The following is a 56139-nucleotide window of genomic DNA, read 5'->3' on the forward strand; positions in this document are numbered from 1 at the left end:
TCGGCGACCTCGAGGTGCTGCGCGGCATCGACCTCACGATCGCGCCCGGCGAGGTGACCGCGATCCTGGGCCCCTCGGGCTCCGGCAAGTCCACCCTGCTGCGCTCGATCAATCACCTCGAGCCCGTCACGAGCGGCCTGATCAGCGTGGACGGCGAGGTGATCGGCTACCGCCGCGACGGCGACCTGCTGCACGAGCTGCGCGAGCCCGAGGTGCTGCGCCAGCGCACCGCGATCGGGATGGTGTTCCAGTCCTTCAACCTCTTCGCCCACATGACGGCGCTGGAGAACATCACGGAGGCGCCCCGTCGGGCGCTCGACGTGAAGCGCGCCGAGGCGGAGGCGCATGCCCGGGAGCTGCTCGCGCTGGTGGGCCTGTCCGAGAAGGCGGGCGCCTATCCGCGCCAGCTCTCCGGCGGCCAGCAGCAGCGCGTCGCGATCGCCCGCGCGCTCGCCCTGCGCCCGAAGGTGCTGCTGTTCGACGAGCCGACCAGCGCACTGGACCCCGAGCTGGTCGACGAGGTGCTCGCGGTGATCCGTTCCCTCGCCAGCGCCGGGACCACGCTCGTGATCGTCACGCACGAGATCTCCTTCGCCCGCGACGTCGCCGACACCGTCGTGTTCATGGACCAGGGCCGGATCGTCGAGCAGGGCCCGCCCGCCCAGGTCATCGACTCCCCCACCCATCAGCGCACCCGCTCCTTCCTGCAGCGGGTCCGCACCGACTCCCCCACCGCCACCACCCCCGAGGACCTCTCATGACCCTTCCCCGCCCCGCGCACCCCACCCGACGCACCGTCGCCGCAGGCGGCCTGCTGCTGCCGCTCGGCCTGCTCGCCGCCTGCTCCGACCCGGCCCCCGCCGCGACCGGCGCGGCCGAGGGCTCCGGCTCCGACGCCTCCGACGGCGGCGGCTCCGGCCCCGCCATCGACACCTCCGGCACGCAGGAGCTGATCCGCGCCGAGGCCGACGAGCAGGTCGCCGCGCTGCTGCCGACGGAGATCGCCGAGTCCGGCGTGCTGCGCGTGGGTATCAACGGCACCTCCTCCGCGCCGCTGAGCTTCCTGGCCGACGACAACCAGACCTACATCGGCTCCGAGATCGACGTGGCCCGGATCGTCGCCGACAAGCTGGGCCTGGATTTCGAGCTGAAGCTCACCACCTGGGAGAACTGGCCGCTGAAGCTCGAGGCCGGGGAGTTCGACGCGGTCCACGCCAACATCGGCATCAACGCCGAGCGCCTGCAGAAGTTCGACTTCGCCTCCTACCGCGCCGCGTACATGTCCTTCCTGGTCAAGAAGGGAGCCGAAGGCTGGCTCGAGGACGCCGACTCGCTGTCCGGGAAGATCATCGCCGTCGGCGCCGCGACCAACCAGGAGCGGATCCTCACCGACTGGAACGCCGAGCTCGAGAAGGCCGGGAAGGCCCCGGCGGAGCTGAAGAACTACTCCACCGAGGCCGACACCCTGCTCGCCCTCGGCTCCGGCCGCGTGGACGGCTACATCGCCCCCTTCGCCTCGCTGAGCTTCATCGCCTCCCGCCGCGACGACGTCGAGCTGCAGGGCCGGGTCAACGCCGGCTGGCCCGACGAGACCCTCGTCGCGGGCACCTTCCCGGCCGGCAGCGGCCTCGCCGAGCCCTATGCCGCCGCGCTCAACGCGCTGATCGCCGACGGCACCTACGCGCAGGTGCTCGAGCGGTGGCAGCTGACCGAGGAAGCCCTCACCGAATCGCGCGTCCACACCAAGGAGAATCCGTGAGCACCACCGTCACGCCCGACGAGACCACCTCGTCGAGCACCTCGCCCGCCGCAGGTCCGGTCGACGGGGCAGGCGCGCTGCCCGTCCTCGCCGTCGACCTCGTCACCGCCCCGTCCCTGCTGGAGGGCCTCGCCCCGCTCACCCGCGGCCTCGAGGAGGCCGGGATCGGCGCGCTGACCCTCAGCGACGGTGGCCTGCACCCGATCCACGTCGCCGCGCATCTCGCACCGCTGACCCGCGGGATCGGCCTGCTGCCCCGCACCGACGCGATCTACGTCGAGCCGTTCCACCTGGCCACACAGCTGATGAGCCTGGACCACATCAGCCACGGCCGGGCCGGCTGGCTGCTGCAGGCCGAGACCGACCCGTCGGCCGCCGAGGCGGTGGGCCGCGAGGTGCTGGGCCTGGAGGCGACCGCCCGCGAGGCCGCCGACGTGCTCGAGGCCGCCCGCACGATCTGGGGCACCTGGGCGCCGGGCGCCGTCGTGCGCGACACCGAGCGCGGCGTGTACGTCGACGCCTCGCGCCTGCAGTACGCGGACGTCGAGGCGGAGACCTTCTCCGTGCGCGGCCCCGCGATCACGCCCCGCTCCCCGCAGGGCCTGCTGCCGGTGTTCGTCGCCGACACCGACCGCGCGGACGCCGGCGAGCGCGTCAGCGGTGAGCTGGCCGACGGACGGGTGCTGGACCTCGACGTCTCCGGCGGCGCCCGCGCCGAGGAGCTCGCCGCCCAGATCGCCTCGGCCCTCGAGCAGGCCGGCGCCGGTCCGTCGGCCGTTGCCCAGCAGGTGCGGCTCGTGCGCCTGGTGGGTCTGGACCTCGAGGCCGACCCGCTGGGCACCGTGCGTCAGCTGGCGGACGAGCTCCGCTCCCGCGGCCTGATCGCCCCCGCCCCGGCCGGTGCCCCGGCCGCGTCGGACGCATCGGGCGCGGCCCCGGCCTCGGTGCCGGCGTCGGGCCGCACTCTCCGCGACCTGCTCGGCCTGCCCGAGACCCCCTTCCGCCTCGATCCTGCCCGGCGCGCCGACCGCGCCCGCCTCACCTCCGAGGAGAACGCATGAGCACCGCCACCACCCCGCTGGCCGACGCGCCGCTGTCCGAGGAGGCCGCCGCGCTCGCGACCGGCCCCGCCGAGCACCCGCTCCACCCCGCGCACACCCCCACGGGGCAGCTCTCCTTCGGCGCCTTCTTCCAGGGCGTGAACTCCTCGACGATCTGGCGCCTGCCCGAGAGCGGCGACCAGGTCGCGTGGGAGTCCTTCGAGTCGCTGGTCCGCACCGCCGAGCGCGGCAGGTTCGCGGCGTTCTTCCTCGGCGAGGGCCTGCGGCTGCGCGAGCACCGCGGCGTGCCCTTCGAGCTCGACGTCGCCGGCCGTCCCGACGCCCAGACGCTGCTCGCGGCGCTGGCCGGCGTGACCGAGAAGATCGGCCTGGTCGCCACGCAGAACACCACCTACAACGACCCGGTCGACCTCGCCCGGCGCCTGCAGACCCTCGACCTGCTCTCCGGCGGCCGCGCCGGCTGGAACATCGTCACCACCGACAACGCCTGGACCGGAGAAAACTTCCGCCGCGGCGGCTACCTCGACCACGCCGACCGCTACACCCACGCCGAGGCGTTCCTGCAGGTCGCCGAGCAGTACTGGGCCGGCCAGAAGATCTCGCACGACGGCGCCCACTACACGGTGCGCGCCCAGGGCGACCTGCCCCGCTCCGCGCAGGGCCGGCCCGTCCTCTTCCAGGCCGGCGCCTCCCCCGCCGGTCAGGACTTCGCCGCCCGCACAGCCGACGTCATCTTCTCCCCGCACGGCTCCCTCGCCGCGGCTGTGGATTTCCGCCGCAGCATCGTCGAGCGCACCGTCGCCGCGGGCCGCGACGCGAGCGCCGTGAAGATCCTGCCGGGCGCCGAGATCATCCTCGCCCCCACCGAGGCGGAGGCCGACGAGAAGGTGCGCTGGGTGCGCGACCACCAGATCGGCCCCGAGCAGGCCATCGCCCTGCTCGAGCAGTACTGGGGCCGCGACCTCTCCGAGTTCGACCCCGAGGGGCCGCTGCCGGACGTGCCGCCGGAGGTCGTCGAGTCCGGCGTGACCCGCGGCGCCGGCTTCCAGTTCGAGAAGGCCGAGCAGCTCACCCGCCAGTGGCGCGAGGAGGCGGCGGAGAAGGGCCAGAGCATCCTCGAGTTCGCGCGGGCGAAGTCCGGGGCGCGCCGCGGCGAGTTCACCGGCAGCTACGACGCCGTCGCGGACAGGCTCGTGGAGTTCGCGCGGCTCGGGGCGATCGACGGCCTGAACATCACGCCATGGCTGATCCCCTCCGGGCTCGACGACATCGTCGACCACCTCATCCCGCGCCTTCAGGAGCGCGGCGTCTACCCGGCCGAGTACGCCGGCACCACGCTGCGCGAGAACCTGGGCCTCCCGCCGCTGTGACCCGGTGAACGGGGCGGGGCGGGGCAGCCGATCACGGCCCCTCCCCCGCCCCTTCGCCTTCCCCACCCTGGTCCCTTCCCTGCCCTGGCCCCTTCCCCGCCGCGTCGCCGCTTGCGCTCACCGTTTGCTGGTGCCACGACTCTTCCGGCCCACCACACGAGTCCTCGCGGCAGCAAAACCTGCCGCGCGTCGGCTCATCCGGGCCCAGCACGGCACTGGGTTCGCCCTCTCACCGTCGCCGAGACGTGGCTTCCTGCCGGAATGACCCCTCATACCGACACAAAGCCACGTCTCGCCGCGCTGCCAGACGTCCGGGACTGCCCCGGGACGGTCCTGGGTCGGTCGAGATGTCCCTCAGCAGCGGTGGGGTTATCAGGACTCGATACGCCCGCCTTTGCTGAGGGATGTCCGACAGCGTCGAGCGGGACCCTGTGCCCTCTCCCTCCGAACCGCCCAGAACGCCGTCGGCGAAGTCATAAGCCAGGCTTGCCACTGCCGGATACCATGACTGTCATGGACCCCCGCAGGCTTCTCATCTTCCGGACCGTCGTGCGCAACGGCTCGATCGGCGCGGGCGCGCGCGAGCTGGGCTGGACCCAGCCGGCCGTCTCCCAGCACCTGGCCGCGCTCGAGAAGGAGGTGGGCACGCAGCTGCTGCTGCGCTCCTCCTCCGGCGTCACGCCCACGGAGGCGGGCTCGCGCCTGGCCCTGCACGCCGAGGCGATCGCCGCACAGCTGCACGCCGCGGAGGAGGAGCTCGCCGACATCACCGCCCTGCGTCGCGGGACCGTCAAGTTCGGCACCTTCCCGTCGGCCGCGGCGGTGCTGCTCCCGCCCGTGCTCGCGCGCCTGAGCGAGAGCGCCCCGGACCTCGACGTCACCTTCGACGAGCTCGAGCCGCCGGACGCGGTGCCGGCCGTGCGCGAGGGCGATCTCGATCTCGCGCTCGTGTTCCGCTATCCCTGCAGCGACATCGGCGACGAGGGGGCCCTGGAGTGGACCCCGCTGATGGAGGACCGCGTGATGGCGGTGCTGCCGGCGGCCCATCCCCGCGCCCAGGACCCCGAGCTCACCCTCGCCGACCTCGCCGAGGAGCCGTGGATCGCGGGCTGCGAGCGCTGCCGCGCGAACCTGCTCTCGAGCGCACGCCGCGCGGGGTTCACGCCGCAGGTGCGCCACTCGACCGACGACTCGATCGTGGTGCAGCGCCTGATCACGCACGGCGGCGGGGTCGCGCTGATGCCCGAGACCACCCTCGAGGCCGCCCCGCCCACCGACGACCTCGTGGTGCGCCACCTGCCCGATCTCGACGACCGCATGATCGGCCTGATCAATCGTCGCGGCGCACTGTCGATCCCGGCCGTCGCCGCGCTGAAGGACGCCCTGGTCGCCGAGACCACCGGGCGCCTCGCCACCGCCGCCTTGATCTGACGCCGCGGCTCGGCCTCGCCTGCACAACGGGGACTCCAGCAGCACGCCGCGGAGCTGAGCTCCAGCGCGTGCCGCTGGAGTCCCCTTCCTGCAGATCGCTCTCGACGCGGGTCCAGGCGTCGTCCGTACTCTGGTCAGATGCCCGGTCCTGATCCCGCCCCCGCCACCTCCACGACCCACGCCCCTGCCCGGGCGTGGCTGCGGCCTGCACTGCTGCTCGTCGGCGGTGCTCTGCTCACGCTGCTGATGGTGCTGGCCGATCAGCTCATCGCCGCGACCGCGGTGGGCGCGTTCTCCCTGTTCATGGCGTACTGGACGAGCCCGCTGCGCTCCGGCCCGCACACCCCGCTCGCCTCTGCGCAGGCACGGGCGCGGGAGGCCGACGGCACGGCGCCGACGATCGTGCTCTGGGCGCCCGGGAATCCGGCCTCGGCGCGTCTGCAGGCCGCGATCCGTGCCCCGCGCGAGGACCTGATCTGGGTGAACGTGTTCAAGGACCCGGCGGCGCAGCAGCTGCTGGGCCGGTACGGCGGGGAGCGGATGCTGCCGCTCGCGCTGCAGGGCGAGGACGCCGCGCGCATCGACAACGTCTCCGAGCTCTTCGCCTTCCAGGACCGGACCCGGCAGGGCGGTGCGCCCGGCGGCGCCGCGGGGGCGGGGCCGACGACGCCTGACCCCGGCGCCGACCCGTCGGCGCACACCGAGGAGCCGGGCGAGGACGAGTCCGACCCGCCGCGCGCCTGAGAGGGCGCGGCCGTCCCCGGCTCAGGCGCCGGGCAGCTCCCCGATCACGACCTTCCACTCGCGCGCGACGCGGTCCACGATCGCACGCTCGCGCTTGAAGGGGTCGCCGTCGAGCTTGGCGAGCGCGTCCTCGGCGGAGTCCGCGACCACGATCAGCAGCGCCTCCGAGCCGTCGTCCAGCGGGCCCGACAGCAGCAGCGTGCCCTCGCGGAGCAGCTCGGCGAGGTGCTCGCGGTGCTCGGGCCGGAACGTCGCCAGGCGCTGGGCGTCGTCGATGTAGGTGTACTGGACGGCGAAGACGGCCATGGGATCCCCTCGGTGCGCGGCGGCCGACGGCGATGCCGGCCGATGATCTCCCGCCCATCCTGCCGCACCGCGCGCCGCGGCCGACGGGACGTCCGGGGCCCGGGTGCGTTGCCGGCTCGAGCCGTCGGCGTCCGCTCCACCCCGGCAGGCATGACTCGTCGTCTCACTGCGATGGTCGACTGCCCCGCCCGCAGCACCCCGCCTCAGCCCTGGACGGGCAGCCAGTCCAGCACGTCCTGGATGCCCTCGTCCCAGAACTCCCAGGTGTGGGCTCCGGGGCGCAGGCGCGAGGCGACCTCGACCCCGGCGTCCTCCGCCGCGGCGAGGAAGCGCCGGTTCTGGTCGATGAGCTGGTCCTCGGTGCCGCAGTCGAGGAACAGGGCGGGCAGCTCGGCGGGGTCGCGCCGGCCGACCAGTCCGAGCAGGTCGTCGGCGGTGCCGGCGATCTCGCGCCCGCCCCAGACCCGCTCGGCGAGATGCCCGGTGCTCAGCTCGAGCGACAGGCTCGCAGGGTCCAGCGCCCCGGACAGGCTCGCCACGGCCGCGAAGCGGTCCGGATGGTTCAGCGCCAACTTGAACGCGCCGAAGCCACCCATCGACAGGCCCGCGACGAAAGTGTCCTCCCGCGCGGTCGAGACGCGGAAGGTGCGCGCCACGATCCGCGGCAGCTCTTCGGCCACGAAGGTCCAGTACGCCTCCCCCACCGCCTCGTCGGTGTAGAAGGAGCGGCGCACCTCGGGCATCACCACGGCGATCCCCTTCTCCGTCGCGTAGCGCTCGATCGAGGTGCGGCGCTCCCAGATGGTGCAGTCGTCGCTGAGGCCGTGCAGGAGGTAGAGCACCGGCACGCCGGACTCGTCGGCCGCGGACCCGCTGGTCGCGTCGGCCCCTTCCATCCCGATCCCGGAGGCGGCCTGCGGCATCAGCACCACCATCGAGGTGCCCATGCCGAGGGACTCGGCGAAGAAGTCGGTGCGCAGGCGGATCATGTCTCTCCTCGATGAGCGGGCGGGCGTCGGCCCCAGCATCCCACCCCGCCCCTCACCTTGTGCTGCCGTGACGACTCATGTCCGTCGGCACATGAGTCGTGGCGGTGGCAGAACCTCGCGGCGCCGGAGGCGCCGCGGCTCGCGCACCGCCCTCCTCCGGGTGCCCCGGCGCCCCTCGATGCCTACGATGGCGGCATGACCGAGACCGCTCCCGCCGCCCCCGCACCGCACGCCGCCCCTGCCTGGGTCCGCGATGCGATCTGCTGGCAGGTGTACCCGCTGGGCTTCTGCGGCGCGCCCCGCCACCGCGAGGACCTCACCGGCGAGACCTACGGCGGGGCCGACGGGGAGAACGTCGTGCACCGCCTGCGCCGGCTGACCGGCTGGCTCGACCACCTCGTGGCCCTCGGCGCGAACGTGCTGCTGCTGAACCCGATCTTCGACTCGGTCTCCCACGGCTACGACACCCTCGAGCACCGCCGGATCGACCCGCGCCTCGGCGACGAGGAGGACTTCGACGCGCTGGTCGCGGGTTGTCGCGAGCGCGGGATCCGCCTCGTGCTCGACGGGGTCTTCAACCACATCTCCCACCTCCACCCCACCGCGCGCCGCGCGATCGCCGCCGGCCCCGGCACCGAGGAGGGCGACCGGATCCGCTGGGCGGGCACGAGCCCCTACGGCTTCGAAGGCAACGACGACCTGGTCGAGGTGGACCTCTCCGATCCCGTCATCCAGGACCGGATCGTGGAGATCATGAGCCGCTGGCTCGAGCGCGGGGCCGACGGCTGGCGGCTGGACGCGATGTACGCCGCGGGCGCCGAGGCGTGGGCGCCGATCCTCGAACGGGTCCGAGCCGCGCATCCCGAGGCGTGGATCCTCGGCGAGGTGATCCACGGCGAGTACCCGGCCTTCGCCGCCGCCTCCGGCGCGGACTCGATCACCCAGTACGAGCTGTGGAAGGCGATCTGGTCCTCGCTGCGCGACGGGAACCTCTTCGAGCTCGCGCACGCGCTCGGCCGTCACCAGGGCTTCCTCGACCAGTTCCGGGAGGCCGGCTCGGGCGCTCTGCCGCTGACCTTCGTGGGCAACCACGACACCACCCGCATCGCCTCCCAGCTGGAGGACGGCCGCGACCTCGCCGCCGCGACCGCGCTGCTCGCCCTGCTGCCCGGCATCCCGGCCGTCTACGCCGGGGACGAGTTCGGCGCCGCCGCCGTGAAGGAGGAGCGCGAGGGCGGGGACGACGCGATCCGACCCTGGTTCCCCGGCTCGCCCGACGAGGTGGTCGCCGCGCACGAGGCCGCCGACGCGGGCGACGAGTCGCCCCGCTCCCTGCAGCTGCTCGCCCCCGAGGCGGCGGGGCGGATCCTCGAGGCCCACCAGCGCCTGCTCTCCCTGCGCCGACGCGAACGGTGGCTCGTCACCGCCTCGGTCGCCGTGGACGAGGCGACGCTGACGAACACCTGGGCCCAGATCGTGCTGACCCCGACGGCCGGCGGGCACGACGCGGGGGCGAATGAGCTCGACACGACGGCCGACGGGGAGCCCGCGGCGGCCGACCGCGCGGCCGACGCGACGGACCCCTCCGGCGAGCGCCCCGCCCCTCTCACGCTGGTGCTGAACCTCGGCGACGAGGCCCTGCCCGCCCCTGGCGCGGTGCTCGAGGCGGTCAGCGGCGCGGACATGCTCGACGCCGTCGGCCCCGCCGCCGAGGGGACGGTCCCCGCCCACGGCATCGCGGTGGTGCGCTGAGCGGGCGTCGCGCTGCCCTCCAGCCCCTGCCAGCCCGGTGCCGTGCAAGTCCTAGAGAGGGTGCACGCAAGTGTTCGCCTGCCTCAGGACAGCCTGATGCCCTCATGACCTGGCACGACGGATCCGCCCACGCAAGTAGTGCTGCGGCGTCCGGCAAATGCCGGGTGCTCACCACACAGGTCGCTCGTCGTAGGCTCGAGGCATGAGCACCGCGATCAAGCCCGCCGAGTCCGTGAACACCGCCCCCGTCGTCGCCGCCGGGCTGATCGGCGGCTGGCTGACCGCGAGGGAGACCGGCATCCGCCCGCTCGGCGGCGTGGTCCTCGCCGCGGCCGGGATCTACGCGGGCCGCACCTGGCTCGCCCGTCGCGGCCCCGCGACCACCGCCGTGCTCGGCGCGACCTACGTGCTCGGCTTCGGCCTCTCCCACCCGCTGGCGAAGAAGATCGGGGCCTGGCCCGCGGTCCTCACGGTGACCGCCGCCTCGGCCGGCGCCGCGGCGCTGCTGTCCGACGCCGCCTACGGCGAGTGGCTGCCCGCCGACGCCGACGCCTGACCAGGGCGGGCGCTCCACGGCACGTCGTGGCGATATCGCCACATCGCGTCACTACGCGCCCATCGGCGACACCGCAGGGAGCAGCCCGCCACCCCGCGCACCCTGAGCCCATCCCGTCCGAGCTGTCGGCATCCGGCCCCACACCGACAGCTCAGAGGGGATGGAGCGCGTCCAGGGCAGACGAGACGAGAGACCTGTCGGAGCGGCCGCCCCCCGGAATGCGCTGTCACCCGTCGGGATCGTTGACTAGGCTAAGTCCTCGTCCCCGACCGCCGGGGCGCACTCCCCTCTGAGGAACTCTCTCCCCATGCTCGGCACCATGCGCCGCCTCTGGCAGACGGTCCGCCCCATCAGAATCCGCCTCTTCCTCGGCCTGCTCAGCGCCATGACGGCCTCGCTCGTGGCGCTGATGATCCCGCAGGTCCTCGAGGTCATCGTCAACCGGCTCGGCAGCGACGCCACCGCCATCACCATCTGGACCGGCGGCGCGATCGTGCTGGGCCTCGGCATCGTCGAGGCCACCCTGATCTGGCTGCGCCGCACCTTCGCCGTCGCCCCCTCGACCACCGTCGAGAAGCAGATCCGCGTGGGCTTCTACCAGAAGGTCCAGCACCTGCCCGTCACCTTCCACGACGGCTGGGGCTCGGGCCAGCTGCTCTCGCGCATGATGAGCGACATCAACCAGATCCGCCGCTGGATCGCCTTCGGCATGATCATGGCCGTCACCAACGCGGTGACGATCGCGGTGGGCATGATGCTGCTGATCCGCTCCAGCGCGCTGCTGGCGCTGATCTTCTTCATCGCCGCGGTGCCCGTCTCGATCATCGCCTACCGCTTCAACCGCACCTTCTCGGTCCTCTCCCGCCGCTCGCAGGACCAGAACGGCGACCTCGCCACCACCATCGAGCAATCGGTGCAGGGCATCCGCGTGCTGAAGGCCTTCGGACGCGGGCCGACGGCGCTCGCGGGCTTCACCGAGCAGGCTGAGGAGCTGCGCCGCACCGAGGTGAAGAAGGCGACCGCCATCGCCCGCTTCGACATGTTCATGTTCATGCTCCCCGAGCTCGCGCTCGGCGTCGCGCTGCTGGTGGGACTGCACCTGACCGCCGACGGGTCCATCACCACCGGCCAGCTCGCCTCCTACTTCGCGACCGCCACGCTGGTGGTCGGCCCGGTGCGAATGCTCGGCATGCTGCTGGGCCAGGCCGTGAACGCGAGCACCGCGCTGGACCGCCACTACGAGGTGATGGACACCGAGAACACGATCGTCTCGCCCAAGCGCCCGGTGCCGGTGAACCCGGCCGCGGCGATCGGGGCGGTGCGCCTGGACCGCGTGCACTTCCGCTACGCCGACGCCCCCGAGCACGTCGACGACGTGCTGGACGGGGTGGACCTCGAGGTCCGCCCCGGGGAGACGATGGCGCTGGTCGGCGTCACCGGCAGCGGCAAGTCGACGCTGCTGCAGCTGGTGCCGCGGCTGTACGACACGACCGCCGGCGCGATCACGATCGACGGCGTGGACATCCGCGACATGGACCTCACCACGCTGCGCACCCTCACCGCCGTCGCCTTCGAGGACGCGACCCTGTTCTCCGACTCGGTGCGGGACAACGTGCTGCTCGGCGCGGACCCGGCCCTGTCCGCGCAGGAGGCGGAGGATCTGCTGCACCTCGCGCTGCGCACGGCGGATGCGACCTATGCCTACGAGCTGCCGGACGGGGTCGACACCCGCATCGGCGAGGAGGGCATGAGCCTGTCGGGCGGGCAGCGCCAGCGCCTGGCCCTGGCCCGCGCGATCGCGGCGAAGCCCGCCGTGCTGCTGCTCGACGACCCGCTCTCCGCTCTCGACACCAAGACCGAGGAGACCGTCACCGCGCGCCTGCGGGAGGTGCTCGCCGGGACCACCACCCTGATCGTCGCCCACCGCACCTCGACCGTGGCGCTGGCCGACCGGGTCGCGCTGCTGGACGACGGGCGAGTGGTCGCCGTCGGCACCCACACCGAGCTGATGGCGAGCTCGGCCCGCTACCGCTGGGTGATCGCGAACCAGGAGGAGGAGCGGCGCCGCGACCAGGACATCGAGACGCTCACCGGCGAGCTCGAGCTCCGCGCCATCCAGGAGGAGGGACGATGACCGCCGCCGCACCCACGGACCGCGACGACGCCGACAGCGGCGCGCTCACCGCCGAGGAGGCCCGCACCTCCCGCATGCGCTCCTTCGCCCTGCTCGGCGAGCTGATCTCCCCGGTCAAGGGACAGTTCGCGATCATGGCCGTGATGGTCGTGATCGCGCAGCTCGCCGTCGTGGCGGGCCCCGCGATCATCGCCTGGGGCATCGACCACGGCCTGCCCGCGCTGCTGGACGGCGACCCGTGGCCGGCCTTCCAGGCGGCGGCCCTCGCCGTCGCCGCCGCGATCGTCGGGGGCGTGCTGACCTTCGGGTACGTGCGCCAGTCCGTCGTCGTCGGCCAGCGGATGCTGCTCTCCCTGCGGCGGAAGGTCTTCCGCTTCACCCAGAAGCAGGACCTCGAGTTCCACGAGTCCTACACCTCCGGCCGGATCGTCTCGCGGCAGACCTCCGACATGGAGGCGCTGCGGGAGCTGCTGGACTCGGGCGTGAACGTCATGGTCGGCGCGTCGCTGTCGATGGTGTTCACGATCGTGCTGATCGTGACCATGGATCCGGTGACGGGCCTGGTCATGCTGCTGATGCTGATCCCCTGCGTGGCGCTGACGGTGTGGTTCCAGAAGCGCTCGAGCGTCGAGTACCGCGCGATCCGCACCCACTCGGCACGGCTGATCGTCCACTTCGTCGAGGCGATGGCCGGGATCCGCGCCGTGAAGGCGTTCCGCAAGGAGGACCGCAACCACGCCGAGTTCGACCGCCTCGCCCAGGACTACCGCGACGCGTCGATGCGCTCGATCAACGTCTTCGGCATCTACCAGCCGGCGCTGCGCGTGCTCGCGAACATCACCATCGCCGCGGTGCTGGTCGTCGGCGGATTCCGGGTGCTCAGCGGCGACCTGCAGGTCGGCGTGCTGGTCGCGCTCGTGCTCTACTCGCGACGCTTCTTCCAGCCGATCGACGAGATCGCGAACTTCTACAACGCCTTCCAGTCCGCCGTCGCGGCGCTCGAGAAGATCGCGAACCTGCTGGCCGTGCAGCCCCACGTGAAGGAGGCGCAGACCCCGACGCCGCTGCCCAGCTCGGACGGGCAGATCGACTTCGAGGACGTCTCCTTCCGCTACTCGGACGACGGGCCGCTCGTGCTGCAGCCGATGGACCTGCACATCCCCGCCGGTCAGACGGTGGCGCTGGTGGGCCAGACCGGCGCCGGGAAGTCCACGGTCGCGAAGCTCATCGCCCGCTTCTACGACGCGACCGAGGGGGCGGTGAGGCTCGACGGCGTGGACCTGCGCGAGGTGTCCATGGAGGACCTCACCCGCAACATCGTCATGGTCACGCAGGAGGCGTACCTGTTCTCCGGCACCGTCGCGGACAACATCGCGCTCGGCCGGCCCGGCGCGCCCCGCGAGGAGATCGAGGCGGCGGCCCGCGCGATCGGGGCCGACGAGTTCATCGAGAAGCTCCCCTACGGCTACGACACCGACGTGAACAAGCGCGGCGGCCGGGTCTCGGCCGGTCAGCGGCAGCTGATCTCCTTCGCGCGCGCCTTCCTCGCCGACCCGCGGGTGCTGATCCTCGACGAGGCGACCAGCTCGCTGGACATCCCCTCCGAGCGGATGGTGCAGGAGGGGCTGACGAAGCTGCTCGGCAGGCGCACCTCGCTGATCATCGCCCATCGCCTGACCACCGTGATGATCGCGGACCGGGTGCTGGTGGTGCACGACGGGCAGGTCGTCGAGGACGGCTCCCCCGCCGAGCTCGTCGCCGCCGGCGGCCGCTTCGCGGCGCTGTACCAGGCGTGGCAGGAGTCGATGTAGCGCGCCGGGATCGTCCCCTCGCACCGGGAGCGCGCGGCACGGGCCCCGCCCCCGGCAGCCGATGTGGCGCAGTTCCCACGACAGTTGTGCGGGAACGCTGGTGCAGGAGGTCGGCGCCGGTTATCTTCCTGCTGTCATACCGATCCCGATCCTGAGGAGAGCCGACGAGAGTCGGCCGTCACCCGCGGATCCCCTGCTCCTCAGAGGTCATCCCATGCACCTGCCCCTGCTCTCGCGCGCCCGATTCCTGGCGCTGCTGCTCGCCGCGCTCGTGGTCGCGGTGCCGCTCGCGATCGTCCCGCCCGCCGATGCCGCGGTGAAGAAGCCGCTGGACATCGTGAAGGTCTACTACGACCCGCCCGGCCGGGACTACTCGAAGAACTCCGAGTACGTGAAGGAGTACATCCAGGTCAAGAACACCGGGAAGACCACGCTGACCCTCACCGGCTACGTGATCCGCGACAACGGCCCCCAGAAGTACACCTTCCCCAAGGGCTTCAAGATCGCCCCCGGCAAGACCGTCACGATCCGCTCCGGCACCGGGAAGAACACCTCCACCACCCTGTACTGGGGCAAGGCGAGCTACATCTGGAACAACACCGGCGACACCGCGCGCCTGTACAGCTCCAAGGGCACGCTGCTCGAGTCCTGCCGGTACAAGGGCGGCGCGTACAAGGGCTCGTCGACCTACGCCCGCAGCGACAAGACGACCGCCTACTGCTGAGCCGGCGCGGGGCCGACGGCGTCCCGTCGGCCCCGCAGGCGTTCCCGCGGGAACGTCGTCGGCGCCCGATCTGTCAGATCCCGCGTTGGATCCCCGTCGGACGCCCGACGGAGCGTTCCCGCGGGAACGTCATCACCCTCCAACCCGTCAGAATCCTGTGGCTGAGCCGCCCGACGCGTTCCCGCGGGAACGTCACATCGGGCGGTTCTGTCATCTCCCGCCGCCCGGTCAGGCGCCGAGCATCTCCCGCAGCGCGGGGGTGACCCCCTCGACCTCCACCGGCACGTCGGGCCGACGCAGCAGCTCGGGCGTGACGAGGAAGCGCTGCTGCTCCTCGCTGGAGCCGGGGATCGTGGAGATCTCGGTGCCGTTGTCGATGTAGCCGCAGGCGCGGGAGACCCCGTAGGAGGGGGCGTTGCCGACCACGGCGGCGGACTCGGCCCGCAATGCGCCGAGGTGGTCGAAGGCGAGCACGAGCATCGCCTGGCGCATGAGCCTGCCGTACCCGTTCCCGTGGGCGTCGAGGGTCAGCCAGGAGCCGGAGGTGACGGTGCGCCGCTCGGCGAAGCGCTGGGCGGAGACGTCCTGCGCACCGATCAGCCGGCCTCCCGCCCACACGCCGAAGGCGAGTGTCCAGCGCTCGGGAGAGATCTCGCTGCGCAGCGTCCACTGGAAGCGCAGCGCTTCGCGCACGCGCGTCTCCGGCTCGGCGCGGTACCAGGGGAACACCTGCGGGGAGGTCGGGTCCTCGAAGATCGGCCGACGGATCAGCGCGGCGTACTCGGGCAGGTCCTCATCGGCCAGCGGCCGCAGGGTCAGGTCCCCGGCGCGGACGACGAGCCCGAGGGAGGGGTAGAGCGCGGACAGCGCGGGGAACGGCTCAGCACGGGTCTGCTCGGACATCGCCCCAGATTAGTCGCGGGCGACGGGGGCGATGTCGCGACGGACGCAGCGCTGGTCGACGCCGGCGAGAGCATCGTCGTGGCGCGCAGCCCGTCGGCGGGCGGCCCGCCGTACCCTGTACCGATGGCCATCGACGTTCTGCTCTCCGGTTTCGCGCCCTTCGACGGGGCGGCGACGAACGAGTCCTGGGAGGCCGTCCGGGAGGCGGTCCCGGCCCTCGTCGCGCGCGGCGTGGACGCGGAGGCGGTCGAGCTGCCGGTCGAGTTCGGCACCGCCTCGGAGCGTCTGGAGGAGGCGGTGCGGGGACTGCGTCCGCGGCTCGTGGTCGCCGTCGGCCTCGCCGCCGGACGCACCGCGATCACCCCGGAGCGGGTCGCGATCAACATCCGCGACGCCCGGATCCCCGACAACGCGGGCGCGAGCCCGGTGGACGAGCCGGTGGTGCCGGGCGCGCCCGTCGGCCGCTTCTCGACCCTGCCGGTCAAGGCGATGGTCGCCTCGCTCGCGGCCGACGGAGTGCCTGCGGCGGTGTCGCAGACCGCCGGGACCTATGTGTGCAATGACGTCTTCTACGCGCTGCAGCACCTGCTGGCGACCGACCCTGCGCTCGAGGGGATCCGGGGCGGGTTCGTCCACGTCCCCTCGGCCGACGTCGTCGACTCCCCCGCCACCGCACGGGCGCTGGTGCGGATGGTCGAGGTGGTGCTCTCCACGGAGACCGACGCCCGGCTCGCCGGCGGCGCCGAGCACTGAGCGGCGGGCGCTGAAAGGCGGGGGCTGAGCGGGAGGCTCCTTGCTGCCGGCGCCCCCCCTGACCCCGCCACCGCCGTGCCGCGATCCCGCGAACGGGGGCGCACAGCGTCGAGGTGGTCCACCGACGGGGCCGGTGACTCGGTGGAAACGAGGCTCCGCACGGGTGTGCACATCCCCACTGTCCACCCCCACAGGAAGTTATCCACAGCGCTCTCCACAGAGGTGGAGAAATGACATCCCTGTAGTTCCGCACGTACGAGCGTCGTCCCGGGCGTGTCGCGGCATTGCGCCGGCGCGACGACCAATCCTCGCGGCACCGCTCCGCAGCCCACCGGCGACCTTCGCACTCCATGGAATCACTGCAGGTCATGAGGCTTCCGTCGGGCGCTCGAATCGGACTTTGCGCGCGCTCCTCGGCACTGGATCATCTCCGCCCAGTGGTCGAGAACGTCTGCGCACCCCGCATCCACGGTGTATGGACCTGCGCTGTCCCCACTGTCCGTCCACAGCACATCGGCAGTTGTCCACAGCCAGAACGCGTCATCCCCAATGCAGGAGCGAGTTATCCACAGCGCGATCCACAGCTGGGGAAAACCACACCGGTGTAGTTCCGTCCGTGTCGTGACAGGGCTCTCGCGCACGGCCCGGGCGACCTGCCGGGGTCGCCCCGGAGAGCGCCCCGAAGCACGGCGCGGAGGAACGCCCGGGAGCGAGGGCCCGTAGGGGGCTCGGAGAGCCCCCTGGGGGGGGAACCGGCCGGCGAACGGCCCGAGGACGAACGACGGGGCGGCCCGGAGGGGCCGCCCCGTCGTGCGGGAGGAGTGGGCCGACAGGCGGGAGGGGCGCCCCCGCGCTCGAGCCGCGCGCCGTCGGCCCCGGAGGAGCCGCGCGCGGTCAACCACGGACAGGCCGCGCGCAGTACCGGTCAGAGGCCGGGGAGGAGCACCGTCTTGACCGCCACGAGCACCGCGCACAGCACCACGGCGGCGACCACCAGCGCGCCGTGCGTGATGGCGGAGCGGCGGGCGAGGGCCTGCCGGTCCTGACCCGCCACCGCCTTGGGGCGCAGCGCGTACATCCCCGCGGTGAGCGCCGCGCCGAGCAGGAGTCCGCCGAGGTGGCCCTGCCAGGAGATGTTGGGGACGGTGAAGGTGATCACCAGGTTCAGGGCGATCAGCACCCCGATCTGCGCGACCTGCCCGCCCATGCGCCGGTTGACGATGAACGCCGCGGCGAACAGGCCGAACACGCCGCCGCTCGCGCCGACGGTGCCGGTCAGCCAGGAGTACCCCATCGGATCGGCCAGGACGTACACCGCCGTGTGCCCGCCGAGCATCGAGACGAAGTAGATGGCGGCGAAGCGCGCGGGGCCGAGAGACCGCTCGAGGAACTGTCCCATCGCCCACAGCGCGTACATGTTCAGCGCCAGGTGCATGATCCCGCCGTGCAGGAAGCCCGCGGTGAGGAAGGTCCACGGCATCGCGAGCGCCCGGAAGGGGGCGAAGATGCCCAGCTGCTCGACGATCTGCGGAGCGACCATCTGTCCGAGATACGCGAGCACGCACAGCGCGATCAGCGTGTACGTGACGACCGGGGCGCCGGTGCGCATGCGCCCGCCCATCGCGGTGCGGGGCCGGGTCGAGGCCTGCGCCCTTGCCAGCTCCCGCTCGCAGTCCACGCACAGCACGCCCACGTCGGTGGGTCGCTGGCAGTCGGGGCAGGCCGGACGGTCGCAGCGCTTGCAGCGCACGTAGCTGACGCGATCCGGGTGGCGCGGGCACACCGGCTGCTCCTGCGGCCCGCCGCCCACGGGGCCCTGCGGCGGTGGGGCGTCGGCGGCGCTGTAGCCGTAGCTGGGTCTGTCCATGGGTCTCATTCCACCACGGGCGGCTGGAGGGAGCCGGGGCACTCCGGCGGGGCGCAGCGCCCTTCCGGGGAGCGGTGTCGAGGGCGGGGTGCTCCGGCCGGGGGCGGCGGGCAGGCGCTCAGCCGACGGCGGGGAACGCGGCGAACAGGCGCTCGAACCTCTTCCGCTGCGCCTCGCTCACGGGGCGCAGCGCGGTCAGGTCGAGGCGGCGCCGGGCGCCGGAGCCCTTGCGCGCCCAGGTGCCGACGACCTCGCCGCGGCGCAGCGCGGTGCGGCGGAAGACGCCGTTGTTGCCGGGGGTGATCGCGTCGTGACGCGCCTCGTCCATGAGGTAGAGCCGGTCGCGGGAGCCGAGCACGAGCTCGTCGAAGCCGGGCAGCAGAAGCTCCTTCATAGCCTCCTTCTCGAGCGCCTGGTACTCCTCGCGCAGGCCGGGCCGCCAGAACAGCCGCTCCCCGTCCCCGCCGCGAGCGGCCTCGGCGGTGGTGTGGAGGCGGCCGTCAGCGTCGGCGAAGCCGCTCTCGAGCTCGGCCTCGACCTGCGGCAGCGCCTCGCGCAGCAGGCCGAGGGGGAGCTTGGAGAACCAGGCGAGGTCCCGCTCCCCCGCCGGGCCGCGGCTGGTGAAGTAGCGCCGGGCGAGCTCGGCCGCGGCGGCGGTGCGGTCGCCATTGAAGGCACCCTCGAGGTCGGTGCCGGCGGGGAGCCAGGTCGGGGCGTGCACCACGGCGGTCTCGCCCTCGCGCCAGGGCCCATAGCAGGCATCGCCCATCGAGATCAGCTCGGCCAGCAGGTGGTAGCCGCGGCCGCCCTCCCAGGCGAGGCCCGCCTCCTCCCACGCCCGGCGCAGCTCGGCGCGCAGGGTCCCCCGGCCGCCGGGGCCCGAGTGCGGGGCGGCGACCCGCTCGAGCACCTCGCGGCCCCGGTCCACCTGCGCCTCGTCGAGTCCGAGCTGGCCGCGGCGCGCGATCGCGGCGCGCAGGGGGCCGGCGACGCAGAGCTCGGTGAGCCAGGCGAGGGTGTCGGCGGCGACGGCGAAGACGGTGCCGCGCATCGGGTAGCCGCGCACGATCCTCCCCTCGTCGAAGGCGGCGAGCACGGGGTCGATGCTGCCGCCGCTGCGCAGGACGAGGGAGGAGAGGACGCCGGGAAGGTCCTGGCCCTGGCTCGCGGCGAAGGCGCGCGCGATCTCGGCGGGGTCCTCGCTGCGGGGCGGACCGACGAGGCCCTGGGCGACGAGGCGATGGCCGGCGAGGTGGCGCGGGGTCATGGCTCGAGGGTAGGGCGGGGACGCCGCGAGGAGGAGGGGCAAGGCGGGAGACCTTGTCGGAGGAGCCGACGGGAACCGGTGCGGAGGAGCCGGCGGGAACAGGCTCGGAGGACCCGACAGGGACCGGTTCGGAGAGGCTACCCTCACCACGTTCCTGGAGGTCAGGCTAGCCTCCCCTAGCTTGATTGGATTTAGTCCAAAGAGTAGGTTCGGGGCATGAGCCTCCTCGACATGCCCCCTCGCCGCCCGCCCGCTCTCGACTCCCCCGACACCCCCGCCCCCGCCGCGTCGTCCGCCGGGCCCGCCGATGCGCATGCCCCGTCGGCCGACCGGGACCCGCGCACCTCCGTCTCGCGTGACCACTCCGAGGACCGCACCACGCGCTCGGACCGCATCAACCAGCTGCGCGCCGGGGTGCTCGGAGCGAACGACGGCATCGTCTCGGTCGCGGGCCTCGCCGTCGGCGTCGCCGGCGCCACCACCGACATCCGCTGGCTGCTGATCGCGGGACTCGCCTCGCTGGTCGCAGGCGCGCTGTCCATGGCGATGGGCGAGTACGTCTCCGTCTCCACCCAGCGCGACACCGACCGCGCCCTCATCGCGCGCACCCGCGCCGACCTCGCCGCCGACCCTGCCGGCGAGCACCGGCACCTGCTCGCGGCGCTCACCGAGTCAGGGATCCCGGGCGACGTGGTGGGTGAGGTCGCCGACTCGATGGAGCGCCACGACGCGCTCACCGCCCACACCCGCTTCCGCCACGGCGTGGAGCAGGGCACCGTCGTCTCGCCGCTGTCGGCGGCGCTCGCCTCGCTGCTCTCCTTCACCCTCGGGGGGATCATCCCGCTGCTCGCGATCCTCGCCAGCCCGCCCGTGCTGCGCCTGCCCGCGACGCTCGTCGCCGTCGTGGTCGCGCTCGCGCTGCTGGGCGTGGTCAGCGCCCGCCTCGGCCAGGCCGACGCCCGCACCGCCACCGTGCGCACGATCATCGGCGGGGTGCTCGCGCTCCTGGTCACCTACGGGATCGGCGCGGCGCTCGGGGTCGCGATCGGCTGACCGCGCGGAGCGCCCCACGGCTCACGCCCCGGCCCGGCACCTCCCGCGGTGCCGGGCCGTCGTGCCCCTGGTCACCTCGCGGAGCACGGCCCCTCCGGACAGGTGTCCGATGAGTAGCCTCGACGGGCATCCCTTTTCCACACCCTGACGAGAGTGCGCCATGACGACCCGACGCCCTTCCCGCCGCCCCGCCACGCCCTTCGCCCGCCGCGGCGTGCTGCTCGCGGCACCGACCCTCCTCCTCGCCGGCTGCGGCCTCCTCCCCGGCGGCACGGACGACGAGAAGGGCGGCGATGCCGCCGCGGGGCAGGCGGACGAGGGCGCGGCCGACGGCGCCGCGCAAGCCGCGAACCCGGCGACCAGCGCGGTCGTCGACCTGCAGCCCACCGACGTCACCGACGAGGCGGTCGCAGGCCGACTCATGTCCCGCCTCGAGGCATCCCAGACCCTGCTCGCCCCCAGAGTGAAGGCGACGGTCACCGCGAGCGGACTCGTGGACAGCCTCACCGCCGCCGACTACACCGCCCTCACCGGCGAGGAGCCCCCTGCGGCCGACGACGCCGAGGAGGGCACCGCGGTGGAGACGATCCTCCCCGGCGAGCGCAAGCAGTTCCTCCTCGCCGCCTGGGAGTCCACCGACTCCGAGTGGCAGCCCGCGGTCTTCACGCACAACTCCACGACGCTGAACATCACGCACGGAGGGAACACGACGAACATCCACGTGCCGCAGGTCGCGGAGGGAGATGCCGAGCGCAGCGGGATCGTGCTCGCGATCGTGGACCGCAACCCCGCGCCCGAGGCGATGGGGCTGCGCGCCGAGATCCGCGACGGGGTCTCGGAGATCTCCCTCGTGGACGGCTCGATCCTCGTCACCCCTTCCCCGTCGCTCTATGAACGGGAGCTCGGCGTCGAGGTCACGGATGCGGGCATCGTCGAGACGGAGGTCGACGAAGGCTGGGTCTCCGGGGTCATGTCCGTGCGCGGCACGGTGAAGAGCGCGTTCCTCACCCCATACATCGACACCGTCGACTACGGCGGCAACCTGTTCTGGGCAGCGGCGGACGAGCTCCATCTCGTGGTGGACCTGGACTGGCAGATGGACTTCTCCTCGAACGTCGTCGACCGGACCGAGGCCAAGCTGACCCTCGAGGACGGCACCGAGCTGCGTCCCGCGCAGGACACGGACCAGATCTTCTACGACAGCCACGGCACCCACATCGCGACCTTCACGATCCCCGCGGACGAGCGCTCCGCCACGCTCACCCTCTCGCCCCGCTTCACCCAGGTGATCGACAAGGACTTCGAGCAGGTCGAGGACCCGATCACTGCGACGCTCACCTTCTCCTGAGACGCACGACGCCGCCGGGTCGCCGCACATGCGGCGACGCCGGCGGCGTCGTTCCGGGGGCGCTCAGCACGCCCGTCCGGTCACTTCTCGAGCGAGACCTTCTCGATGACGACGTCCTCGAGGGGACGGTCGCGCATGTCGGTCTTGACCGCGGCGATCTCGTCGACGACCTTCTTGGAGTCCTCGTCCGCGACCTCGCCGAACACGGTGTGCTTGCCCTGCAGGTGCGGGGTGGGGCCGACGGTGATGAAGAACTGCGAGCCGTTGGTGCCGGAGGGGCGACCGGTCAGCGCGTTGCGGCGAGTGCCGGCGTTGGCCATGGCGAGGACGTAGGGCTCGTTGAAGTTCTTCTCGGAGATCTCGTCGTCGAAGGTGTAGCCGGGGCCGCCGGTGCCGGTGCCCAGCGGGTCACCGCCCTGGATCATGAAGCCGGAGATGATGCGGTGGAAGACGACGCCGTCGTAGAACGGACGGGTGACCTTCTCGCCGGTCTCCGGATCGGAGAACTCCTTGGAGCCCTCGGCGAGGCCCACGAAGTTCTCGACCGTCTTGGGGGCGTGGTGCGGGAACAGCTCGATGCGGATGTCCCCGTGGTTGGTGTGCAGAGTTGCGAACATGGCGCAATCCTCCCACAGACCGTGCGCGCAGGCCGTGCGCACGGACGCTGCGCGGACCGGACCGATCCTCCACATCGCCGCGGCCTGGCACATCCTCCGCGACTCCGCATCCGCTGTGAACGCCGCGGGGTGGTCGCGTTAAGGTTGTGCCACACGGGTCGTGGCAGTCGTCGGCTGCCCCGGCCCAGGGACCACCGTCGGCCCGACCCGACGGATTCGACCGAAAGGGGAACCCCATGGCGCTTGGAACCAAGGCCGAGGCGAAGAAGGCCAAGAAGAAGGCCTCGAAGGCCGTCGAGGCCGCTGGCGCGTCCAGCCAGAACGCCCAGAAGGCCGTCGAGGAGCTGCAGAAGCTCGCAGCCCAGGTGGGTCCGGTGGTGTCCGAGGGCGCCCGCGAGGCCCGCTCGAAGGCGACCGACCTGTACGGCCAGTACGTCCCCGAGGCGCAGCAGAAGCTGCGCGAGCAGGGCGACAAGCTCTCGCAGAACCTCGGTCCGCGCGCGGACAAGCTCCGCCACGACCTCGAGGACGACTACCTCCCCCGCGCCCGCAAGACCGCCGAGACCACCGGCACCGTGCTCAAGGCCGCCGTCGACGCGGCGCGCAAGGAGCTCGACAAGGGCCAGGGCGACATCCGCTCCGCGATCGTGGAGCCCACCCCGCAGAAGAAGAAGGGCCGCGCCGGCAAGGTGCTGCTCATCCTGGGCCTGGCCGCCGCCGGTGCCGCCGCGGGCTACATCGCCTGGCAGAAGACCCGTCCGGTCGAGGACCCGTGGGCGCCGCCCGCGGACTTCGCCCGCGCGCACTACCCCGCCTCGGCGGGCACCGAGTCCGACTCCTCGACCGTCTCCGACACCGTCGGCTCGGCCGACGCCGGCGACGTCGCCTCCGCCCTGAAGGGCGACTCCCACGGCGGGGACACCACCCCCAAGGAGGTCAAGGTGGACTCGGATCCCGAAGCCGCCACGGCCGACGAGGAGAAGCGCGGCAACCACCGCGGCGACGCCTGATCCCAGGCCCCAGCCAGCGCGAACGACTCGCGTGACGCACGTGCCCGACGGCGCGGCGGTCCCGTCCCCGGACGAGGAGCGCCGCGCCGTCGGCGCGTCCGGGGACGCCGGCGAGCACAGTGGTGCGTGCGGAGTCGGCGGACCGAGCGGTCGCGAGGTCGGCAGGATCCGGACGGAGCGTCTGCGGCTCGCGCCGGTCACGGAGGCCGACGAAGCGGAGCTGTTCGCTCTCCATGCGGATCCGCGCGCCTTCGTCGAGGACTCGACGGAGCCGCTGACCGACCCGGCGCAGATGCGCTGGGTGCTCGCGCAGTGGCGCGAGAGCTGGGAGCGCCACGGGGCGGGCCACCTGACCGTACGGGCACGGGAGGGCGCCGACCTTCCGGTCGGCCTGCTGGGCGTGGTGGGTCTTGTCCCGCTCGCGCGCGACGTGGACCGGGCGACGGACGCACGCCGGACCCACGGCCCCGCTCCTGGCGCCGCCGACGGCTCCGGCGCCACGACCGCCGCCCCTGCCAGGACCATGCTGAGCGCGTACTGGCGGCTCTCGCCCGAGGTGACCGGTCGCGGCGTCGCGACCGAGGCGATGCGCGCGGTGCTCGAGGCGCTGCCCGCAGGGGCACGGCGCGGCCCCCACGCGGCAGGCAGCGACACGGGCACGCACGACGGCAGAGCCCTGGACGACGCCACAGCCCTGGACGACAGCACAGCCCAGGATGACCGCACGGTCCCGTTCGAGATCGTCGCGATCACGGACCGCGGGAACACGGCCTCGCTCGCCCTCGCCGCGCGCCTCGGCTTCCGCCCAGCTCCGCCGGACCGCCCTGTGCCCGGCGGGCGCGCCGACGACGCGCTCCTGCTGCTGGACCCGTCGGCGACCATCTGATCACGCCGGCGCCCGCACCCCCGCCGGCCCGACCCCACCCCTCGCACCACGCCGGCCCTGCCCACAGGTCACGTCGGCCAGGAGGCCCTGGTCGGGTACTGGCGTGTGGCGTGCCGGTACGGATATATGGGCCTACCCGCACGCCACGCGCCATGACTCGTCGGCCCTCCTCCCTAGACTGACGCGCATGCCTGCTGCCACGCCCGGCCCCGGGGCGGGCCGCTACGCCCCCTCCCCCAGCGGCGACCTGCACCTGGGGAACCTTCGCACCGCGATCCTGGCCTGGGTGCTCGCGCGCCGCACCGGCCGCGCCTTCCACCTGCGGGTCGAGGACCTCGATCGAGTGCAGGAGGGCGCCGCGCAGCGCCAGCTGGAGGACCTTGCGGCGCTGGGCCTGGACTGGGACGGCGAGGTCGTCCGCCAGTCGGAGCGCGGCGCGGACCACGAGGCCGCGATCGGCTCCCTGACGGCGCAGGGCCTCGTCTACGAGTGCTACTGCACCCGGCGAGAGATCCTCGAGGCGCCGAGCGCCCCGCACGCCCCGCCCGGCGCCTATCCCGGCACCTGCCGCGACCTCTCCTCCCCCGAGCGCGAGGCCGGTCGCGAGCGGATGCGGGAGCTACGACGCGAACCCGCGCTGCGGCTGCGCGCCGAGGTGACGGAGTGGAGCGTGCAGGACCTCTGGGAGGGCGAGGTCCGCGGCGCGGTCGACGACCTCGTGCTGCGCCGAGGCGACGGCGTGGTCGCCTACAACCTCGCCGTCGTGGTCGACGACGCCGCGGCCGGGGTCGACCAGGTGGTCCGCGGCGACGACCTGCTCAGCTCCGCCCCGCGCCAGGCCCATCTCGCGCACCTGCTGGGCCTGCCCGAGCCGACCTACGCGCACGTCCCGCTCGCCCTGAACACCGCGGGCGCGCGCCTGGCCAAGCGCGACGGCGCGGTGACGCTGCGGGACCGGCTCGCCGCCGGGGAGAGCGCGGCCGACGTCGTCGAGCGGATCGGGGACTCGCTGGGAGTGCCGGACTGCCGCTCCGCGGCCGATCTGCTGGAGGCCTGGGACCCGGCAGGGATGTCCCGTCGGCCGTGGGTGGTGGATCTGCCGGCCTGAGCCGCCCGGGCCGGGCCCCGTCGGCCGATCGGAGCCGGGGGGAGCGGCCGGGTTCCTCCCGCCACACTTCATCACAGAGGGGGTAACAAAACTCGATACACGGATGTATCGTCGCCGTGTGATGCGATACCTCCGTGCTCTCCTCACCGCGCTCTCCTCCGCGCTGCACGCCGTCCTGTCCGCTCTCGGCACCGCCGGTGCCGCCCTCGGGCGGGGCGCGTCCGCCGCGGGGCGGGGCGCGGTCGCCCTGCTGCCCCGGGAGTGGAAGAAGCCGATCGCGGCGCTGTTCGTGACCGGACTGGCCCTCGTGCCGCTGGTCTACTCCGGCAACATGACCTGGTCGTTCATCGACCCGAGCAACAACCTGAACCACATCACCGCAGCCGTGGTGAACGAGGACACCGGCGCGGACGCGGAGAGTCCGGACGGGGAGGTCTCCCACATCGACGTGGGCGAGGAGTTCACGGAAACCCTGCTGGAGAAGGACCAGGAGAACCTCTACCACTTCGTGGAGGCCTCCCCCGCCGAGGCGCAGCGCGGCCTGGCCGACGGCACCTTCGGCGCCACCATCACGATCCCCTCCGACTTCTCCGAGAACATCGCCTCGCTCGGCGGCGACGCGATGGAAGCGGCCCCCGCGATGATCACCGTGAGCACGAACGACTCGGTGAACTACGTCGGCGGCAACTTCTCCAAGTCCGTCGGCACCGCGCTGACCGACGCGCTGCGCGCCTCGGTGCTCGAGGAGTACCTCGACAAGATCTACGTCGGCTTCACGACGATCCATGACGGGATCGTCGACGCGGCCGACGGCGCCGCCGAGCTCTCGGACGGAGCGAGCGATCTCCACGACGGCACCGGCGACCTGGTCGACGGCACGGCTGAGCTCACCGACGGCACCGGCCAGCTCGCGGACGGGTCCGCCGAGCTCGCCGCGGGCGCGGTCGACCTGCACTCCGGCAGCCTCGACCTCGTGGTCGGGCTGGATCAGCTCACCTCCGGCGCGGTCACGCTGCGCAACGGCGTCGCGACCCTGGACGCCGGTGCGCAGCAGCTCTCCGGCGGGCTGGCGACCCTCGACGAGAAGGGGCGGCCGCTGCGCAGCGGCGCGGACGAGCTCGCCGGCGGCGCCGAACAGCTCGCGACCGGGGCGAGCGATCTCGCCGGCGGGGCGGGACAGGTCGCCGACGGCACCCAGCAGCTGGACGAGACCGTCACCGACGCCGCCGAGCGCGCCCGCGAGCTGGGCGTGACCGAAGAGAGCGTCCAGGCCACGAGCGAGGACCTGGTCACCGCGATCGACGACCTCGAGCGCGCGATCGACGGGATGCCGGAGCTGCTGGACGCCCCGGGCGAGGCCGCCGCCACCATCGCAGCCACCACCGAGAGCCTCGACGAGAAGGCCGGCGAGCTCGCCGAGACCGCCCGGAACCTCGACGAGTCCACGGGCGATCGCGCCCAGGACGCCCGCACCCTGCGCGAGGGCGCCGAGTCGATCGCCGGTGACGTCGAGACCCTCGACCAGGCCGTACAGGACGCGGCCGAGGCCACCTCCACCTCGGCGCAGTCCGCCGAGACCTCCGAGGGCTCCGCCGGGGAGCTCGCCGACGGCGTCGACGAGCTCGCAGGACTCTGCGCCGAGGCCGGCGGAGGCCCCGGCGAGGCGTCCGACGGGGGCGGCGAGGGGGCCGAGCAGCCTTCCGCGGCCGAGTCAGCCGTCTGCCAGAAGGCGGAGGAGCTCGCCGGCACCACGCAGAAGGTCCGCGAGGACGCCGAGACCGCCACCGCCGACGCGGCCGAGGCCGACCGCCTGGCCCGGACCGCCGCGGAGACCTCCACCGACGTCGCCGACACCGCCGAGGGCATGAGCGACGCCGCCTCCGATATCGAGGAGTACATCGAGACCCTCTCCACCACCACCTCTGCACTCGCCGAGGGCGCCGCTGCTCTCGAGGGCACCACCTCGACCATCGCCGAGGACACCTCGACCCTCAGCAGCGACCTCGGCACGGCGCGGGACGACCTCGCCTCCGCCGTCCCGTCGGCCGAGCCCGGCCAGAGCGCCTCCGACCTCGCCGGCGAGCTCGCCGACCAGGCCCGCACCGCCGCCCTCGCGCTGCCCGAGGCGTACCGCACCCTGGACCAGGGCGTGCAGGACATCCACCGTCTGAACTCCGGCGCCCGCGAGGTCGCCTCCGGCGCGGACCAGCTCGCCGCCGCGACGGGCACCGCCCGCGACGGCGCCCAGGACCTCGCCTCCGGCGTCACCCAGTACACCGACGGCGTCGGCTCGGCCCGCGACGGCGCGGATCAGCTCGCCGACGGCACCGGCACCCTCAGGGACGGCGCCGGCACGCTCGCCGACAAGACGGGCGAGGCCCGCGACGGGGCGCAGCAGCTCGCCGACGGCACCGGCACCCTCGCGGACGGCTCGGCCGAGCTCGCCGACGGCGCCCGCCAGGTGGACGACGGCGCGACGCAGCTCGCCGACGGCGCGACCGACCTCGACGACGGCGCCGAGAAGCTCGACGACGGCTCGACCGAGCTCGCCGACGGCCTGGCCGACTCGAAGGACGACGTCCCCTCGTACACCGACGAGGAGAGCAGCGAGCTCGCTGGGACCGCCTCGGACCCGGTGCAGATGAGCTTCGAGCGCCAGAACGATCTGGGCCGCTTCGGCGAGGGCCTCGCTCCGCTGTTCCTCGCGATCAGCCTGTGGGTCGGCGGCATGGCGATCTTCCTGATGATGCCGCCGTTCTCCTCCGAAGCGATGGCGCGCGGGACGGGGCCGGTGCGACTGCTGGCAGGCGGGCTCATCCCCGCCTTCCTGCTGGGTCTCGTCCAGACGCTGATCGCCGTCGGAGCTCTGCACTGGCTGATCGGCCTCACCATCGACGACCTGCCGCTGATGTTCGGGCTCGCGGGGCTGACCTCGCTGGTGTTCGTCGCGCTGAACCACGGCTTCGGCGCCCTGTTCGGGCCGGTCGGGAAGTTCGTCGCCCTGGTGCTGATCGCGCTGCAGATCTCCGGGGCGGGCGGCACCTACCCGGTCCCGACCCTGCCGGGCTTCTTCCAGATGCTCCACCCGTACCTGCCGATGACCCATGCGGTCGACGCCTTCCGCGGAGCGATCGGCGGGGGCTGGATCGACCCGGCCGGGGACCTCGCCTGGCTGTCGGGCTGGCTGGTGGTCGGCGTCGTCCTGGGGTTGCTCGGCGCGGTCGTCCAGCGGCGCCGCACGCTGCGCACGCTCGGCACGGACGAGGGCGGACCGGACGGCGTGGACGAGGAGAAGCCCGAGACCTCCACGGGCTCCGCCGCCCGCGCCTGAGGCGCCGGCGCTTCGCCTTGACAGCCGCGCCGGGTCGGTCCCGACAGGCCAGGCACTGCACCCAAGCGCCCGGCGGCCCGGTGCCCCGTGCCCGGTGCCCCCCCCCGTGCCCCGTGCCCGGTGCCCCGGCGGGAGCGTGGTCAGGTCATGGCGCAGGGCGTACCACTATGCCTATATAGGCGTAGTGGTACGCCCTGCGCCAATACCCGTCACCTCAGCACCTGCCCTCACTGGTCCTCTTGCCCCCGGTCGCCCCCTTCCGCCCGGTCACCCACGGCGCCGCATTATCGGTCGGCAACCTCCGTCGAGGCTCGGCGACGTCGGTCCGAGCCCTGAGTCCCCATCGGCCCGGCCGCCCCTGCCGGTTCCCTGCTCCTCGGCCTGTTCGGCTCCGCCCCTGCCGGTTCACCGCACCTCCCCTCCACAGCCCTCCCTCGTCCACATCGCCGCCCCCGCTCCGCAACAGCGGTCATGTCGTGGCTGTACTGAGGCGATGCAGATTCCAGGGATCATCCATCGCTCAGACCTGCGCACTGTCGGCATCGACGAGGCGGCGCGCCGACGATTCCTCCGGCGCGGTCTCATGCAGAGGGTGGACTGCTGGTACGTCCGGAGCACGGCGCCGGCGAATCTTGTCGCACTTCTGGAGCAGGGAGTGCGGCCGACCTGCGTCAGCGCTGCGCGGCACCACGGCCTGTGGATCCCTCTCCACGCCGGCGAGCACGTCTACCGTCCTCGCGCCCCAACGGGTTCTGGTCGGTCGACATCGCTCATCCTGCACGGCAGTGAGATGCGGAGCTGGCCGGATCGCGATCCGGTCGCCGAGCTCGAGCTGGCGCTCGAGCACGCCGGCAGGTGCCTCCCCGTTCGGGACGCGGCGATCCTGTTCGAATCGGCGCTGAACAAGGGGCTGCTGACCTGGCATGTGGCGCAGCGGATCGTCTCCGGTCTCCCCTCCTCCCGACGGAGGCAGCTCGCCCGTGTCTCCCCGCTCGCCGAGTCCGGTACCGAGACGGCCGTGCGCTGGTGGCTCGAGTCGCTGCACGTGCCGGTCACGCCTCAGGTCGTCGTCCCGGGCGTGGGACGAGTGGACCTGAAGCTCGGCCAGAACTGGATCATCGAGTGCGACAGCGTCCAGTTCCACGACAACCCCCGCCAGTACCACCTGGACCGGGCACGGGATCTGCAGCTGCAGGCCCGCCGCTACACCGTGACGAGGCTGACCTGGGAACAGGTCTTCCTCGAATGGGAGCGGACCTCCGAGCTGCTGCTCACGATCCTCCGCCGACGGGAGCACCGCCGCCCCCTCGCCTCCTGAACGTGCCGTCTCATGGGGTGTGGCGGCGGGCGTGGTCGGGTCATGGCGCAGCGCGGACCTCTATGCCTATATAGGCGTACCGGCACGCTGCACGCCAATACCCGTCCATCCTCCTCAGGTCAGACGAACCGGACGCGACGGATCAGACGGGGATCGGCAGGCCAGACCGGACGCGACGGGTCAGACGGGGATCGGCAGGCCAGACCGGACGCGACGGGTCAGACGGGGATCGGCAGGCCAGACCGGACGCGGCGGGTCAGGCGGGGATCGGCAGGCCAGGCCGGGCCCGGCCGGTCAGGCGGGGATCGGCAGGTCCGGACGGACGGCGGGGCCGCCGACGGCGGAGGTCCCGGTCGCGGGTCCCGTCCCGCGGCCCAGCGAGCGGATATCCCAGCCCGCGTCCTGCCACGCCCGCGGGTCCAGAACGTTGCGGCCGTCGATCATGCGCTGCGCGGCGACCTGGTTCCGCACGCGCACCGGGTCCAGGCCCTTGTACTCGCGCCACTCGGTCAGCAGCAGCACCAGCTCGGCGCCGGCGAGCGCCTGCTCGGTGTCGGCCTCGCCGACCAGGCCGGGGACGCGCTTCGCGGCGTTGTCCAGGGCCTCGGGGTCGGTGACCGTGACATGGGCGCCCGCGGACATCAGGCGGGAGACGACCTCGAGGGCCGGGGAGTCGCGCACGTCGTCGCTGTCGGGCTTGAACGCGGCGCCGAGCACGGTGATGCGTCGGCCGGCGAGGTCGCCGAGCAGCTCGCGGGCGAGCTCGACCACGCGCACCCGTCGGCGCTGGTTGACGGCGTCGACCTCGCGGAGGAAGCCGAGCGCCTCGCCCACGCCGAGGTCCTCGGCGGAGGCGATGAAGGCGCGGATGTCCTTGGGCAGGCAGCCGCCGCCGAAGCCGATCCCCGCGCGCAGGAACTTCCCGCCGATGCGGTCGTCCATGCCGATCGCGCGGGCGACGTCGGTGACGTCGCCGCCGGTGGCCTCGCACAGCTCCGCGATCGCGTTGATGAAGGAGATCTTCGTGGCGAGGAAGGCGTTGGCGGAGACCTTCACCAGCTCCGCGGTCTCGAAGCCCATCACCAGGCGCGGCACCTCGGCGGCGATCAGCCGCGCGTAGACCGCATCCAGCAGCGCGATCTGCGCGTCGGCCGCGGGGGTGCCGGGCGCGGCGACGCCGTAGACGAGACGGTCGGGGGCGAGGGTGTCCTGGACGGCGAAGCCCTCGCGCAGGAACTCGGGGTTCCACATCAGGTCCGCGCCGGGCACCGCGGTGAGCTGGACGCGCAGGCGGCGGGCGGTGCCGGCGGGGACGGTGGACTTGCCGACGACCAGGGTCGGCGCGCCGCCGCGGGCGGGCAGCACTGCGGCGAGGGAGGCGACGGCGGCCTCGAGGGAGCGCAGGTCGGCGCCGAAGCCGTCGGCCCGCTGCGGGGTGCCGAGGCCCAGGAAGTGCACGTCGGCGTGGGCGATCTCGGCGTAGTCGGTGGTGAAGCGGAGACGTCCGGCGGCCAGGCCGCGGCGGAGGATCTCCTCGAAGCCGGGCTCGTGGAAGGGGGCCCGGCCCGCCTGCATGGCCGCGACGCGGCCCGAGTCCACGTCCAGGCCGATCACGTCGTGGCCGAGCTCGGCCATCGCGGCGGCGTGCACCGCTCCCAGATATCCCACACCGATGACGGAGACGATCATTGCGCTTCCCTCCCACTGGCGGCCGCGGCCGGTCCCGGACGAGTCCCTGTCACCGTGACAGGCGCAGGTGTCATCGAGGTGTCGCGGGCATGGAGGGCAGGAGAGGAGCAGGTGCCCGGCGGGGCGCGGGTCAGGCCTCGGGGTCGTCGGCCTCCAGCAGCCAGGTCGCCAGGCGGCTGTCGGGGTCGTCGGCGAGGCGGTCGGGGTGGCCGTCCTCGACCAGGCGGCCGTCCTCGAACCACAGCACCCGGTCGGCGCCGCGCACGGTCTCGGGGTCGCGGCTGTGGATCAGCACGGTGCGGCCCTCCCCCAGCGCATCGAGCGCGGCGAGCACCTCGGCGCGCTCGCGCGGGGCGAGCTCGGCGTCGGCGCGGTCCAGCAGCACCACGGGCGCATCGCGCAGCAGGGCGCGGGCGATGGCGATGCGTCGTCGGCGCCCGTCGGTGAGCGCGGCGCCGCGGCGCACCAGCAGGGTCTCGTAGCCGTTCGGCAGCTCGGAGTGGAGGACGTCGGCGCCGCTGCGGCGTGCGGCCTCGGCGACCTCCAGGTCGTCCGCCTCGGGCCGGCCGGCGCGGATGTTCTCGCGCACGGTCTCGGAGAACAGCGCCGGCTCGCGCTGGACGACGGCGAGGGCGCCGCGCAGGTCGGCCAGCGACAGGGAGCGGGTGTCGTAGCGGTCCAGCAGCACCCGCCCGGTCTCGGGCTGGTCGAAGCGCAGCAGGTAGGACAGCAGGGCGGAGGCCTCGGCGCCGCTGCGGTCCATGAGCGCGACGCGCTGACCGGCGGGGATGACGACGGAGATGCCGTCGAAGCGGGGGCCGCGCTCGGAGTGCGCGGTGATCGCGGAGAACACGACCTCGCCGCGCAGGCGGCCGACGCCGAGGGTGCGGGGCGGCTCGCCGATCGCGGCGGTGCGGGAGAGGAGGTCGGAGAGCCCGGACGCGGCGGCGACGGCGGCGGCGATCTCGGCGCGGGAGCGGACGATCGCGCCGGCCAGCGGGACCGCGGCGAGGGTCGCGGCGAGCACGACGACGAGGTCGCCGGCGCTCGGTCCCCCGGGCTGCGCCCCGGCGAGCAGGAGCACGGCGACCGCACCGGCCGCGCCGACGAGGGAGTGCGCGGCCAGGCCCAGCACCCGGCCGCGGCGGGCGGCGGAGCGGGAGCGGGCGGCACGGGCCCCGACCTCGGCGAGGGTGCCGGCGGCGCGGTCCTCGAGGCCGTAGGACTGCACGGTGCGGGTCGCGGCGAGGAGCTCCTGGGCGGTGTCCGCGAGGGCGGCGGCGTCCGTCCTGGCGGCGGTCTCGCGGCGTGTCCCGCTGCGCCCGGCGAGGATGCTGACCACGGCGGCGAGGACCGCGGCCAGGATCGGCACGGGAGCCAGGGCCGGGGCGATCACGAGCACCGTGATCAGCAGCGTGACCAGTGCGATCACGGCGCCGAGGAGGCGCGGTCCGGCACGGCCGACGAGCTCGCGCAGGCTCGCCACGTCCTCGAGCAGCGGGGTGGCGGCGCCCTCGAGGTCCTCGATGTCCCGACCGGGGCTGAGGCGGTGGAGGTGGTGCAGCAGGCGGGAGCGCAGCCCGGTCGCGGAGCGGGAGCCGGCGCCGTCCAGGGACGTGGCCGCGATCGCGCGCAGCCCCACCCCGATCAGTGCGGCCGCGGCGAGGCCGATCGCGGCGGGGAGGGCGGCCGACGGGCCGGCGCCGGCGCTGCTGGCCGCATCGAGGCCGCCGCGCAGGGTGAGGGGTGCCAGGGCCAGCGCGATCGTGCCGAGGACCAGGGTGATCCCGCCCGTGGCCAGCGCGGGTCGCTGGGGGCGCAGGTGCGGGGCGAGCAGCTCGAGGGTGGCGGAGAGGGTGCCGCCGGGGCGGGCGGGCGGCGCGGGGGCGAGGTCGGCCGGGCGGGAAGGGGCGGCGGGGGCCTCGTCGTGGTGGGCTGCGGTCGCCCCGGGCTGCGAGGGGCGGTGCGGGGGACGATGCGGCATCCGCTGCGCGGCGGCGCCGCCGTCCTCCGAGGTCCTGCCGTCCCGCGGGTCCGCTCCTGCGGTGTCGCGGCGGGCGTCGGCGGGCAGCGCGTGGTCCTCGGCGGGCCGCGTCGACGGGGCGCCGGCGACGGGCGGCATGCCGGACGGGACGGTGCCGGCCTGCGCGGCACCGGGCTGCGGTGCTGCGACCTGCGGGTCTGCGTTCTGCGTGTCGGCGCTCTGCGGGTCGGCGCCGAGCGGCTGGTCGACCACGTGCCAGTGCTCGCCGGACTCGGGGTCGCGGTCGGGCTCCACGTCGGGGGCGGTCGGGGCGTCGATCTGGTCCGTCGCCGCGTCGGGCGCCGCCGCGAGGGGTGCGGCCGGGGCGGAGCTCTCCGGGGCGGGCTCGGCGACGGGCAGCTCGTCGGTGGGCGGTTCGGGGCGCGGCTCCACGGGACCCTGCAGCCAGTCCTGCGCGCCCGCGCCGCCGTCGGCGCCCTGCTCGGACCAGACGTCGTGCGCCTCGGCCGCGGACCACACGGGCGGCGAGGGCCTCTCCGAGACCGTCCCGGCCGCGGGGTCGTGCGGATCCGGCGCGTCGGCCGGCTCGGGGCCCGGCTGCTCGGGGGTGGCGTGCGCGGTCATCGGCTCGTCTCCTGCTCGTCTCCGTCGCTCCGCGCGGCGGCGGAGCGTCCTCCAGTGTGGCATCACGGCATCGCGACGCCGACGGTCGGCCCCTGGCTCGCTCCCGCGCAGGCGCCTCCGCCCGCCTCTGCTCCGCGCACGCACCTCCCCGTGCTCCCGCACCTGCGCCTGCGCCTGCGCCTGCGCCGCGAGCGAAACTCGTCGCGCTCCCCTGGCCGCACCCGGAGCCCATCAGTACAGTTTTCAAGGAACCATCTTCACCACCCCGTCGGCCTGCGCTCCTCGCGCCCCGGCCGCACCCGCCCCACCCGGAGGATCCGATGAGCACGTCCCAGGACGCCCCGACCGACGCCGCCCCGCTGATCACGGTCGACGTGTGGACCGACGTGGTCTGCCCGTGGTGCTACATCGGCGAGTCCCGCCTCCAGGACGCGATCGAGGCCGAGGGCCTGACCGGGCAGGTGCACGTGCGCGCCCACTCCTTCGAGCTCGACCCCACCTCTCCCGTCGGCGGCTCGCAGGACAACATCGAGCACCTGGTGCGCGCCAAGGGCATGCCGGCCGAGCAGGTGCGCGAGATGGAGGCGCAGATCAAGACCATGGCCGAGGAGATCGGTCGCGAGTACTCCACCGAACGGCCGATGGCGAACACCCGCGGCGTGCACCGCGTGATGCAGGCGATCGGCGCGACGCACGGGGCCGACGCCGCGACCACGTTCTTCCTCGAGCTGCAGCGCGGCTACTTCACCGGCGCGCTGAACCCCTTCGAGGCCGACGTGGTCCTCTCCCGCGCAGTCGCCGCCGGTCTCGAGGAACAGGTCGCGCGCGAGGCGCTCGAGGGCGGCGCCCACGACGAGGCGGTCGAGGCGGAGGTGCGAGAGGCAGCCTCGATGGGCGCCCGCGGCGTGCCGTTCTTCCTGTTCAACGACAAGTACACGGCGCCCGGGGCGCTGCCGACGGACGCCTTCCGTCAGGCGCTGCGACAGATCGCCGAGGAAGCGCGGGCCGAGCGCGGCGAGGCGGAGCAGGCATGAGCGACACCGACCGCACGCACGACGACGCCGCCGCCGAGGCAGCCCTCCGCCCCGCGAGCAGCGCCCACCCCGCACAGCCCGACGCCGCACAGGCCGGCACCGTCCGATCCGAGGCGACCGAGCCCGAGGCCGCGCCGCAGCCTCTGACCTCCCTCTCCTCGCTGCTGGGCGGATCCTACGCGGGTGGGCAGGTCTGCGACGCCGACGGCAGCTGCGACTGACGCGACTCCCGAACGACCTCCACACAGAACGGGACCGACCTCCGGAGGGGTCGGTCCCGTTCTGTGTGCGGCGGCTCCGCGTCCGCGGGTGCTCAGCGGGCGAGCAGCTCCTCGGTGTCGGTGCCGGGCAGGCTCAGGGTGACGGGGGTGCCCCACGGGTCCTCGACCCGGACCGAGCGGCCGGTGTCGGCGAAGGAGAGGCCCGCGCGGCTGAGGCGGGCGGCCAGCGCATCGAGATCCTCGCGGTCGGGGAGGGTGATCGCCACGTCGGCGAGACCCAGGGCGGTCGCACGCGGGCCGGCGCCGCGGCTGTTCCAGGTGTTCATCGCGACGTGGTGGTGATAGCCGCCTGCGGCGGCGAAGAGCGCGCCCGGGTGGGACCCGGCCGTGGTCTCGAAGCCGAGCGTGTCGACGTAGAAGCGGCGGGCGGTGTCCACGTCGCCGACCTGCAGGTGGACGTGGCCGACGATGCCGGGGCGCATGCCCGGGGTGGCGCCGACCTCGTCGGTCAGGTGCTCGGCGAGGTACTTGTTCGGGTCGATGAACAGGGTGTCCATCGCGACCTGGCCGTTCGTCCACTGCCACTGGTCGCGGGGGCGATCCCAGTACAGCTCGATGCCGTTGCCCTCGGGGTCGGTGAAGTAGAAGGCCTCGGAGACGAGGTGGTCGCCGGTGCCGGCGAAGCGGGAGCGGGGGTCCTGCGCGGCGCGCAGCACGGTGCCGGCGAGGGACGCCTGGTCCTCGAAGAGGATCGCGGTGTGGAACAGGCCCGCCTGGCTCGGGTCGACGCCGGGCAGCCCCGGGGTCGCGACGAGGCGGAAGAAGGGGACGTCACCGCGGCCGAGCACGCGGTGGACCTCGCCGCCCACGCGGGCGCGCTCCTCGATCGGCTGCAGTGCGAGGGCGTTCTCGTAGTAGGAGCTCATCAGCTCGAGGTCGCCGACGCGCAGGGTCACGGCGTCCATGGCGAGGTCGGCGGAGAGGTGCTGCTCGCCGACGGTCCGGGCGGAGGTGGAGGAGGTCAGGGGCGAGGCGGTCATGGCGAGCCTTTCGTGCGGCGGGGGCGTCGGGACCAGCATGCGTCGGCCTGATAGAAACTTCAACCATTAACTGTTCGCGCGTGCTCCACGCCATAGCGTCGGATGCGACGGGGAGGGCACTGCACACCTGATCCCGGGCAGGACCGAGGGCGGTGAGCACTGCTCACCGCCCTCGTGCCGAGTCCGCTCTCCCCTGCCGACCCGGGGTCCTCCCGCCTCGACCCCCGTTGCCGGAGGGAGGCGATGAATAGACAGTAGGCCCGTCGAGGGCTCGTCCCGAGGGACTCAGGTCCCGTCGACCGGACGCCGCTCTGCCGGCGGTGCCGCGCACGGGCCGATGGTGAGGCGAGGTGCATACATGGCCGGCTCGCACCGCCTTCGGCCCGTCGACGACACGGGAGGCTGCTGGTCGCAGCGCCGGCCCGGGTCAGTCCCCGGCGCGCAGCAGCGGGGGGACGAGCGAGGTGCCGGAGCCCGCGCGGTACAGCCGGGCCGGGCGTCCGCCCGTCGGCGCCGCGTGGCGGTCCAGCTCCACCAGGAAGCCCTCGGAGCGGGTGGCCTTGCGGTGGAAGTTCCCGGCGTCCAGCGAACGGCCCCAGACGCTCTCGTACACCCCGCGCAGCTGCGAGATCGTGAACTCCTCGGGCAGGAAGGTCACCGCCAGGGTCGTGTACTCGAGCTTGCTGCGCGCCCGCTCGACCGAGGCCTCGAGCACGGTGGCGTGGTCGAAGGCGAGGGAGATTCCGTCGAGGTCGGCGATCGACCACCAGCGCGCGTCGGCCACATCCTCGCCGCGCAGGGGGTCGGGCAGGTCCGCGCCGAGGGCCATGAACGCGACGGAGACGACGTGCCCGCGCGGGTCACGGCCGGGGGCGCCGAAGGTGCGCACCTGCTCGAGGTGCACGGCGCCGCTGCCCAGGGACGCCTCGTCGGAGAGCACCCGGTAGGCGGCGCCGTCGAGGTCCTCGCCGTATTCGATGAAGCCGCCCGGGAGCGCCCATGACCCCTTGTGCGGCTCGTCGTCGCGCTGGATCAGCAGCACGCTCAGCTCACCGCCGCGGAGCGTCAGGACGATCAGGTCGACCGCGACGTGGATCTCGGGGACGCTGCTCTGGGGCGAGGAGGACATGCGTCCACGATAGGCGGGGTTCTGGTCACTGTGACACCAGTTGGTCGGGCGACTCACAGGTAATCTCCGCGCAGGCGCGTGACCTGCACGGACAGGTGCCGACGGGTCGCGCGCCCCGGCGCGTCGCCCGTCGGCCCGTCCGGCTCACTCGGAGAGCCAGCGGCCCCACTTGTCGGCGCGGTGCTCGGCCTCGACCAGGCGGACCGTCCCGGAGGTGGAGCGCATGACGATCGACTCGGTGACGATGCGGTCGTGGCGGTAGCGCACGCCGCGCAGCAGGTCGCCGTCGGTGATGCCGGTCGCCGCGAAGTAGCAGTTGTCGGAGGTGACCAGGTCGTCCGTGGTCAGCACGCGGTCCAGGTCGTGGCCGGCGTCGATCGCCCTCTGCCGCTCCTCGTCGTCGGTCGGGGCGAGGCGGCCCTGGATCATGCCGCCGGTGGCCTTCACCGCGCAGGCCGCGATGATGCCCTCGGGGGTGCCGCCGGTGCCCAGCAGCATGTCCACCCCGGCGCCGCGGGCGGCGGCGATGGCTCCGGCCACGTCGCCGTCCATGATGAACTTGACGCGCGCGCCGGCCTCTCGGATCTCGCGCACCAGCGCCTCGTGGCGCGGACGCTCGAGCACGCACACGGTGACCTGGTTGACGGGCTTGTCCAGCGCCTTCGCGACGAGCTTGATGTTCTGCTCGATCGGCAGGCGGAGGTCCACGTACTCCGCCGCCTCGGGCCCCACCACCATCTTCTCCATGTAGAACACGGCCGAGGGGTCGTACATGCTGCCCTTCTCGGCGACCGCGAAGACGGCGAGGGCGTTGTTGTAGCCGAGCGCGGTGAGGCGGGTGCCGTCGATCGGGTCGACCGCGACGTCGACGTCGGGGCCCGTGCCGTCGCCGACCTGCTCCCCGTTGAACAGCATCGGGGCCTCGTCCTTCTCGCCCTCGCCGATCACGACCGTGCCGTTCATCCGGACGGTGTCCATGAAGGAGCGCATGGCGTCGACGGCGGCGCCGTCGGCCCGGTTCTTGTCGCCCGCGCCCACCCAGCGGCCGCCGGCGATGGCGGCGGCCTCGGTGACGCGCACGAGCTCGAGGGCGAGGTTGCGATCGGGGGCGGTGGGTGTGGAGGCAGGCGTGGTCATCGGGGGTCTCCCTCGTCGTCGAGTGCGGGTCGTCGCATGCGTGCGCCGGGCGTCCTGACCTGCCGGGGCGACAGGCCGATCGGTGCCTGACGTGCGAGTCCGACTGTAACCGACGGGCGCGGCGTCGGGCCGGGACGGACGGCCGCCCGTCACCGGCCGCTCACCGGGAGGTCGCGCGATGCTCACCGGGCACGCGCCCGCCGAGCACCGGGCGCAGACTGCCGCGCCCTCCCCGTGACCTCGGCACCCTATGGCGGGCGAGGTCACGGAGAGGACGCGGAATCATGCGCAGCCGCAGCGGCTCAGACGGAGAGCACGTCCGCGGCGGCCCCGGTGCGGGAGCTCTCGTAGGCGGCGAGGATGATGCCGAGCACGGCGATGCCCTCGTCCTCGGTGTTCAGCGGGCGGCGGCCCGTCTCGAGGCAGGTGACGAAGTCCGCGATCTCGGCGGCGAAGGTGTCCACGCTCTCGTGCTCGAAGACCTGCTCCTCCCCGCCGCGCAGCTTCACGCGCAGGGTGGTGCCGTCGGAGGAGAGCGAGCCCTTCTCCCCCACCACCGAAAAGCGGTCGGTGCCGGGAGCCGCCTCGTACGCCCACGAGGTCACCAGCTGCCCCACCGAGCCGTTGTCGAAGCGGACCAGCACCTGCGCCGAGTCCTCGCCCTCCATGAACTTCAGGCGGTGGGTGGACATCATCGCGAAGGCGGAGACCGGCTTGCCGCCGGAGAGATGCATGAGCAGGTAGGTGGGGTGGTAGCCGGTGTCGATGTACTCGCCGCCGCCGCTGGTCGCGGCGTGGGCGCGCCAGCCCATGTTCGCGGGGTCGAAGTCGTTGTAGAACGAGTCGGTGGTGCGCACCTCGTAGACGTCGCCCAGCTGCCCGGAGTCGATGATCTCCTTCGCCTTGGCGACGGCGGGGAGGAACAGCTGGTTGTGGGCGCACATGAGGGTGACGCCGGCCCTCTCGACGGCGGCGCGCACCTCGGCGGCCTCCTCGGCGGTCAGGCACAGCGGCTTCTCGCACAGGATGTGCTTGCCGGCCTCGGCCGCGGCGACGATCGCCGCCTTGTGCAGGTGGTGGGGCAGGCAGATGTCGACGGCGTCGACCTCGGGATCCTTCACGAGCTCGTGGAAGTCGGCGTAGCCGGTCGCTCCGGTCTCCTCGGTGCGGGCGGCGAGGGCCTCGGGGTTCACGTCGGCGATCGCGGTGATGCGGGCGCGGTCGGGGATGGCGGCGTAGCCCGTGAGGTGGGCGTTGGCGATGCCGCCGCCGCCGATGATGCCGATGCGGACGGGGAGGGTGACGGTCATGGGTGCTCCTTGGAGGTCTGTGGTGCGGTCGTGCAGACCGGGCCCGTGGGCCGGGCAGGTCATGGGGCGGCCGACGGCCCGGACCGTCGGCCGCCGGGGTCAGGCGTTCGCGGCGCTGTTGGCGGCGATGGTCAGGGCGGTCAGCGCGCGGGCGCGGGCGAGGTTCTCGCTCGTCGGCACGCCGGTGCGGATCGCCTCGACCCACTGGTCGAAGGGCGCGGGGCCGTCGGCCGGGAGCGGGAGGTCCTCCCACCCGTCGGCCGTGCCGAGCCGCATCCGCTTCTCGGCGTCGTCGTACTGCACGGTCCCGGCGGTGCCCTGCACCTCGATCGAGAAGGGGCTGGCGGGGGTGACGAAGCCGGTCTCGATCACGCCGATCGCGCCGTCCGGGGTGGTGATCGTGACGACCGCGTTGTCCTCGACGCCGCGGCCGGTCATGTCGGTGTAGCTCGCGGTGACGGTCGCGGCCTCCTCCCCCAGGATCAGCTGGGTGAGGTAGACGGGATGGGCGGCGAGGTCGGAGAACGCGCCACCGATCGCCTCGGCCGGGTCGTAGAAGCGCTCGGGCAGCCAGTCGGCGGTCGAGCCGTTGTGGGCCAGGCGCACGCGGGAGTAGGTGAGGCGGCCGAGCCGGCCCGCCTCGAGCACCTCGCGCAGGGCGAGGGCGTAGCCGTGGGCGAGGCGCGGCAGGGAGACGGTGATCTGCACGCCCGCGGCCTCCGCGGCGCTGGTCAGGTCATCGCAGCCCTCGAGCGTGGGCGAGAGCAGCTTCTCGGTGAAGACGTGCTTCCCGGCGGAGATCACGCGGCCCAGGATCTCGTCGTGGTCGGTGGTGGCGGTGGTGGAGGTGACGCCGTCGAGGTCCTCGCGGGCCAGCAGCGCCTCGAGGTCCGCCTCGAAGGGGACGCCGAGGCGGCCGGCGAGCTCGCGGCCGCGCTCCGCGTCGTCGTCCCAGACGGCCACGAGCTCCGTGTCCGGGTGGTCGATCGCGGCGCGGCCGTACTCCTCGGCGTGGACGTGCCAGGCGGAGAGCACGGCGATGCGCAGGGGGTGGGTCATGAGGTGGGGTCCTTCTTCCCGTCGTGGGTGGTGGTGGTTCTCAGCTGCCCGGCACGGGGCTCGGCTGCCCGTAGGTGTCCGGCATGCGGTAGCCCTCGAAGAGGTCCATCTTCGGGGCGATCATCGACTGGTTGTCTGCGACCGCCGCGGCAGGGCTGCGGGAGCCCAGCGCCACCGAAGAGCGGGCGCGGGTGAGGGTGTCCCACATCGCCGAGCCGACGGGCAGCGGCGGGCGGGAGGTCGAGTTCGGCAGCATCTGCCGGAACAGCTCGGCCTTGGGGTTGTACGTCCCCTCCTCGATGGCGCGGAGGTTCGTGGGGAGGTTGCCGAACTGCGGCACCACGGTCGACTGGCCCTGGAAGCCCGCGTAGAACTTCAGGAACTCCCAGAGGGTCCTCGTGATGTTCGCACCGGCCGGGATCACCAGGCACTGCCCGCCGGACCAGGTGTACGTCGGATCGCCCTCCTGCGCGACGGGCAGATAGGTGAACTTCAGCGGCAGGTCCGGGGCGTACTTCTCGTTGCCGGAGATCTGCCAGGGGCCGGTGATGTCGATCGCGAGCCGCCCGCTGAACATCGCCGTCTGGGTGGGCGGCGCGTTCGGCGGCTGGTAGGTCGCCATGAACGCGTCGACCGTCGCGTACGGGAAGCGCTCGGCCCAGTCCGCGTACAGCTGGAACACCGATTCCCACTCGGGCGAGTCGAGCGTGACGGTCGCGCTGTCGTTGTCGTACGCCTGGGCGTCGAGCCCGAAGGCCCAGGTGTACGGCCAGCCCTCGCCCAGCCAGGGCGCGAAGCCGAAGCGGGTGTAGTTCCCGCGGTCGTCGGTCTCGACGACCTGCTCGACGACGTCGCCGAGCTGGTCCCAGGTGATGACGTGCTTCGCGGGTTCGAACAGGTCCAGGTCCACGCCGGCGTCCCGCAGCACGTCCTCGTTGTACATCAGGCCGCGGGCGTCGGTGGTGCAGGGCAGTCCGTAGAGCTTCCCGTCGTAGGTCAGCTCGTCGACCGCGAACTGGATCCACTGGGACTTGAACTCCTCCGGGGAGACGTCCTCGTACTTCTCGATGAGGTCGTCCAGCGGCTCGAGCAGCCCGATGGAGGCGTTCTGCACCGCGTTGAAGCGGTCCATCCACCACAGGTCCGGGGCGGTCCCGCCGCGCACCGCGGTGATGATCTGGGACATGTCGGCCACGCCGGAGGAGGGCACCTGATCGATGTAGATCTGGGCGTCCTTCCCGGCGTCGGTCTTCAGGAAGGCGTCGCGGACCTGCTCGTCCTTGTCCTTGTCGGCCGCGCCGACGCCCCAGTAGCGGATGACGTTCGGCCCCGCGTCGGGCGAGGAGGCGCAGGCGCCGAGACCCAGGCCGAGGCCGGCGGCGGCGCTGCCGGCGAGGAGGGATCGCCTCGAGATCACTTGAAGCCTCCGATCGTGATGCCGCGGATGAAGTACCGCTGGAAGACGAAGAACAGGACCAGCAGGGGCAGGATCACCAGGAACGATGCGGCCATCAGCAGGTTGAAGGAGACGTCCTGCGCATTGACCGAGCGGAACGCCTGCAGACCGATCGAGAGGGTCTGGACGTCCTGGTCCTGCAGGTAGATCAGCGGTCCCATGAAGTCGTTCCACGAGGCGACCGCGGCGAAGATCGCGACGGTGGTCAGCGCGGGCAGCGAGGTCGGGAACGCGATGGTCCACAGGATCCGCCACTCGCTGGCGCCGTCCACGCGGGCGGCGTCGAGCATCGCCCGGGGGATCTGCAGCATGAACTGGCGCAGCAGGAACACGTAGAACGCGGAGCCGAAGGCCGCCGGGATGATCAGCGGGAACAGCGTGTTGACCAGTCCCAGCCGCGCCCACAGGTCGAACATCGGGATCAGCGTGACCGGGAAGGGCAGGAACAGCGTCGCGATGACGACGTAGAACATCCTGTCGCGGCCCGGCCAGTCGATGCAGGCGAAGCCGTAGGCGATCACGAAGTTCGACAGCACCGAGAGCACCACCACCGAGACGGTGATGATCGCGGAGTTCGCGAAGAACTGGAGGAACGGCATCGCGGTGACCGCGTCGACGAAGTTCCCGAACTCCCAGCTCTGCGGGATCAGGGTGGGCGGGAACTGCGCCAGCTCCTCGTCGGACTTCAGCGCCGAGGCGATCATCCAGTACAGCGGGAGCAGGAACAGCAGGCTCAGCGCGATCATCACCACGCGGGCGATGGCGGTGGAGTACCAGGGGCGGGGCGTGCCGTCGGCCCGGCGGTTGTACTGCTCGGCGCCCGCCTTCTTGGCGCGCACGACGCTCGAGGTGTCGGTCTGGATCATGCTGCTCATCAGCCTGCCTCCACGTCGTAGTTCACGAACCGGCGCGAGAGCCAGAAGATCAGCAGGGCGAGGGCGAGGCCGACCAGGAACAGCAGCACCGCGAGCGCGGAGGCGTAGCCCAGCTCGGCGAAGCCGAAGGCGTTCTTGTAGAGGTACATCATGTAGAACAGCGCGCCCGCGTCGGGGTCGCCGGTGCCGTTGGTGACGATGTACGCCTCGGTGAACACCTGCAGGGCGCCGGAGACGCCGGTGATCAGGTTGAACAGCAGCACCGGGGTCAGCAGCGGGAAGGTGATCGAGACGAACTGCCGGATCGGGCCGGCACCGTCCACGCGCGCCGCCTCGTAGACGGTGCGGGGCACGCTCCGCAGGCCCGCCAGGAAGATCAGCGCGGCGTTGCCGGCGCCGAGCTGCGCCATCAGGATGATCGCGATCTTCACGCCCGTCGGATCGCCGAGCAGGTTCACGTTCGAGCCGCCGAAGAGGCCCAGGACCTGGTTGAACACACCGAACTGCGGGTTCAGGAAGACGATGAAGATGAACGACATCGCGAAGGCCGGGATGAGCGAGGGGGCGTAGAAGATCGTGCGGTACAGCGCCACCTCGCGCACGTTCTGGTTCATCGCCAGCGCCAGGGACAGCGCCACGATCAGGCCCAGCGGCACCGCGATCACGGCGTAGAAGACGGTGTTGCCCACCGAGGTCCGCACCAGCGGATCGAGGAAGGCGGTGACGTAGTTCTGCAGGCCCACCCAGGTGGGGGCCTCCATGCCCGAGTAGCGCGTGAAGCTCAGCCCGATCGAGTACGCGACCGGGTAGACGATGAAGATCAGCACGCCGACGATCCAGGGCGAGATGAACAGCAGCCCGGTGCGCAGGTTGCGACGGCGGACCGTCGACCTGCCCGGGCGGGGACGCGCGGGCTGCGCTGCGACGGCCGCCCGGGCTGCGGCGATGCCGGGACCCGCGGTGCGCGAGTCGACTGCCTGGGGTGAGCTCATCGGTCCCTCCTTCCACTGAAGGGCACGACGTCCATGTCGTGCCGGTGAGGTGCTCGGCCGCTGCTGCGGGGCCGAGGGGGCCGCGCGGGGCGGGCACCCGACCCGGGCGGAGTCGCCTCCGATCCCGGGACCGACGCCGCGGTGCGGCGCTGGTGACGTACATTACTCACACCGTTGGACTAAAGGGAAGGGGCCGAGGGGAGATACTCGGTTTCCACAGATGGGATCCGGACATTCCGGGAGGCGAGGGTGTGGTGAGGATGCAGGGCAGGACGATGCTCGACCTCGGTCAGCGCAACGAGCTGATCGTGCTGGACGCGGTGCGCAGCGCCCCCGAGGGGACCTCCCAGTCCGAGGTGGTCACCACCAGCGGGCTCTCCCGCCAAGCGGTCTCGCTGATCACCCGGCGGCTGCGGGAGCGGGGCCTGATCGAGACCGACGGGACACTCGCCGGCTCCCGCGGCAAGCCCCGCACAGTGCTGCGGATCGTGCCCACGGCGCAGGTCGCGGCCGGCGTGCACCTGGACCCCTCGCAGATCGCGCTGGTCGTGGTGGACCTGCTGGGCAGGCCGGTCCTGCACCGCTCGCTGCCGGCGCCGACAGACTCCCCTGCCGAGGACATCGCCCGGATCGCGGGCGCCCTGCGCGGGATGCAGGAGGCGCTCGAGGCGGAGGGCTGGCGCACGCCCGGCGGTGCCACGGCGCGCGAGGCGATGCTCGGGATCGGCGTCGCGAGCCCCGGCGGGATCGACGTGCGGCGCGGCCTGGTGGTGAACCCGCCCTGGCTGCCGGGCTGGCGCGGAGTGCCGCTGGTGGAGGAGCTCGGCGCCGCGACCGGGCTGCCGGTGGTGCTCGACAAGGACACCAACGCCGCGCTCACGGCCGAGAACTGGTCCGCCGGGCAGCGGCCCGAGGAGAGGGCGCAGGAGGAGACGGTGCTGTACGTCCTCGCCGGCGCCGGGATCGGCTCGGCGGTGAGCGTCGGCGGGCGCGTCCACCACGGCGCCGCGGCGCTGGCCGGGGAGATCGGCCACCTGCCGACGGGGCTGGACGGGGAGATGTGCGGCTGCGGCCGCCGGGCCTGCCTGAGCCGGTTCACGGACGTCTCCGTGCTGCTGGCCGCGATGGCGGAGGCGGGGCTGCCCGACCCCGAGCGGTCGGGCGACGGGTGCCCCGACTCGCTCGCACCGCTGGCCCGCGCGGCGCAGGACGGGGAGCCGGTCGCCGCGGCGCTGCTCGAGGGCTACGGCACCGCGCTCGGCGAGGCGCTGCGCAGCCTCGTCGGCATCCACGACCCGCACCGGGTGGTGCTCGGCGGGCCGCACTGGGACGTGCTCGCCCCGCACGTGCTGGCGAGGATCGAGGAGCGGGTGCGTCGGGACGCGCCACCCGAGCAGGTGGTGATCGAGTCCTCCCGGCTCGGCGACGGGGTCGGCGCGCTCGGCGCGGCGGCGCTGTTCCTGCAGCGGGAGCTCTCTCCCGCCGTGCGCTGACCCTCCCCTCGCGCTGCCGCGCAGACCCCGCCGCAGCCGACGTGCGCGTCCTGCCGCACACAAATGCGCTCTCTGCGTGACCTCAACCGCCATAGGGCATTGAGGTCACGCAGAGAGCGCAGAAGATTGCGGGCGGCGGGGGCAGGGTGACGGGAATTGGGCAGGACCGGAGGCAGAGGGCGGGGAGGCAGAGGGCGGGGAAGCAGAGGCCGGGGAGGCAGAGGCCGCGCGGCGGGGGCGCGTAGGCTTCTGTGCGGCGGCGCCGCACGGGCGTCCTGCGCCGGGAGCCGGCGCCCCGCCCCCGATGCCGACGAGGTCATGCCATGAAGCAGTTCACCCTCCCCCACACCGACATCACCGCGCCGAACGTGGTGCTCGGCCTGATGCGGATCGCCGAGAAGTCCGACGAGGAGATCCGCACCCTGGTCCGCACGGCCCGCGACGCCGGCATCGACTTCCTCGACCACGCCGACATCTACGGCGGACAGAAGCACCGCTGCGAGGAGCGCTTCGCCGAGGCGCTCGCACTGACCCCGTCGGAGCGCGACCAGGTCACGATCCAGACCAAGGCCGGGATCGTGCCCGAGGGTCCGTACTTCGACTACAGCTACGAGCACCTGGTCGAGTCGGTCGAGGGCTCGCTGCGCGCGCTGCGCACCGACCGCATCGACATCCTGCTGCTGCACCGCCCCGACGCCCTGGTCGAGCCGGAGGAGGTCGCGCGCGCCTTCGACGAGCTGCACGCGAGCGGCAAGGTGCGCCACTTCGGCGTCTCCAACCACACCCCGCGCCAGATCGAGCTGCTGCAGAAGCACCTGGACCAGCCGATCGTCGCCAACCAGCTGCAGCTGTCGATCACGCACTCGACGATCGTCGCGCAGGGCGTGGCCTCGAACATGCAGGGCAGCAACCAGTCGATCGTCCGCGACGGCGGCGGGATCCTCGACTTCTGCCGCCTGCACGACATCACGATCCAGGCCTGGTCCCCGTTCCAGGCGGGCTTCTTCGACGGGGTGTTCCTCGGGCACCCCGAGTACGCGGAGCTGAACGCCATCATCGACCGTCTGGCCGCGAAGTACGACGTGACCCCCGAGGGCATCGCGACCGCGTGGATCACCCGCCACCCGGCGCAGATGCAGGTGGTGCTCGGCACCACCACCCCGCAGCGCGTCGCGGACTCCGCCGCCGGCTCCGACATCCCGCTGACCCGCGCCGAGTGGTACGAGCTGTTCCGCGCGGCCGGGTGGATCGTGCCCTGAGCCGGGCCCGCAGCGCCCTCCCGCGTCGGCGCGCCCCGCTCAGCAGATCCCGCCGACGATCCCGAACGCCCGCAGCACATGCACCACGGCCAGGAGCAGCACGAACCCGGACACCCCGAGCACGACCCCGGCGTGCATCGGGAAGTGATGGGGGCGGCGCAGCTTCGAGGTGATCGCGAGGATCCCGCACAGCAGGCACACACCAGCGGCGATCAGGGCGCCCGCGTCGAAGTACGAGCACTCGACCATCGCGCCGTTGACGGTGCGGGTGGAGGAGAACGTCAGCTTCAGGACGAAGGCGAGCAGGCCGACGACGAGCCCGACCCACAGGCTGCGCGGCGCGTCCCCCGGACGCATGGTGCTCTGGTCCTCGAAACGCTGGCCTGCGGTCATGGCTCCCCCTGGAGGTCGATGCGACGCCGACCCTCCCCAGGGCCGTCAGCTTCAGTCTGGCCGACCCCCGCGCCGCCGTCGATGGGGAGAAGTCCCCGGGCACGGGCAGGCGAGGACGGGCATCGCATGGCAACGGATACCGCTCCGTCACCCCACCGGAGAGAATGGCCGGGATTCTCTCTATCCACCCAGGTGCCGCAGCGGAGCGGCGAGGAGGCACGGCTCATGGCGCAGCGTCGCATCGGTCTGATCGGCTACGGGGACGTCTCCGTCGTCCACGTCGGGGCGATCGAGGCGATCGACGGGCTCGAGCTCGTCGGCATCGCGGACATCGACCCCGCCGCGCGGGAGCGCGCCGCCGCCGAGACGGGGCTGCCGACCTTCGCGAGCGCCGAGGAGCTGATCGACGCCCTCGGTCCCGACGCCGTGCACGTCACCACCCCGCACGACCAGCACGTCGGCCCCTCCCTCGCCGCGCTCGAGCGGGGCGTGCACGTGCTCCAGGAGAAGCCGCTCGCGCACACCCTCGCCGAGGGCGACCGGCTGGTCGAGGCGCTGGCCGCCGTCTCCGCCCCGCGGGCAGACGGCGGCGCGGGCGCGCCGAAGGTCGCGATCTGCTTCCAGAACCGCTACAACCGCGGCAGCCAGGAGCTGCGCCGCCTGCTGGCCAGCGGCGAGCTCGGAGCGGTCCGCGGCGCCTATGCGTCGGTGGTCTGGTCGCGCACGGCGGAGTACTACGCGGCCAAGCCGTGGCGCGGCCGGTGGGAGACCGCGGGCGGCGGTCTGCTGATCAACCAGGCGATCCACACCCTCGACCTCGTGCAGTGGCTGCTGGGCCCGGTCGAGCGGACCGAGGGCCTCGTCTCGCAGAAGAAGTTCGCGGGCGTCGTCGAGACCGAGGACACCGCCGACCTCGTGCTCCATCACGCCTCCGGCATCACCACCACCTTCTACGCGACGCTCACCGCGCCGGTCGCGCGGCCCGTCGAGCTCGAGGTGGAGACCGACAACGCCTATCTCGAGGTCCGCTCCGGCAGCGTCGGCGGACTCACCGTGCGCTGGAAGGACGGCCGGGTGGACAGCTTCTCCGACCGGGTCGCGACTGCGGGAGGCCGCTCCTACTGGGGCGTCTCCCACGAGGAGCTGATCCGCGACTTCTACGCCGGGCTGGACTCCGAGGGGCCGTTCTGGATCGGGCCCGCCGAGGCGATGGACTCGCTGCGGATCCTCAAGGAGGCCTACCGCAGCAGCGGCGTCGGGAACTGAGCCGTCGGCCGCCGGGTCTCAGATGATCGAGCGGCCCTCCTTGCGGGCCTCGCGCGCGTCCTTCGCGAAGCCGCGGACGATCGTGATGAGGATCCCGAGCACGAGCACGGGCCACATGAGCACGTAGGCGGTCAGCAGAGCGGTCATGGTTTCTCCTTCGGGGAGCGGGGCCGGCGCACGGCCGGCAGGAGCGGTGGTCGGGGCGGCCCCGTCGTCACGGGGCCGCCGGAGGTGAGGGTGCCGCCGGGTCAGCGGACCGGGCCGCGACCCGCCATGCGGTCGTCGTCGGCGAGGCCCTCGAGCTCGGAGGCGGGCGTCTCCTCGTCGAAGTCGCCGGTGACCTTCTTGATCACCGAGAAGTCGAAGTCCTGCGAGGAGCGGACGCTGAGCGCCCAGCACACCAGGAACGAGACGGCGTAGGCGACCAGCGATCCCGAGAGGGTCTCGAAGTCACGCAGGTATCCGAACCCGAAGGGCAGCACCGCGATGGTCGCCGTCGCGCCGATCACGATCGCGGCGCGCAGCCCGAAGAAGCCGAACGCCATGATCCCCAGCACCACGCCCACGCCGACGATCGCCAGCAGCTCGACCACCAGCGCCCAGACGCCCTCGAGCGGGAGGAGCTCGAAGCGCACCGGAAGGAACACCACGAGCGCGGCGATCACGGAGAGGGTGAAGGCGCGGTTGGTGACCTTCTTCCAGTAGAAGGAGGCGATGACCGGGAACACGAGGCAGCCCCACAGCGCGCCGACGAACACCAGCAGGTCGAGGATGTTGAAGCGCGCGGTGGCGAAGTAGAGCGCGAGACCCGTCGCGACGATCATCGTGATCCGGCCGATGAGCAGCATGAGCTTCGGGTCGACGTTCTTCCGGCCGACGGACTGGCCGTAGAAGTCGGTCATCACGATCGAGCTCAGCGCCGCGAGGTCGGAGTCCGCGGTGGAGGACAGCGAGCCGACGATCATGACGAAGGCGAGCGCGACCAGGGCGACGGGCAGGTAGGTGCCGACCATCTGCGGCATCAGGTTGTTCACGTCACCGCCCATCGGCTCCACGCCCAGGTACAGCGCCATCACGCCGAGCATGCCCACGCCGATCACGGTCGCGCCGTAGCCGACGGTGGCGGTGACGAAGGTGGGCTTGATGAGGTCCTCGCGCACGGCGAAGAGGCGCTGGGCGATGGTCTGGTTGCCGATCGCATAGGCGAGCACCGCGGCGATGTAGGGGGCGCCCTGGTTCATGAACGCGTCGGAGGAGAAGAAGCTCTCCTGCTGCGGGGTGACGTGCCCGGCCGCGACCCCCTCGGCGAACATCGAGGGGCCGCCGGCGAGGAAGAACACCGCCGGGATGATCACGACGGCCGCGCCGAGCATCGCCATGACCTGCGCGAAGTCGGTCAGGACGGAGGCGCGGAAGCCGGACCACAGGGTGTACAGCAGCACACCGCCGGCGATGATGAGGATGCCCGCGCCGAAGCTGAGCGGGGAGAGCATCGCGATGATCGCGCCGCCGGCGATGAAGTTCGAGGTCAGCGAGATGACCGAGCCGAGCACGTTGGAGCCGGCGAGCATCACCTGCGAGGAGCGGCCGTGGCGGGCGTACATCACCTCGGCGAGGGTGTGGGCGCGCGGGGCGACCTTCCGGATCCGCTTGCCGAAGGGATAGATGAACAGGATCATCAGCGCGCCCCAGAGCCCGTAGTGGATGGGGCCGGAGACGCCGTAGGTGTACCCGGCGGTCACCGAGGCGTACATCGAGGACGCCCAGATCCAGGTGGCGGTCATGGAGGCGGCGGAGACGCCGAAGCCGATGCGGTTGCCGGCGGTCATGTAGTCGTCGGCGTTCTCCTGCTTGCGGGAGATCGCCACGGACATCCACATCGTGCCCCCGTAGAACAGGAGCAGGAGCAGGGCGATCCCGATGATCCCGAGCTGGATGATCTCGCCTGAGGGAGCGGGCGGCATGGACTTCCTCTCGTCGCGGTGGACCGGTCACGTGCGGCCGGTCCCCCGCGCCGCAGGGCGCATCGGGCCAGACGGGGCCCCTCGCGGGGCCGACCGGCGATCGACCCCGTCGCGAATCGCGTCGAATCTCGCCCGGGCGAGGCCTCGCCTCAGCGCCGCATGGGGCGCGCCCTGACGGCGGGGACGGGTGGGCCCTCCCGGGCCGCTCCCCCGCCCTCGATCACGCGTGGAGTCGCATAGATACTCGCACAACCCTCAGGGGATTGCCAGGCAGCCGGTAACGAACGAGTAACTACTGCAGGTCACACGCGATTGCCGATTGTCAGACATTCGCAGGGTGGTGATCGGGGCACCGTGGCTGCATGCGTCGCATACAGATGCAGGACGTTCCCTCGGCGCGCCCCTCCCCTGCGGCAGGACCGTCGGCGCCCTCCTCGGCCGGGGGCGCTCGCTCCCGCCCGCCCCACGGGCGGACGCGGCGTCGGACCTCCCGCCCTGCGCCCTACCCTCGAAATCATGACGCGCATCGGCATCGTGACCACCTCCCCCGGCGCCTTCACCTCCGCCGATCCCGACCGCGACTGCGCCCCGCTGGTCGCCGCCCTCCGCGACCGCGGCGTCGAGGCGGCCTCGCTGGACTGGCACGACGCGTCGATCGACTGGGCCTCCTGGGACCTCGCCGTGCTCCGCAGCCCCTGGGACTACGCCCAGCACCCCGCCGAGTTCGCGGCGTGGCTCGAGCTTGCGGGGACGCAGACCCACGTGCTCAACGAGCCGGAGCTGGTCCGCTGGAACATGGACAAGCACTATCTCCTCGAGCTCGAGGCCGCGGGGATCCCCGTGATCCCGACGACCTACCACCGCACGCTCGACCCGGTCCGCGACGCGCTCGCGGCGCCGACGCAGGCCGCTCACGTGGTCGTGAAGCCGGCCGTCGGGGCCGGCTCCCAGCGCACGGGCCTGTTCGCGCGCGAGGACCCCGCCGCGCTCGCCCTCGCCCGGCAGATCCTCGACGCGGGCGGGACCGTCATGGTGCAGCCCGAGGTGCCCGAGCTTTCCGAGGGCCTGGAGAAGGCGGTCTACACCCTCGACGGCCGCTTCACCCATGCGGTCGCCAAGGGCGCGCTGCTCGCCCGCGGCGGCGGACTGCGCGGCGGCCAGTACCAGGAGAACCCCCAGCTCGTCGAGGCCTCGGCCGACGAGCAGGCCTTCGCCGAGCGGGTGCTCGCGGCGGTCGCCGAGGTGACCGGCCTCGGCACGCCGCTGTACGGGCGGATCGACCTGGTCGACTCGGCCGAGCACGGGCGGGTGCTGATCGAGGCGGAGCTGTTCGAGCCGACCTACAACCTGCACCTCGCTCCGGAGGTGACGGAGCTCTTCGTCGACGCGATCCTGGGGCGGGTCCGAGCGACGGAGCCCGAGCGCTCGCTCTGAGGGCTCGGGGCGACGCCCCTTCCGCGGGAGGGGCCGGCGCCGCGAACAGGCCCCGTCCCCTCCCTCAGCGGTCCCGTCCGACCGGCCGCTCGCCAGCGTCGGTCAGCTCCCCGTCGGCGCCGGGATTCCCTGCGGCGGCCGCGGCAGGCCGAGATGGTCGCGCAGGGTCGTCCCCTCGTACTCGCAGCGGAAGCGCCCACGCCGCTGGAGCACCGGCACCACCTGGCCGACGAACTCCTCGATGCCGCCCGGCAGGGTGGGAGGCATGAGGTTGAAGCCGTCGGCCGCTCCTGCGTCGACCCAGCGCTCGATCTCGTCGGCCACCTGCTCCGGGGTGCCGATCACGGTCGCGTGGCCGCCGCCGGCGGCGAGGAGCCCCAGCAGCTCGCGGACGGTCGGGCGGGCGATCTCGAGGATGCGCAGCACCGTGGCGTAGCGGCCCTTCGGCCCGGTGAACTCCTCCAGCGGCGGCAGCGGCGGGACCGGGGCGTCAAGCTCCCAGTCCGACGTGTCCTGGCCGACGAAGAAGGAGAGCTGGCGCAGCGAGTCCTGCACGGGCAGCAGGGCGTCGAGCTCGGCCTTGCGGCGTCGCGCCTCCTCCTCGGTCGAGGCGACGTAGGGGACCAGCCCCGGCATGACGGCGAGGGCGTCGGGGTCGCGTCCGAGCGCCGCAGCGCGGGAGCGGATGTCGCCGCGATAGGTGCGGGCGGAGGCGAGATCCCAGGCCACGGCGTAGATCCCCTCGGCGTGTCGGGCGGCGAGCGCGCGCCCGGGCTCCGAGGCACCGGCCTGGAAGAGGACCGGGCGGCCCTGCGGCGGGGTCGGCACGTTCAAGGGCCCGTCGACGGCGAAGGCCTCCCCGCGATGCAGCGGCGGACGCAGGAGAGCGGGGTCGACGTAGGCGCCGTCCGGTTCGGCGAGGATGCTGTCCATCGGCCAGGACTCCCACAGCCCCTGGAGCACCTCGAGGAACTCCCCCGCCGTGGCGTAGCGCTGCGCATGGCCCGGCAGGGCGGTCATGGAGTGGTTGCGAGCCTCCTCATCGGTCATCGAGGTGACGACGTTGACCCCGGCCCGGCCGCGCGAGATGTGGTCCAGGCTCGCCAGCAGCCGGGCGGCGTGGAACGGGTCCCAGAAGGTGCTGGAGACCGTCGTGACCAGCCCGACCCGCTCCGTGGCGCGGGCCATCGCGGTGAGCACGGTGAGCGGTTCGAGCATCCAGGCGGGACCGCGCTCGACGCCGGCCGTGCCGATCGACTGGCCGTCGGCGAGGAAGACCGCATCGAGCCGGCCCCGCTCCGCGATCCGGGCGAGCTCCTCCCAGTACGTGATGTCCGCGAGGCGCTCCACCGAGGAGCCGGGCGCACGCCAGGCCGCGGAGTGGTGGCCGCAGGCATGGGCGAACAGGTTCAGTCGCACCGGGCGGCGGGCGGCGCCGGTCACGGAGGCATGGGCGTGGCCGTGGGTGGACATCAGTCCATCACCAGCCCGCCGTCGACGACGAGGTTCTGCCCGGTGATCGCCCGTGCCCAGGGCGAGGCGAGGAGGAGCACGGCGTCGGCGAGCTCGGCGGGCGTGGTCACAGAGCGCAGCGGGGTGCTCGCGGCGATCGCGTCGAACACCGCCCCCGGGGTCGCGGAGCTCGCGTCGGTGGTGCGCAGCAGGCCGCCGCTGACCATGTTCACCGTGATGCCGCGGGGGCCGAGGTCGGCGGCGAAGGTGCGGGTCAGGGCCAGCAGCGCCGCCTTCGCCGCGGTGTAGTCGTGGTAGGGCACGACGGGATGCTGGAGGAGGTTCGTGCCGATGTTGACGACGCGTCCCGAGCCGGCGCGGTCGAAGCCGGGCAGGGCGGACTGGATCGTGTGCAGCGCGCCCTGCACGGCGCCGGAGAACTGTCCCGCGAAGGCCTCGTAGCCGATCTCGTGCGCCTTCGCGCGGGCGTCCCCGTCGAAGGAGAAGCCGGCCAGGGCGTTGTTCACGACGGTGTCGACGGGGTCGCCGAACTCGGCCTCGGCCCGGGCGAACAGGGCCTCGACCTGGTCGCGCTCGCGCACGTCGGCGCGCACGGCGATCGCCCGGCCGGGGTGCGCGTCGGCGATCTCCCGGGCGGCGGCCTCGCTGGTGAGGTGGTCGACGACGACCCGGGCGCCCTCGCGGAGGAACGCCTCAGTGAGGGCCCGGCCGAGGCCGCGGGCGCCCCCGGTGACGAGCACGACCTGCGTCGAGAGCGGCGGGGCGGTACGGGAGGCGCGGGTGGTCGGGGTGGAGGGGGTCATGGTCGTGCGGTCCTTTCAGGGCAGGCGAGCACGCCCGCCGCCGAGCGGGAGGAACGTGTCGCGGTCGGAGCAGAGCCGCATCGGGGCGCGGCGCTGCGCGGGAGGCGACACGGGGACCGGGAGAGGGGATGGCGGCGTGCACGGCGGCAGCGTGCCGGTCCGCGACCAGCACGGCCCTGGCCCGCAGGACCGTGGCCTGCAGGGCGACAGCGCACAGCGCATCGACGACATCCCTCCGCGAGCATGAACTCGATCAGGTTCTCCGGGTGTGCTCTCAGCCCCTGGCGGGGCACCCCGTGTCGATCACCGACTGTACCCGCCGCCGGCCGCGGGGCGCTCCCGATCTCGTCGAGCTGCCTCCCAGCTCGTGGAGCTGCGGCACGTCCGCCTCCTGGGCGGGCGCACCGACGAGGGCGCACCCCTTCCGACGACGGATGGAAATAGTTACCATCGTGCCGACACAACGTGGTGCTGCTTTTCATCTCGAGGTCACCGGCTCGTCATCTCGGCCCGCCACGCTGTCGTCGTCACCCCTCGGACGTCGAAAGGCCCGTCGTGTCCACCCCTCGCTCCTCCCGCTCCTCCCGCCTCTCCGCCCTCTCCACGCACCGCACCACCCCCGCTCCCGCCGCCCCGGGCAGCGCCGGCCCCGGCACCACGCGCCGCGCGCTGCTCGGCCTCGCCGGGGCGCTCGGCGCGGCCGGCCTCTCCGCCTGCGCGACCTCCGGCGCTCCGGGCGCCGGCGCGGGCGGCTCCGACGGCGGCTCCGCCGGGGCCGCGGAGACCAGCCCCGAGAACCCCTTCGGCGTCGCCGGCGGCGAGCTGAAGGCCTTCGTCTTCGACGGCGGCGGCGGGGTGCCGTATCTCGACCTCACCGAGCAGCTGCTCGAGGAGAAGCACCCCGAGCTCGAAGCCGACATCGTGCGCACGGAGGACCTCAGCACCCTCCAGCCCCAGTTCGTGAACGGCACTCCCCCGGACCTCTTCCAGAACTCCGGCGCCGGCGCCCTGGACATCACCTCGCTGACCGCGAACGGCCAGCTCGCCTCGCTCGAGGACCTCATGGCCGCGCCCAGCTGGGACGACTCCGAGATCACCGTGGAGGAGTCCCTGAACCCGGGCGTGCGCGAGGCGGGCACCGTCGACGGCACCCTCGTCGGGCTGAACACCGTCCAGTACGCCTGGGCGCTCTGGCACGACGCCGCCCTCCTCGAGGAGAAGGGCTGGGAGGCGCCGACCACCTGGGACGAGCTGATGTCGCTCTGCGCCGAGATCAAGGCCGACGGGATCTTCCCGTTCGCCTTCACCGGCCAGCACGCGAACTACCCCGATGAAGGCATCCTCCAGCCTCTGGTGGCGAAGATCGGCGGGCAGGAGGTCTGGAGGAGCATCGACAATCTCGAGGA

At 72.9% G+C, this 56139-nt stretch carries 47 protein-coding genes and 1 riboswitch (2 of these 48 only partly in view); of the genes, 26 read left to right on the plus strand and 21 right to left on the minus strand.

Annotated elements, in window-relative coordinates:
- The 6 genes from DEU31_RS11415 to DEU31_RS11440 all read left to right on the plus strand — a co-directional run.
- Positions 1-761: the 3' portion of an amino acid ABC transporter ATP-binding protein gene (locus tag DEU31_RS11415; RefSeq protein WP_243733819.1), read on the plus strand. Its footprint begins 163 nt before the window's first position; the window shows 761 of its 924 coding nt (coding positions 164-924); its start codon lies beyond the left edge, outside the window; it ends in the stop codon at positions 759-761.
- Positions 758-1759, plus strand: a complete 1002-nt coding sequence (locus DEU31_RS11420; protein ID WP_133677206.1) for a transporter substrate-binding domain-containing protein — start codon at positions 758-760, stop codon at positions 1757-1759. Before DEU31_RS11415 ends, DEU31_RS11420 begins: the two co-directional genes overlap by 4 nt.
- Complete coding sequence (locus DEU31_RS11425) at positions 1756-2820, plus strand: LLM class flavin-dependent oxidoreductase (RefSeq protein ID WP_133677207.1); 1065 nt, start codon at positions 1756-1758, stop codon at positions 2818-2820. The genes DEU31_RS11420 and DEU31_RS11425 overlap by 4 nt, the downstream gene beginning before the upstream one ends.
- Positions 2817-4190, plus strand: coding sequence for an LLM class flavin-dependent oxidoreductase (locus DEU31_RS11430; RefSeq protein ID WP_133677208.1), 1374 nt, complete (start codon positions 2817-2819; stop codon positions 4188-4190). Before DEU31_RS11425 ends, DEU31_RS11430 begins: the two co-directional genes overlap by 4 nt.
- Before the next feature lie 513 nt (positions 4191-4703).
- Positions 4704-5621: a LysR family transcriptional regulator gene (locus DEU31_RS11435; protein ID WP_133677209.1), complete on the plus strand. Its 918-nt coding sequence runs from the start codon at positions 4704-4706 to the stop codon at positions 5619-5621.
- Positions 5622-5759: 138 nt separating this feature from the next.
- Positions 5760-6365, plus strand: a complete 606-nt coding sequence (locus tag DEU31_RS11440; protein ID WP_243733820.1) for a hypothetical protein — start codon at positions 5760-5762, stop codon at positions 6363-6365.
- Between the two features lie 21 nt (positions 6366-6386).
- Here the strand turns inward: DEU31_RS11440 and DEU31_RS11445 are convergent, their stop codons facing one another.
- Both DEU31_RS11445 and DEU31_RS11450 read right to left on the minus strand, forming a co-directional pair.
- Positions 6387-6671, minus strand: a complete 285-nt coding sequence (locus DEU31_RS11445; RefSeq protein WP_133677210.1) for a YciI family protein — start codon at positions 6669-6671, stop codon at positions 6387-6389.
- A gap of 203 nt (positions 6672-6874) precedes the next feature.
- A complete protein-coding gene (locus DEU31_RS11450; protein WP_133677211.1) occupies positions 6875-7660 on the minus strand; it encodes an alpha/beta hydrolase family protein in 786 nt (261 codons plus the stop codon).
- Between the two features lie 195 nt (positions 7661-7855).
- Here DEU31_RS11450 and DEU31_RS11455 point away from each other — a divergent pair, with 195 nt between their 5' ends.
- The 5 genes from DEU31_RS11455 (at position 7856) to DEU31_RS11475 (ending at position 14637) form a co-directional block, all read left to right on the plus strand.
- Positions 7856-9412, plus strand: coding sequence for an alpha-amylase family glycosyl hydrolase (locus DEU31_RS11455; RefSeq protein ID WP_133677212.1), 1557 nt, complete (start codon positions 7856-7858; stop codon positions 9410-9412).
- A gap of 202 nt (positions 9413-9614) precedes the next feature.
- Positions 9615-9968 carry a hypothetical protein gene (locus DEU31_RS11460; RefSeq protein WP_062946634.1) on the plus strand — a complete coding sequence of 118 codons (354 nt, stop codon included), beginning with the start codon at positions 9615-9617 and terminating at the stop codon, positions 9966-9968.
- Positions 9969-10275: 307 nt separating this feature from the next.
- Positions 10276-12102 carry an ABC transporter ATP-binding protein gene (locus DEU31_RS11465; protein WP_133677213.1) on the plus strand — a complete coding sequence of 609 codons (1827 nt, stop codon included), beginning with the start codon at positions 10276-10278 and terminating at the stop codon, positions 12100-12102.
- Entirely contained in the window at positions 12099-13913 is a 1815-nt protein-coding gene (locus DEU31_RS11470; RefSeq protein WP_010551827.1) for an ABC transporter ATP-binding protein, read from the plus strand. The genes DEU31_RS11465 and DEU31_RS11470 overlap by 4 nt, the downstream gene beginning before the upstream one ends.
- 214 nt (positions 13914-14127) lie before the next feature.
- The gene (locus DEU31_RS11475) at positions 14128-14637 is read left to right on the plus strand and encodes a lamin tail domain-containing protein (RefSeq protein ID WP_010551828.1); all 510 of its coding nucleotides are present in this window, start codon (positions 14128-14130) and stop codon (positions 14635-14637) included.
- 228 nt (positions 14638-14865) lie between these two features.
- On the opposite strand, the gene DEU31_RS11480 is transcribed toward DEU31_RS11475, so the two are convergent.
- Complete coding sequence (locus DEU31_RS11480) at positions 14866-15540, minus strand: GNAT family protein (RefSeq protein WP_133677214.1); 675 nt, start codon at positions 15538-15540, stop codon at positions 14866-14868.
- A 123-nt stretch (positions 15541-15663) separates the two neighbouring features.
- On the opposite strand from DEU31_RS11480, the gene DEU31_RS11485 reads away from it, so the two are divergent.
- Positions 15664-16293 carry a pyroglutamyl-peptidase I gene (locus DEU31_RS11485; protein WP_133677215.1) on the plus strand — a complete coding sequence of 210 codons (630 nt, stop codon included), beginning with the start codon at positions 15664-15666 and terminating at the stop codon, positions 16291-16293.
- 925 nt (positions 16294-17218) lie between these two features.
- Here DEU31_RS11485 and DEU31_RS11490 read toward each other — a convergent pair.
- Both DEU31_RS11490 and DEU31_RS11495 read right to left on the minus strand, forming a co-directional pair.
- Positions 17219-18160, minus strand: coding sequence for a rhomboid family intramembrane serine protease (locus tag DEU31_RS11490; RefSeq protein ID WP_010551831.1), 942 nt, complete (start codon positions 18158-18160; stop codon positions 17219-17221).
- A 118-nt stretch (positions 18161-18278) separates the two neighbouring features.
- Positions 18279-19427 carry a crosslink repair DNA glycosylase YcaQ family protein gene (locus DEU31_RS11495; protein ID WP_133677216.1) on the minus strand — a complete coding sequence of 383 codons (1149 nt, stop codon included), beginning with the start codon at positions 19425-19427 and terminating at the stop codon, positions 18279-18281.
- A gap of 216 nt (positions 19428-19643) precedes the next feature.
- Here DEU31_RS11495 and DEU31_RS11500 point away from each other — a divergent pair, with 216 nt between their 5' ends.
- Positions 19644-20480, plus strand: coding sequence for a VIT family protein (locus tag DEU31_RS11500; protein WP_133677217.1), 837 nt, complete (start codon positions 19644-19646; stop codon positions 20478-20480).
- A 160-nt stretch (positions 20481-20640) separates the two neighbouring features.
- Positions 20641-21828 carry a hypothetical protein gene (locus DEU31_RS11505; protein WP_133677218.1) on the plus strand — a complete coding sequence of 396 codons (1188 nt, stop codon included), beginning with the start codon at positions 20641-20643 and terminating at the stop codon, positions 21826-21828.
- Positions 21829-21908: 80 nt separating this feature from the next.
- Here DEU31_RS11505 and DEU31_RS11510 read toward each other — a convergent pair whose 3' ends face one another.
- Positions 21909-22445 carry a peptidylprolyl isomerase gene (locus tag DEU31_RS11510; RefSeq protein WP_010551834.1) on the minus strand — a complete coding sequence of 179 codons (537 nt, stop codon included), beginning with the start codon at positions 22443-22445 and terminating at the stop codon, positions 21909-21911.
- Between the two features lie 236 nt (positions 22446-22681).
- Here DEU31_RS11510 and DEU31_RS11515 point away from each other — a divergent pair, with 236 nt between their 5' ends.
- From DEU31_RS11515 to DEU31_RS11535, 5 genes are all read left to right on the plus strand, one after another.
- A complete protein-coding gene (locus tag DEU31_RS11515) occupies positions 22682-23455 on the plus strand; it encodes a hypothetical protein (protein WP_010551835.1) in 774 nt (257 codons plus the stop codon).
- 31 nt (positions 23456-23486) lie between these two features.
- The gene (locus DEU31_RS11520; RefSeq protein WP_166649485.1) at positions 23487-24341 is read left to right on the plus strand and encodes a GNAT family protein; all 855 of its coding nucleotides are present in this window, start codon (positions 23487-23489) and stop codon (positions 24339-24341) included.
- Positions 24342-24528: 187 nt separating this feature from the next.
- Positions 24529-25449: a tRNA glutamyl-Q(34) synthetase GluQRS gene (gene gluQRS, locus DEU31_RS11525; RefSeq protein ID WP_053916277.1), complete on the plus strand. Its 921-nt coding sequence runs from the start codon at positions 24529-24531 to the stop codon at positions 25447-25449.
- A gap of 121 nt (positions 25450-25570) precedes the next feature.
- Complete coding sequence (locus DEU31_RS11530; RefSeq protein WP_133677219.1) at positions 25571-28780, plus strand: YhgE/Pip domain-containing protein; 3210 nt, start codon at positions 25571-25573, stop codon at positions 28778-28780.
- 790 nt (positions 28781-29570) lie between these two features.
- Positions 29571-30098 carry an endonuclease domain-containing protein gene (locus DEU31_RS11535; RefSeq protein ID WP_239639384.1) on the plus strand — a complete coding sequence of 176 codons (528 nt, stop codon included), beginning with the start codon at positions 29571-29573 and terminating at the stop codon, positions 30096-30098.
- A 294-nt stretch (positions 30099-30392) separates the two neighbouring features.
- Here the strand turns inward: DEU31_RS11535 and DEU31_RS11540 are convergent, their stop codons facing one another.
- Positions 30393-31787 carry a UDP-glucose/GDP-mannose dehydrogenase family protein gene (locus tag DEU31_RS11540; RefSeq protein WP_010551840.1) on the minus strand — a complete coding sequence of 465 codons (1395 nt, stop codon included), beginning with the start codon at positions 31785-31787 and terminating at the stop codon, positions 30393-30395.
- 130 nt (positions 31788-31917) lie between these two features.
- A complete protein-coding gene (locus DEU31_RS17330; protein WP_166649486.1) occupies positions 31918-34395 on the minus strand; it encodes an ATP-binding cassette domain-containing protein in 2478 nt (825 codons plus the stop codon).
- 320 nt (positions 34396-34715) lie between these two features.
- Between DEU31_RS17330 and DEU31_RS11550 the strand changes: the two genes are divergently transcribed.
- Positions 34716-35429: a DsbA family oxidoreductase gene (locus DEU31_RS11550; protein ID WP_133677221.1), complete on the plus strand. Its 714-nt coding sequence runs from the start codon at positions 34716-34718 to the stop codon at positions 35427-35429.
- Positions 35426-35650: a hypothetical protein gene (locus DEU31_RS11555; protein WP_133677222.1), complete on the plus strand. Its 225-nt coding sequence runs from the start codon at positions 35426-35428 to the stop codon at positions 35648-35650. The genes DEU31_RS11550 and DEU31_RS11555 overlap by 4 nt, the downstream gene beginning before the upstream one ends.
- 92 nt (positions 35651-35742) lie before the next feature.
- Here DEU31_RS11555 and DEU31_RS11560 read toward each other — a convergent pair whose 3' ends face one another.
- The 8 genes from DEU31_RS11560 to DEU31_RS11595 all read right to left on the minus strand — a co-directional run bounded on the left by DEU31_RS11560 (position 35743) and on the right by DEU31_RS11595 (position 44648).
- Positions 35743-36690, minus strand: a complete 948-nt coding sequence (locus DEU31_RS11560; RefSeq protein WP_126988706.1) for a VOC family protein — start codon at positions 36688-36690, stop codon at positions 35743-35745.
- 427 nt (positions 36691-37117) lie between these two features.
- Complete coding sequence (locus tag DEU31_RS11565) at positions 37118-37819, minus strand: NUDIX domain-containing protein (RefSeq protein WP_062946654.1); 702 nt, start codon at positions 37817-37819, stop codon at positions 37118-37120.
- A gap of 144 nt (positions 37820-37963) precedes the next feature.
- Positions 37964-38956, minus strand: coding sequence for a class II fructose-bisphosphatase (gene glpX / locus DEU31_RS11570; protein WP_010551846.1), 993 nt, complete (start codon positions 38954-38956; stop codon positions 37964-37966).
- Positions 38957-39258: 302 nt separating this feature from the next.
- The gene (locus DEU31_RS11575) at positions 39259-40266 is read right to left on the minus strand and encodes a Gfo/Idh/MocA family oxidoreductase (RefSeq protein ID WP_133677223.1); all 1008 of its coding nucleotides are present in this window, start codon (positions 40264-40266) and stop codon (positions 39259-39261) included.
- 99 nt (positions 40267-40365) lie between these two features.
- Entirely contained in the window at positions 40366-41325 is a 960-nt protein-coding gene (locus DEU31_RS11580) for a Gfo/Idh/MocA family oxidoreductase (protein WP_133677224.1), read from the minus strand.
- Between the two features lie 40 nt (positions 41326-41365).
- On the minus strand, positions 41366-42742 hold the full coding sequence (locus DEU31_RS11585) for an extracellular solute-binding protein (RefSeq protein WP_166649487.1): 1377 nt from the start codon (positions 42740-42742) through the stop codon (positions 41366-41368).
- Complete coding sequence (locus tag DEU31_RS11590) at positions 42739-43656, minus strand: carbohydrate ABC transporter permease (protein ID WP_133677226.1); 918 nt, start codon at positions 43654-43656, stop codon at positions 42739-42741. Before DEU31_RS11590 ends, DEU31_RS11585 begins: the two co-directional genes overlap by 4 nt.
- Positions 43656-44648 (minus strand): sugar ABC transporter permease, encoded by a 993-nt coding sequence (locus tag DEU31_RS11595; RefSeq protein ID WP_133677227.1) that lies wholly within the window; start codon positions 44646-44648, stop codon positions 43656-43658. The genes DEU31_RS11590 and DEU31_RS11595 overlap by 1 nt, the downstream gene beginning before the upstream one ends.
- A gap of 275 nt (positions 44649-44923) precedes the next feature.
- Between DEU31_RS11595 and DEU31_RS11600 the strand changes: the two genes are divergently transcribed.
- A complete protein-coding gene (locus DEU31_RS11600; RefSeq protein WP_243733821.1) occupies positions 44924-46141 on the plus strand; it encodes an ROK family transcriptional regulator in 1218 nt (405 codons plus the stop codon).
- Between the two features lie 323 nt (positions 46142-46464).
- Positions 46465-47400, plus strand: a complete 936-nt coding sequence (locus DEU31_RS11605) for an aldo/keto reductase (protein WP_133677229.1) — start codon at positions 46465-46467, stop codon at positions 47398-47400.
- 39 nt (positions 47401-47439) lie between these two features.
- On the opposite strand, the gene DEU31_RS11610 is transcribed toward DEU31_RS11605, so the two are convergent.
- Positions 47440-47793, minus strand: a complete 354-nt coding sequence (locus DEU31_RS11610; RefSeq protein ID WP_133677230.1) for a hypothetical protein — start codon at positions 47791-47793, stop codon at positions 47440-47442.
- A gap of 225 nt (positions 47794-48018) precedes the next feature.
- On the opposite strand from DEU31_RS11610, the gene DEU31_RS11615 reads away from it, so the two are divergent.
- Complete coding sequence (locus DEU31_RS11615; RefSeq protein ID WP_133677231.1) at positions 48019-49059, plus strand: Gfo/Idh/MocA family oxidoreductase; 1041 nt, start codon at positions 48019-48021, stop codon at positions 49057-49059.
- Positions 49060-49077: 18 nt separating this feature from the next.
- Here the strand turns inward: DEU31_RS11615 and DEU31_RS17195 are convergent, their stop codons facing one another.
- Both DEU31_RS17195 and DEU31_RS11625 read right to left on the minus strand, forming a co-directional pair.
- The gene (locus DEU31_RS17195; protein WP_010551855.1) at positions 49078-49206 is read right to left on the minus strand and encodes a putative transporter small subunit; all 129 of its coding nucleotides are present in this window, start codon (positions 49204-49206) and stop codon (positions 49078-49080) included.
- A 101-nt stretch (positions 49207-49307) separates the two neighbouring features.
- Entirely contained in the window at positions 49308-51023 is a 1716-nt protein-coding gene (locus tag DEU31_RS11625; RefSeq protein ID WP_010551856.1) for a sodium:solute symporter family protein, read from the minus strand.
- A 516-nt stretch (positions 51024-51539) separates the two neighbouring features.
- Here DEU31_RS11625 and DEU31_RS11630 point away from each other — a divergent pair.
- Complete coding sequence (locus tag DEU31_RS11630; RefSeq protein WP_133677232.1) at positions 51540-52457, plus strand: hypothetical protein; 918 nt, start codon at positions 51540-51542, stop codon at positions 52455-52457.
- 102 nt (positions 52458-52559) lie between these two features.
- Here the strand turns inward: DEU31_RS11630 and DEU31_RS11635 are convergent, their stop codons facing one another.
- Both DEU31_RS11635 and DEU31_RS11640 read right to left on the minus strand, forming a co-directional pair.
- A complete protein-coding gene (locus tag DEU31_RS11635; RefSeq protein ID WP_166649488.1) occupies positions 52560-53930 on the minus strand; it encodes an LLM class flavin-dependent oxidoreductase in 1371 nt (456 codons plus the stop codon).
- Complete coding sequence (locus DEU31_RS11640; protein WP_133677233.1) at positions 53930-54733, minus strand: 3-oxoacyl-ACP reductase; 804 nt, start codon at positions 54731-54733, stop codon at positions 53930-53932. The genes DEU31_RS11635 and DEU31_RS11640 overlap by 1 nt, the downstream gene beginning before the upstream one ends.
- A 213-nt stretch (positions 54734-54946) precedes the next feature.
- A riboswitch (TPP riboswitch) is annotated at positions 54947-55040 on the minus strand.
- A gap of 248 nt (positions 55041-55288) precedes the next feature.
- Here DEU31_RS11640 and ngcE point away from each other — a divergent pair.
- A protein-coding gene (gene ngcE / locus DEU31_RS11645; RefSeq protein WP_166649489.1) for an N-acetylglucosamine/diacetylchitobiose ABC transporter substrate-binding protein crosses the window boundary here: on the plus strand, positions 55289-56139 show its 5' portion. It continues 646 nt past the right edge of the window; the window shows 851 of its 1497 coding nt (coding positions 1-851); the start codon lies at positions 55289-55291; its stop codon lies beyond the right edge, outside the window.

It is taken from the genome of Brachybacterium sp. AG952, assembly GCF_004362645.1.
GTDB lineage: Bacteria > Actinomycetota > Actinomycetes > Actinomycetales > Dermabacteraceae > Brachybacterium > Brachybacterium conglomeratum.

What these genes read in the sequence shown, in the direction of transcription:
- DEU31_RS11495 (WP_133677216.1), bottom strand. Translation starts at nt 19,427, where the DNA reads ATGACCCCGCGCCACCTCGCCGGCCATCGCCTCGTCGCCCAGGGCCTC.
- DEU31_RS11500 (WP_133677217.1), top strand. Translation starts at nt 19,644, where the DNA reads ATGAGCCTCCTCGACATGCCCCCTCGCCGCCCGCCCGCTCTCGACTCC.
- DEU31_RS11510 (WP_010551834.1), bottom strand. Translation starts at nt 22,445, where the DNA reads ATGTTCGCAACTCTGCACACCAACCACGGGGACATCCGCATCGAGCTG.
- DEU31_RS11560 (WP_126988706.1), bottom strand. Translation starts at nt 36,690, where the DNA reads ATGACCGCCTCGCCCCTGACCTCCTCCACCTCCGCCCGGACCGTCGGC.
- DEU31_RS11540 (WP_010551840.1), bottom strand. Translation starts at nt 31,787, where the DNA reads ATGATCGTCTCCGTCATCGGTGTGGGATATCTGGGAGCGGTGCACGCC.
- DEU31_RS11430 (WP_133677208.1), top strand. Translation starts at nt 2,817, where the DNA reads ATGAGCACCGCCACCACCCCGCTGGCCGACGCGCCGCTGTCCGAGGAG.
- DEU31_RS11580 (WP_133677224.1), bottom strand. Translation starts at nt 41,325, where the DNA reads ATGACCCACCCCCTGCGCATCGCCGTGCTCTCCGCCTGGCACGTCCAC.
- DEU31_RS11575 (WP_133677223.1), bottom strand. Translation starts at nt 40,266, where the DNA reads ATGACCGTCACCCTCCCCGTCCGCATCGGCATCATCGGCGGCGGCGGC.
- DEU31_RS11485 (WP_133677215.1), top strand. Translation starts at nt 15,664, where the DNA reads ATGGCCATCGACGTTCTGCTCTCCGGTTTCGCGCCCTTCGACGGGGCG.
- DEU31_RS11555 (WP_133677222.1), top strand. Translation starts at nt 35,426, where the DNA reads ATGAGCGACACCGACCGCACGCACGACGACGCCGCCGCCGAGGCAGCC.
- DEU31_RS11605 (WP_133677229.1), top strand. Translation starts at nt 46,465, where the DNA reads ATGAAGCAGTTCACCCTCCCCCACACCGACATCACCGCGCCGAACGTG.
- DEU31_RS11535 (WP_239639384.1), top strand. Translation starts at nt 29,571, where the DNA reads ATGCGGAGCTGGCCGGATCGCGATCCGGTCGCCGAGCTCGAGCTGGCG.
- DEU31_RS11440 (WP_243733820.1), top strand. Translation starts at nt 5,760, where the DNA reads ATGCCCGGTCCTGATCCCGCCCCCGCCACCTCCACGACCCACGCCCCT.
- DEU31_RS11490 (WP_010551831.1), bottom strand. Translation starts at nt 18,160, where the DNA reads ATGGACAGACCCAGCTACGGCTACAGCGCCGCCGACGCCCCACCGCCG.
- DEU31_RS11505 (WP_133677218.1), top strand. Translation starts at nt 20,641, where the DNA reads ATGACGACCCGACGCCCTTCCCGCCGCCCCGCCACGCCCTTCGCCCGC.
- DEU31_RS11640 (WP_133677233.1), bottom strand. Translation starts at nt 54,733, where the DNA reads ATGACCCCCTCCACCCCGACCACCCGCGCCTCCCGTACCGCCCCGCCG.
- DEU31_RS11470 (WP_010551827.1), top strand. Translation starts at nt 12,099, where the DNA reads ATGACCGCCGCCGCACCCACGGACCGCGACGACGCCGACAGCGGCGCG.
- DEU31_RS11595 (WP_133677227.1), bottom strand. Translation starts at nt 44,648, where the DNA reads ATGAGCTCACCCCAGGCAGTCGACTCGCGCACCGCGGGTCCCGGCATC.
- DEU31_RS11630 (WP_133677232.1), top strand. Translation starts at nt 51,540, where the DNA reads ATGACGCGCATCGGCATCGTGACCACCTCCCCCGGCGCCTTCACCTCC.
- gluQRS (WP_053916277.1), top strand. Translation starts at nt 24,529, where the DNA reads ATGCCTGCTGCCACGCCCGGCCCCGGGGCGGGCCGCTACGCCCCCTCC.
- DEU31_RS11465 (WP_133677213.1), top strand. Translation starts at nt 10,276, where the DNA reads ATGCTCGGCACCATGCGCCGCCTCTGGCAGACGGTCCGCCCCATCAGA.
- DEU31_RS11610 (WP_133677230.1), bottom strand. Translation starts at nt 47,793, where the DNA reads ATGACCGCAGGCCAGCGTTTCGAGGACCAGAGCACCATGCGTCCGGGG.
- DEU31_RS11435 (WP_133677209.1), top strand. Translation starts at nt 4,704, where the DNA reads ATGGACCCCCGCAGGCTTCTCATCTTCCGGACCGTCGTGCGCAACGGC.
- DEU31_RS11445 (WP_133677210.1), bottom strand. Translation starts at nt 6,671, where the DNA reads ATGGCCGTCTTCGCCGTCCAGTACACCTACATCGACGACGCCCAGCGC.
- DEU31_RS11530 (WP_133677219.1), top strand. Translation starts at nt 25,571, where the DNA reads ATGCGATACCTCCGTGCTCTCCTCACCGCGCTCTCCTCCGCGCTGCAC.
- DEU31_RS11480 (WP_133677214.1), bottom strand. Translation starts at nt 15,540, where the DNA reads ATGTCCGAGCAGACCCGTGCTGAGCCGTTCCCCGCGCTGTCCGCGCTC.
- DEU31_RS11475 (WP_010551828.1), top strand. Translation starts at nt 14,128, where the DNA reads ATGCACCTGCCCCTGCTCTCGCGCGCCCGATTCCTGGCGCTGCTGCTC.
- DEU31_RS17195 (WP_010551855.1), bottom strand. Translation starts at nt 49,206, where the DNA reads ATGACCGCTCTGCTGACCGCCTACGTGCTCATGTGGCCCGTGCTCGTG.
- DEU31_RS11455 (WP_133677212.1), top strand. Translation starts at nt 7,856, where the DNA reads ATGACCGAGACCGCTCCCGCCGCCCCCGCACCGCACGCCGCCCCTGCC.
- DEU31_RS11625 (WP_010551856.1), bottom strand. Translation starts at nt 51,023, where the DNA reads ATGCCGCCCGCTCCCTCAGGCGAGATCATCCAGCTCGGGATCATCGGG.
- DEU31_RS11450 (WP_133677211.1), bottom strand. Translation starts at nt 7,660, where the DNA reads ATGATCCGCCTGCGCACCGACTTCTTCGCCGAGTCCCTCGGCATGGGC.
- DEU31_RS11420 (WP_133677206.1), top strand. Translation starts at nt 758, where the DNA reads ATGACCCTTCCCCGCCCCGCGCACCCCACCCGACGCACCGTCGCCGCA.
- DEU31_RS11565 (WP_062946654.1), bottom strand. Translation starts at nt 37,819, where the DNA reads ATGTCCTCCTCGCCCCAGAGCAGCGTCCCCGAGATCCACGTCGCGGTC.
- DEU31_RS11600 (WP_243733821.1), top strand. Translation starts at nt 44,924, where the DNA reads ATGCTCGACCTCGGTCAGCGCAACGAGCTGATCGTGCTGGACGCGGTG.
- DEU31_RS17330 (WP_166649486.1), bottom strand. Translation starts at nt 34,395, where the DNA reads ATGACCGCGCACGCCACCCCCGAGCAGCCGGGCCCCGAGCCGGCCGAC.
- DEU31_RS11515 (WP_010551835.1), top strand. Translation starts at nt 22,682, where the DNA reads ATGGCGCTTGGAACCAAGGCCGAGGCGAAGAAGGCCAAGAAGAAGGCC.
- DEU31_RS11460 (WP_062946634.1), top strand. Translation starts at nt 9,615, where the DNA reads ATGAGCACCGCGATCAAGCCCGCCGAGTCCGTGAACACCGCCCCCGTC.
- DEU31_RS11615 (WP_133677231.1), top strand. Translation starts at nt 48,019, where the DNA reads ATGGCGCAGCGTCGCATCGGTCTGATCGGCTACGGGGACGTCTCCGTC.
- DEU31_RS11590 (WP_133677226.1), bottom strand. Translation starts at nt 43,656, where the DNA reads ATGAGCAGCATGATCCAGACCGACACCTCGAGCGTCGTGCGCGCCAAG.
- glpX (WP_010551846.1), bottom strand. Translation starts at nt 38,956, where the DNA reads ATGACCACGCCTGCCTCCACACCCACCGCCCCCGATCGCAACCTCGCC.
- DEU31_RS11550 (WP_133677221.1), top strand. Translation starts at nt 34,716, where the DNA reads ATGAGCACGTCCCAGGACGCCCCGACCGACGCCGCCCCGCTGATCACG.
- DEU31_RS11635 (WP_166649488.1), bottom strand. Translation starts at nt 53,930, where the DNA reads ATGTCCACCCACGGCCACGCCCATGCCTCCGTGACCGGCGCCGCCCGC.